Source organism: Oceanisphaera ostreae, assembly GCF_042676125.1.
Classification (GTDB): domain Bacteria; phylum Pseudomonadota; class Gammaproteobacteria; order Enterobacterales; family Aeromonadaceae; genus Oceanimonas; species Oceanimonas ostreae.
Genome location: NZ_JBHTJS010000002.1, coordinates 1 through 57,671 on the forward strand (window position 1 = coordinate 1; position 57,671 = coordinate 57,671).

A 57,671-nucleotide genomic window follows, 5' to 3' on the forward strand; every position below is an offset into this window, starting at 1 on the left:
CAACGCATATGCACAGCAACTTAATGCTGCTTAAACTGGTGTCTACTTTAGTCGGGCCATTCCACCTTCTAACTTCTTTGTTTTGCTCTTATCCAAAAAGGGTGCGGAGTCATTTTTGCATATATTTATAGCGAAATGACTCCGACCCCTTTTTATTATCGAAACAAAAACACCGAGCATAAGCTCGGTGTTTTTTCGTACGGCGTACGGCGTGAAACGTACAGCGGTATTTACTCGCTTAGGCGGGCATCCAGCTCTTCGATTTTGGCTTTCCAGATTGCTGGGCCGGAGACGTGGGCGTTATTGCCCTCACTGTCTACGGCAACCGTCACTGGCATGTCTTCTACGTCAAACTCGTAGATGGCTTCCATACCTAAGTCTTCAAAGGCCACCACGCGGGCTTTCTTCACGGCTTTGGCCACTAGGTAAGCGGCACCGCCTACGGCCATTAGGTACACGGCTTTATGCTGCTTAATAGACTCAACGGTAGCGGGGCCGCGTTCTGCCTTGCCGACCATGCCGATTAAACCGGCTTGCTCTAGCATCATGTCAGTAAACTTATCCATGCGGGTCGCAGTAGTGGGGCCTGCAGGGCCCACGGCTTCGTTACCAATGGCATCTACTGGGCCGACGTAATAAATAAAGCGGTCTTTAAAATCAACCGGCAATGGCTCGCCATTGGCCAACATTTCTTGAATACGCTTGTGCGCCGCATCGCGACCGGTCAATAGCTTGCCCGATAACAAGACCGTCTCGCCCATTTTCCACTCTTTGATGTCTGCACGGGTCACGGTGTTTAGGTCTACACGGCGCGCGCTATCGCCTACTTCCCAAGTCACTTCTGGCCAATCTTCTAGTCTTGGTGGCGTAAGTTCGGCAGGTCCTGAGCCGTTTAGCGTAAAGTGCACGTGACGGGTAGCGGCACAGTTGGGGATCATCACCACCGGCTTTGAAGCCGCATGTGTTGGGGTGGACATAATTTTAATGTCCACCACCGTAGTGAGTCCGCCTAGGCCTTGGGCACCAATACCCAGCTTATTGGCTCGTTCAAAGATGTCTAAGCGCAGTTTTTCTTCGGTGGTAACGGCGCCGCGCTCAATAAGCTCGTGAATATCCACCGGATCCATTAATGACTCTTTGGCCATCACCGCCGCTTTTTCGGCGGTGCCACCAATACCAATGCCCAGCATGCCCGGTGGGCACCAGCCCGCACCCATAGTGGGCAGTGTTTTGAGTACCCACTCGGCCACATCGTCCGACGGGTTAAGCATGGCCATTTTGGCCTTGTTTTCGGACCCACCGCCTTTGGCGGCAATGGCCACTTCCACTTCTGCACCTGGCACCATGTCGATGTGTACCACGGACGGGGTGTTGTCTTTGGTGTTGATACGCTTACCCGCCGGATCTGCCACAATCGAGGCGCGCAGCGGATTATCGGGATTTAGGTAGGCACGACGCACACCTTCATCCACCATTTCTTGTACCGTTAAATCACTGTCCCACTGCACTTGCATGCCGATTTTAACGAAGCAGGTCACAATACCCGTGTCTTGGCATAAAGGGCGATGTCCTTCGGCTGCCATGCGCGAGTTAATTAAAATTTGCGCTATAGCGTCTTTAGCGGCTTGGCTTTGTTCTTTTAAGTAGGCTTTTTCTAGCGCCTGCACAAAGTCTAACGGGTGATAGTAAGAAATATATTGCAGGGCATCGGCAACGGAGTCGATAAAGTCCTGTTTATTGATAATGCTCATCATTTCCTCGCAGGTTCGGCGTGAGTTCTGTTTAAAGGCGTAATGACCCAGACTATGCTCGGTATTGTTATAATGCCCGCTATGATACGCTTTGCGGCCCTAGGCTGGCCAGCCCGAGCGCCAGACCAGATGCCAAAACTGTCGAGTGGATTACATAATGGGACTGTCTTTACACATTCACAGCCAACCGTTTAGCGGTTCGGTGCATGATTTCTTTTCGCCTATCGCTCATTTACCTTGGGCGATGCTGCTTGAGTCGGGAGCCGCCAAGGGTGTTGATAGCCGTTTTCATATCCTGAGTGCCGAGCCGATCGCCACGCTGGTGACGGAAGGTGAGCAAACGGTGATCGATCATCAAAATCAGCGTCACACCTCAACGGAGTCACCTTTTTTCTTGTTAAAAACCTGGCAAGCAGAGCTTATTGGCGCGGTGAGCCTACCCGATGCATATCAGCATCTGCCATTTGCCGGCGGTGCACTGGGGTTGTTTAGTTACGATTTGGGTCGGCGGTTAGAGCGCCTGCCCAATCAAGCCATAAATGAGCTGGCCACGCCAGACATGGCGGTCGCGCTGGTCAAATGGGCGTGGGTGATTGATTGCCAGCAACATCTAGCACACTTAGTGGTGTTGGGTGATGAAAGCGCATTAAGCGCACGCTTGGCATGGTGGCAGGCTCAGCAAGAAGCAGCTAGTTCAGCTGCAGCCGCACCATTTAAGCTTACCGATGACTGGCACGCTAATAAAACCGCGGCGCAATATGAAGCCAGTTTTAATCGCGTGCAAGATTACTTAAGCGCCGGTGATTGCTATCAAATTAATTTAACGCTGCGCTTTAACAGTACCTTCAGTGGCGATTGCTGGCAGGCATATCGTCATTTAAGTGAGCATAATCAAGCACCGTTTTCGGCTTTCTTGCGATTGCCTACCAGTACGCTGCTCAGTCTGTCGCCCGAGCGCTTTATTGCTCTAGAAGGCCGACAAGTTGAAACCAAGCCCATTAAAGGTACGCGTCCAAGAGGGGCCACGGCCGAACAAGACCGAGCACTAGCTGCAGAGTTAGCGGTCGCTCCTAAAGATCGTGCCGAAAACTTGATGATAGTGGATTTATTGCGTAACGATATTGGCCGCGTATGCGTGCCCGGCTCAGTAAAAGTGCCGTCATTATTCGCCATAGAGTCATTTCCGGCGGTGCACCATTTGGTGTCGACCATTACCGGCGAGTTAACCCTAGGCTTAACCGGTGCCGACTTGCTGGAAGCGACCTTTCCTGGCGGCTCTATTACCGGTGCACCCAAGGTGCGGGCCATGGAAATTATCGAAGAGCTGGAAACCCATCGGCGTCACGCATATTGCGGCAGCATCGGGTATTTGAGCGCTCACGGGCGTATGGACACCAGCATTACTATTCGCACGCTAGTGGCCGAGCAAGACCGCTTATATTGCTGGGCAGGTGGCGGCATTGTCGCCGACTCTCAAGCGGATGATGAGTATCAGGAACTATTTGATAAGCTAGGCAAAATCTTACCCGTGTTAACAGAACTATAAAAAGCCGTACGCTTTACGCTTTACGTTGTACGTTGTACGCTGTAAGTCAAAGATAAACTGTGTTTATCTTTAGCGTATGGCGTATGGCGTAAGGCTTACCGCGATGTATTATGCTCTTCGGGTTTTGAACCATGACATTAGACGAATTAAAAACGCGCCTTAATTTATTGCCTCCGTTGCCGGATCCGCATTTGCCCGCTCATGCTTATCCGGCCGCGGTGCTGATGCCTGTGCTGCAAACTGGGCAGGGGCTAGAGCTGATATTAACGCGGCGTAGTCGTCACTTGCGTAATCATCCGGGGCAGGTGAGCTTTCCTGGGGGGCGAGTCGAAAGCACCGACACCAGCTTGTGGCATACCGCCGTGCGTGAAAGTTGGGAAGAAATCGGCTTGTTGCCCGAGTTATGCCAGCCATTAGCGCAACTGCAGGCGCAATATACGATATCGGATTTTGCACTCACGCCGTTTCTCGGGCTGATAGAGGGCTCGCCTGAGTTCAAGCTTAACCCTGGCGAAGTAGACGAGCTGTTTCAGGTACCGCTCGAGTATCTATTGGACTTGCGCCACCATCTCCTGTTTTATGCTAACCGCCAAGGACAGCGCCATCAGGTGGTGTTTATTCGCTGGCGTGGAGTATGGATTTGGGGCATTACCGCCGCCATTATCCATCAGCTCGCGCAACAAATTGCTCGTTAATAAGCGAACCTCTCTGTAGAGGCTGCTTTAGCTGGCCGCAAGGCACTATTTTTGCTCTTGCCAATAAAATCCTAGATCACTTTTCGCTTTTATCTCAGCTTAATTTTTCCGTGTCCTTCCGTGTATTCCGTGGCAAAAATAGCTTAGCTTTGGCTTTATGTTTCCCTCGGTACCCTTCACAAAAAACCGTCTTAAGTAATCTTGCGTAACTTATGTGGATACTAAGGCTAGCTTTTCTTTCTCGTCACCCTCGCGAAGGCGGGGGTCCAGTGTCTTTGCAGGAGAAGCGCAGGCTGACAAATCTGCGCCACAGACCCTGGATTCCCGTCCCCGCCTACGCGAGGATGACGTTCCTTCGGGAATGACGGCAGAACCACACCTGTTAAGCGGCATTACTTAGCGCTTTACGGCTTTGGCTTTTTGTTGCGTTGCTCTCTTGCTATCAACTTGCAGTCAATCCAGCCGACCAACCACATGGCGAGTGCGCCTACGCTTATCATCAGTAAATAATGTAGCCAGTCCATTAGCGCTTCCTTAGTTTACGAATACCAGCTTCATAACGGCCTTCGTCGCTATCTACTTGCGTTTGAAAGTACTTTAAAAACCACATGTATTGCTCTGGCCATTCGCCTAGCAAGGCTTCTATTTCTACGTTCATCGCTCGCGTGTCTGCTGCTAAGTCTTTGGTAGGGTAGGGGCTCATGGCGGGGCGTATGATCAACTCATAACGGTGCAGAGCTGTGTTGTATACGCTGAGCACGGGGACCACCTTAGCGCCGGTGAGCTTCACCAGTTTGGGCAACGCCGGTAGCGTGGCTTTTAATTGTGCAAAGAAGGGCACAAATAAGCTGGCCTCACGGCCGTGATCTTGATCCGGCAAATAAAAGAAGTGTTTGCCGCTTCGTATCGTTTTTATAACCGCCTTAATCCCCGCATCACGCTCATACACAATGCCGTTAAAACGCGCGCGTTGTCGGTTAATAAACCAATCAAACACTTGGTTTTTAGCGCTGTGCATCATGGTGCACATCGGCAAACCTAACGAGGTAAGATACAGGCCACCGGCATCAATCGCCCAGGTATGGGGGATCATAAAAATAATTTTTTCATCCGCAGCCAAGCACGCATCTAAGTGTTCTTGGCCCTGCACCACAAAGCGGCTTTGCAAATACTCACGGCTGCGAGCGGTCCATTCGCCATAGCCGATAAAGCTCATTAAACCGGCACGAATAGAGTCTGCTAGCATTTTCTCTATCTCTGGTGCCGACAGCTCAGGAAAGCACAGCTCAATGTTGGTACGGGCAATATAGCAGGGCTTTTTGGCAAAGCGGATCAGTAACGGCGTAAATGCACCGGCAAATGAATCGCGCGCCCGCACGGGCAACCAAGCCAGTAACCACAGGGCAGCAATGGCAAGCCAGGTGAGCCAATATTTGGGATGCAAATAGTGGCGCTTAAATTCAAGGTCATAAACGGGGTCGGCCAGAGACACAACAAGATCCTTTTTAGAAATAGACGGCAAGTGTAAGAAAAAACACGTAATAAATCATCAAACCTAACCCTATTTTTGCCACGGTATACACGGAACGACACGGAAGAAGGGCAAGACCTAAAATAATATTTCAGCGTAAGAGCGACTAACTAAAAGGTTATACCTAACTCTAGCTACAAATCACGAGTTCTAGGTCTGCCCTTACCCCATGATTCTTATCTTGGTTTTTAATCTTTTTTCCGTGTTCTTCCGTGTATTCCGTGGCGAGAAAGTCTTTGGTCGCGGTTTTTAACTGTTCAACCCTTCACTTACGGCGGCGTGGGCGAAAATAACCCTGATTTTGATAAAAGGTCGGGTCTTCATTGTCAGCCCACCAGCCCGGGATCCCCAACATGGGGAGCGGCCGCAATGGGCGGGGTTGATCAAACAGCGCCCGTTGTTCAAGCTCCGCTGCTAGTTTACGGTCTAGCAGGGTGTAGCGCTGTGTAAGGGGTAGCTTAAAAAACTCAGCAGACATCTCTACAATCACGCATTTTGCCGTCATACCAATAAAAGGCGCTAGCGCTTGCTCATATAATGCATGGCCAAACACAAACGGTTGCCAATGTTTACCCCAACGGTGGCGCTGGTCAATAAACAGCTGTTGCCAGTCGTGATCGCACAGCCATTGTTCTATTTCTGCTTTATTGGCAACCGCTAACACCATGCCGCACTCATCAAAATGCGTGACACGGTCGCGCCTTGGGGTACGCCGCAAGCCAAGTGTTTGAATATCAGCCATGTGTAAGCGATTCAGCAAGGTTTTGGTCTTGGGGTATAGCGCCCAAATAACGGCGCCAAAAAAGTCATGCCAGCTTGCGGCCCTCGTGGGCACCAGCCCTTGTTCTACGGCTTGCTCGTAATAGCAGTTTAGCGCGATAAAGTCGTTATCATCAATAAAACGTACTGGCAGCTGTGCGCCCAGCGTTTGGTTGAGTTCGCTCACCGTAGGCCAATCTACCCAAGGCACGTTAATTGGCTCAGCCAGCTGCGCCAGCACGGCGTTACGCTGGGTAACGTTCGCATCCCAATCCATATTCAACACCCGTAGCACAAAAACAAGCAAGCATACCCCACAACGACGCTAAGCGCTAAGCTTCAGGCGCCAAACCAGAAGCAAACACCACGGCTGAAGAGATAACCCATTTTTGCAACGGAAAAACACGGAACGCACGGAAAAATTAACATGAGATAAGTACGAAAAGGTCCAAGGGATTTTATAGGTAAGAGCAAAACAAAGAAGTTAGAGGGGCATTAGGTCACCCTTCACTCTTCACCGGTTTTTATTCAGATTTGCTCGCTATTTTTCTGTGGCTGTCGTTGCAAAGGGGCTTTAAGTAGCCCCACGCTTTAGCTGTGGCTTTCCTTCGGTACCTGCTTTGAGTTACAGCGTATGGCGTAAAGCGTACAGCTGTTTTTAAGCCAGAAAGCAGAAAGCCAACCCAAGACGTGTCTTGGATTGGCTTTTATTCAACATTGTTCAGCTAGGCGCTTAGCGCTTAGCACTGTGTCGTTATTCGTCTTTGTTGGCCTTCATGGCACGGCGAATACACAGAGCGGCACCGCCCCACGTTAGGCCAAGGCCAATGACGAGCATAATAATGGCGCCTGTGGTCATATTTTGTTCTCCTGCTTGCTGCTCAGGTTGATGATAATGGACACTACCAGCATGGTGGCAATCATGCCCCAGCCAATGTAGGTCACTTCACTGTCCGCATAGCCGCCGTAGTTTTCCATAAAGGCCGTCTTGATGTTGTTAAACAAAATGACCACCAACATGGCAATAGAGACAAACTTAATGCACACGGCCCACCAGTTACCGATGGTAAATTCCGAGATACTGTTGGCATGGGCACGAAAATCTTGCAAGCGGCACAACCAGCCCACCAACAACAGCTCAAGCAGGCAAGAGCCAAGCAGGGCGATGTTATTAATGAAGTAGTCAACCAAGTCCAACAGCAATAAGCCGCCTTGAGTAATAAACATCATGCTGACCACTAAGCCAACAGAACAAAACACGGTGGCCGTTTTAGGACGGCTCCAGCCTAGCTTGTCCATTAGACCGGTGGTGACGGCTTCGGCAATAGAAATATGCGAGCTAATACCGGCGAACATCAGTGCCAAGAAGAACAGCGGGCCCATTACACCGGGTGCAGGCAGCAAATTAATGGCGGTCGGCAGCGTAACAAACGCTAAGCCCACACCAGAGCTCACCACATCGGTTAAGGCTTTGTCTTGTGCATTGGCCATATAACCTAGGGCGCCAAAAATCATAATACCCGCAAGAATAGAAAAGCCGCAGTTCATTAATACCGTCATAAAGGCGTTGTTATTAATGTCGGATTTCTCGGGCAAGTAGCTGGCGTAAGACAGCATAATCGCGAAGCCCACACTCAGGGTAAAGAAGATCTGACCGTAAGCGGCCGACCACACTTTAAGATCCCAAATTTTACTAAAATCAGGCTCTAGCAACCAGTTAATGCCATTTAATGCGCCGGGCAAGAATATAATTCGGCCAATTAGCAGCAGCACCATGACGAACAGCAAGGGCATAAGTACCTTGTTGACCTTTTCGATACCACCTTTTACACCACGATAAGTAGCAAAATAGGTAGCCGCCCATGCCAAGCACAGCGGGAACAACAAGTTCCATTGCAGGTTACCTAAGTTAGACGGAGCACTGTCGTCGCCTAGGCCTAAAAACTCGCCAAAGAAAAAGGCGTTGCTGTCTTCGCCCCAGGCTTGAGTAAAGGCAAAATAAGCAAACGAAATCGCCCAAGCAATAACCACCACATAATAGAAGGCGATAATGGCGGAAATCATCACCTGAAACCAACCTAGCCACTCAAACTTGTTGTTGAGCGCACGTAAGGTTTTAGGCGCGCCGGAGCGATATTTATGACCCAGAGTAAACTCTAAAATCATAAAGGGGATACCTGCGGTGAGCATGGCAAACAAATAAGGAATGAAAAAGGCGCCACCGCCGTTTTCGTATGCCATATAAGGGAAGCGCCAGATATTACCTAATCCTACGGCCGAGCCTACCGCCGCCAAGATAAATCCAGTGCGAGAACCCCACTGTTCTCGTTTCATAATCATTCCTTAAATCAATAAAATCAAAGTTAGTAATAGATAGCCGACGAGGAGAATAGGTAGCCAGCGACGTTAAATCAACGTGATCACTGGTCGAACAAGCAGAGATTGCTCTTGAGTTTGCGGGTGGTGAGTGCCGTTAGTGGTGATTATTGTTGCTTTGTGTTGTTAATGCAGTGTTATCTGTTGCGTGTCTTTTGTTTTCTGGTTGATATGTGTTTTTTGCATGATGAGCATAATCGTCGACAGTTAATGCATTTTGTAGTGGTGACTGCTGTTTGGTGTTTTCTGTATAATTATTCATTATTAACCACCATGCTAGGCGATCTCTTCTGGTTTGGTGCGTAAGTGTCTGTCATATGTGCTTGATTATGTATTGGCGCACTCTTGAGCGTCTTTTAGGCCGTACCGCACATTATTGTGCGAGTGATACCAATCTAAGTCAAAATCTGATCTAGTTTAAAATCGGATACGAGAGGAAACAGAGTCAGCTCCCACGACACGCCATAAACCCATCCCTGGGGGCTCAGGAAATGCCATCCCTGGCATTGTCACGGTCGTGGGAGCCGATCTCTGTTGCCTCTCCTTAAGCTCTGAGCTGTCTGTAAAGCGTACCAACAGGCGACCTCGCAGCCTAGGGACGGATAAAGAGATCGGCTCCACCGACCATCACATAACAGGGATGTTATGTGTTTGAGCGTCACACGGATGTGCTTGCAGCGGGTCGGTGGAGTTGACTCTTTGTTCGGCTTTTATACAAACAAAAATAGTTCAGTTAGTTTTCCAGATTGGTATGAATTCGCCTCTGTCCAACCGCAGTGCCAAGAACTCCCGACCTTCGTTAGTCATAAAGCAGAAAGCCAACCCAAGACACCGTCTAGGGTTGGCTTTTTATGAAGCATTAACGGCTCCACATTCTACCAAGCGGTTATTGTCCAAATAAGTAGAAATAGCCGGACAACAAGCCAATGCAGGTAATGTTTAACACCATGCCTGCGCGCATCATGTCTTTTTGTCGAATAAAACCAGAACCAAACACAATGGCGTTAGGTGGCGTTGCCACCGGCAGCATAAAGGCACACGAGGCTGATACCGCTATCACCGATGCTACCATTACCGGCGGTAGGCCCAAGCCTTCAGACACAGCCACAAATACCGGGATCAGCAGTGCTGCACTGGCGGTATTAGAAGCAAGCTCGGTTAAAAACACCACGAAGGCAGTAATGGCCAACAGAATAATAAACGGATTAGCATCACCCAACATATCTGCTAGGTGGTGAGCCAAAAACAGACTAGTGCCGGTTTCTTTTAGTACATGGCTGAGCGTTAAACCACCACCAAACAGCAGCAATACGCCCCAGTCGGTATGCTTTTCAATATTTTTCCACTCGGCTACTCGCGTAATACCAATTAAGGCGATGGCCAGCAAGGCAACTATGGTGTCAAAAGACGCCAACCCGCCCAACGCTTTAGACACGGGGCCCGAAAATACCCACAAAAATACGGTAATGGCAAAAATACCCAGCGTGGTTTTACGCTTGCCGGTCCACGTAATGCGCTCGCCGCTAAACTCAATACGCTCGTTCAAGGTGGGGCGGAATAACAAATACAACACCACAATCGCAATCGGAAGTAGTATCAAGGTAATTGGCAAGCCTAATGCCATCCACTCACTAAAGCTCAAACCCACTTCAGCCGCTGCAATGGCGTTGGGTGGGCTGCCTACTAGGGTTGCAATACCACCGATGCTGGCGCTGTAAGCGACGCCAAGCAATACAAAAAGATAGGTATTATTATGGCGTTTAGAGTCCAAACAGCTAAGCAAGCCCAATGCCAGTGGTAGCATCATGGCCGTAGTGGCGGTGTTACTTATCCACATAGATAAAAAAGCGGCCGTTGCAAACAGCAAGAGCACGGCGGCATCGAGTCGGCCGTTCGCCATGCGCAGAATTCGGCTGGCGATGAGTCGGTCTAGTTGCTGGCTGTGCATGGCCGCGGCTAATGCAAAGCCACCTAAAAATAGAAAAATAATCGAGTTCGAAAAGTTACTGAGGGCGGAGCTGGTCGTTAAAATTCCGAGTAAAGCCGCTAACAGAGGTACCATAAGGGCAGTAATGGTAATATGCAGGGCTTCGGTGAGCCAAAGTACGGCAATAAACACCAGCAGGCTAAGACCTTTGGTTACGCCGGGCTCAAATGGTAGTGTGTTAAGCATCACTAAAAATAAAATTAGGTTAGCGCTTAAAATCCCCCACTTTGGCCTTATATTTATATCTTGTTGTGGAATCTCATTAGACATGCTTTTCTCTCGTCACATTATTGTTTTTTCAAAGCTTGTGAGTATATCACCAGTCCTTAGGAGTAAAAGATGACGATGGTGGCAAAACGGCTAAAACCTTTTGCACGAGGCAGGGCGTTGTTGATGTACGGTCTGCTGCTATCGCCATTACTCCTGGCTTATACGGCGAGTCAGTACTGGCTACATCGCTATTACAACGCGTTAGAGCTACAGATAGCACCGGTGGTTAGCGCACTAGAGAATCTACAGCACGAAGTGATAATCAGTAACGAAAACAGTAAACAATTGAATAGTAAGGTAGTGGCATTGTCTTTGGCTACATCAGGCTTTATCGATTTTATTCAACAAGCAGGCTCTCCGTTAACCGGCTCAGATAATCTGATTGATTTACTTGAACAATATCAGAAAAATATACACATGTTACAAGACGCCGACATGCGTAGTCGTTATGCACTCAACGCCTTTGCTGACAAAGTACAAGCTTTGCCCGCATCGCCGTATAGCGACCAATATCGCGTGTTACTGCAACGCAGCCAGCAGTACCTTAATGTCACTAACCCTATATTGTTGTATACGCTGGATGAAGACGCCGGCCGTTTACAGCAAGAAATGGGCGATAATCAACAAGACCCCCGTTACTTTTTTCAGCTTTATCGGCAAAGCCTCGAACAACTGGTGCAGTTACGCTATGAGCTGCTGGCAGACGATAACAGCGCGCTGTTAACTTATAGCAAAGCATGGCGCCAACAGGTTGATGGTAGTTGGCAAAAAACGATGTTAATGCTGTTTTTAATGCTGTTACTTGGCTTTAGTTTAGCTTTAGTGATGCTGATGTTACGCAACCGCCAACTGCGAGAAACCAGCCAAGCCGCCTTAGAGTTAACACAGTCTAAAACTGATTTTCTGGCTAACATGAGCCACGAAATACGCACGCCCATGAATGCCATCATTGGCTTTGCATCCTTGCTACAACAAACCCCCTTGGTCATGCAGCAGCAGCAATATTTAAAGAAAATTAAAAACTCATCCGACAACTTACTGTTATTGATTAACGATATTTTAGACTTAACTAAAGTAGAGGCGGGCAAGCTGGAATTAGAGGACATAGAGTTTGATCTCAACGAGCAACTGGAGCGGTTATCGGGCTTATTTTCCGATATGTCTGAACACAAGCAGCTAGAAGTCATTATTATCAAAGACCCCGCAGTACCGTCAAATTTACGCGGAGATCCGCTGCGCTTAGGTCAGGTACTCGTCAATTTGGTCAACAATGCCGTTAAGTTTACCGAGCGCGGAGAAGTGGTGCTTGCAGTTTCTATTAGTAACGACCCCGAACCACAATTATGCTTTGTGATCACCGACACCGGCATTGGCATTTTACCTGAAAAATTAGAGGGCCTTTTTCATTCCTTTACTCAAGTAGACGCAAGCACCACGCGTAAATATGGCGGCTCGGGATTAGGCCTGAGCATTACTCAGCACCTTGTAAAATTGATGCAAGGCACTATTAGTGTCATCAGCCAACCGGGGCAGGGTTCTTGCTTTAGCGTTAATTTGCCACTGCAAGCAGCTACCACGGTGCGATCTGAAATCAGCCCCCGTTTTAAAGGGCGAAAAGTATTACTGGTAGACGACAATAGCTTAGTCGTAGAGGTGCTCGGCCAACTGCTTCGCCAACAAAAAATGGTGGTATACAGTGCGCCAGACATACTGGGTGCTAAAGAAATGCTATTAAAACTAGGTAGCGAACTGGACGTCATGCTCATTGATTACCGCTTAGGGCAAGACAGTGGCCTAGATTTGGCGCGATTTGTACAGCAGCAACCCCATCTAAGCCACATTAAGTTGGCACTTACCAGCGCGTTTGGCCAAGACCGACTAGCAGCGCAAATGCGCAAGCTCGGCTTAACGTATTATTTGCCTAAGCCCGTCACCGAATATAGCTTAAAGCACTGCCTGCAACAGTTGTTAGAGTGCGGCTCAGTTGAACAGGAAGCGTCACCGGGCGCAAATCTATTAGACTTGTCTTATTATCGAAACCAGTTACGCGGCAAAAAAATATTGTTGGCAGAAGATAATCGCATGAACCAACAACTTATTGTGGAGTTTTTAAAGCAAGTGAATGTGGCGGTTACCTTGGCAGATAACGGCCGCCAAGCAGTAGAGCTGATGATTACACACAGTTTTGATGCCATTTTAATGGACCTACAAATGCCCATACTCGATGGCATTGAGGCCACGCGGCAAATTCGCAAGTTTAGTACCAATCACAACATTCCCATTATCGCGCTCACGGCCAGCGCCATGCGCGGTGATCGAGAAGCCAGCTTGGCGGCGGGCATGAACAACTATGTAACTAAACCGGTGAACCGTTTTGATTTATACCAAGCGCTGACACAGGTATTGTCACCCTCGGCAAGCGCGCTAAGTCCGACTCCGGCTACGCCATCCTTATCCAGCACACACAGCCTAGAGGCTGCATTACTGCAGAGTAAGTTGCAGAGTAAGCTGAAAAGTAAGTTGAACGATCAGCGCGAGTTTATTGATCAGCACCAAGACGTTGGTTGGTTATTACAAGCATTAGTGGCAGCACAAGACTGGTCGCAAGCCCAGCAACTAATGAACGCACTGGCAGAAAAAGCCAAAGCCTGTGACTTATTATTATTACTTGAGCCAATACATAATGTGCGGCTCTCACTAGAGCGTGAACAAAGACCTTCGGTTGAGCAAATAAGCGCATTAACCCACCAACTCGCAGAAATAAAGCGCATGCAGGCCGAGCTCTAAGGGCAATGTTGAATGCTTAATTTTTAATGTTGAATGATGAACAAAGCATCGCGCAAATCCTACCAAACCACGACCCTCGACACCTTCCCTGGTGCGGAGGGTCGGCGGAACAGACACACTCTACCCTCCCATGGGCACGGAGTTGCCTAGATTTGTAGGCGAACGCTTGCTCTCGCATTGTGCCGCAGGCGCAAATCAGTTGCTTTCGGGCAGCAGCTCGATTTAAATCTATCTAAGTAAAAAAACACAGAGCAAACACCCCATCACGAACGTAGATACTCTGTTGGGTGTCAAGGTCTCACGTTAGTTTTGTAGGTTGGTCTCTTTTAGGTCGTGCCACCATTATTGTGCGAATAAATTCGCCCCTACAAAAAACAAGGAGCCATCCTGAGCGTAGGGTCGCCTTATTTAGGCAAAGAGTATTCGACCTCTTTAGGCCCAGCTATTATTTTTGTGCGAATGTTCTTTATTCAAAACATGGCCCCTAGACAACACGCCCCCTGTTGACTCTACTTCTTATAATATGAGTAATAGTGCGACAGTATACGTGCTCGAAACCTTTGTTCGGCAGTTATGCAAGGCGAGCCGACTACATTACGCCACCTCATTCTTACTTTTAATACAATCAAAAGATGTGACTAAGTGACAGGCTTCGCGCTTCCAGCTTCATCACCTCTCTCTTTTCATTAAAATGATGTCGTTGTCACATAAATTTATAGTTAGAGTTTAATTTCAATAGTTAGCGTAAGGGTAGAATTATATTCTGTAGCACAAACACCTTACAGATAAAGAGATAACCCACGGGGTTGCTGGCCATATGCTGCTTATTTTGTGATTAGCTGGCGATATTTTTTACTCTGGATTTTCTGTCTTTTTTAGAGGATATTCTCGCTATTGAAGCATCTTGCTTGGGGGAAGTGATGAAAGTATTAGTATTAGGAAGTGGCGTAGTGGGTGTAACCAGCGCTTGGTATCTTGCACAACAAGGCCACGAAGTAACGGTTATTGACCGCCAGCCAGATGCTGCTGAAGAAACCAGTTTTGCTAATGCAGGCCAGTTGTCTTTTGGTATGAGCTCGCCTTGGGCAGCGCCGGGCATCCCGCTTAAAGCTATTAAGTGGATGTTTCAGTCTCATGCGCCCTTAAAAGTGCGTCCTAGCCTTAATCCTGCGCAGTGGCAGTTTATGTTTTCTATGTTGGCCAACTGTAATGAAAAATCATACAGCGTGAATAAATCACGCATGGTGCGGGTATCTGAATATAGCCGCCAGTGCGTTAATAGCCTGCAAGATGAGCTGCAACTGCCGTTTGAAGGCCGTAAAAAAGGGCTGCTGCAGGTATTTCGTACCCAAAAACAAATTGATGACGCCGCAAAAGACATCAAAGTACTGCAAGAGTTTAATGTACCCCACAGCATGCTCAGCGTAGCAGACTGTATTGCTAACGAACCGGCGCTGGCGCGAGTAAAAGATAAGTTAGTAGGCGGCTTACACTTTCCTGCGGATCAAACCGGTGACTGTAACTTATTCACCAAATCATTAGTGAAAAAGTGTCAGCAGCTGGGAGTGGTGTTTAAATTTAATACCGAAATAAAAGCACTGGTGAATGACGGCGACCAAATTAAAGGCGTACAAACTTCAAATGGCTTAGAAACTGCCGATCAGGTACTGGTGTGCATGGGCAGCTATTCGCCGTTCTTGTTGCGCCCGCTGGGCATTCGTCTGCCGGTATATCCTGTTAAAGGTTATTCACTGACCCTAGATGTGAAAAGCGATGTTGATGCGCCGCAGTCCACCATCATGGATGAAACTTATAAAGTTGCCATTACGCGATTTGATAATCGCATTCGTGCTGCTGGCACCGCTGAGCTGGCTGACTTTAATACCGACCTGCCCAAGGCTCGTCGCGACACCATTTCCGAGTCGGTAAGAAGTTTATTTCCCGAAGGTGGCAACTTAGAAGAAGCCCAGTTCTGGAGCGGTTTCCGCCCCATGACCCCAGACGGCACGCCTGTTATTGGTGCTACTCGTTATAAAAACCTGTGGTTGAATACCGGCCACGGCACCCTGGGTTGGACCATGGGCCCGGGCTCAGGCAAATTAATTGCCGATCTAATTAGTGGTCATAAGCCCGAAATTGACGACAGTGGCTTAGCCATTAGCCGTTACGGCTAATTCATTTTCGCAAGCCCAGTAGGGCGGCTAGACAGCAGTATATTAAGGCGCCATAATGGCGCCTTTTTAATGCCTGTTAGAAAGTAGCCGAGCCGAAGAGACAAGCCACTTTTGCAACGGAAGCCGCAAAGAACACGGAAAATAGCGAGCAAATCTGAAGAATAGCAATCTGGAAAACTAACCGATCAGATTTTTATGTCTTCTGTAGGGTCGATTTCAATCGACCAAAAACCATAGCACGGCCTAAAGAGGTCGAATACTCCTTGCCTAAATAAGGCGACCCTACGCTTGGGGTTGGTAAGTGAATTCCGTTGCCAAGAGGTTTTGCGTCTCAAGGGCTAACACCGTCTTTTGTTGTGCTTGGCGCCGGACGCTCGGCGCTGATATTAAGGTACCTATGTTTTCAACCTTACTGAACATCGTTATTCCCGTGTTTGCCGTGGTGTCCGTGGGCTTTGTATTTGGCCGTCGCCAACGTAATACCGACATGAGCTTTGTCAACTTGGCCAACGTGGCGGTATTTTGCCCCGCATTAGTATTTTCGGCACTTATCGCCAACCCAATACAAATAGGCACCAGCTGGCCGCTGATTGTGGCGGGTGTTTTGGTGATCTTGTTGCCGGGGTTGATGCTATGCCTATTCAAGTTTAAGGGGCTGGAGCGGCGCACCTTAGTGCTAGGTGGCATGTTTCGTAACACCGGCAATATTGGCATACCGTTGATGATGCTCGCGTACGGTGACGATAAGCTAGGCGCCATTATCATTTTGTTTGTGTTATCTAACGTTATTCATTTCTCTCTTGGCCTGTTTATCTTGTCACATGAGGCCGGGCGCTGGCAGTGGCTTAAAAGTCCCATATTGTGGGCGGCAACATTGGGCTTGTTGCTCGCAGAGCATCGCAGTGCCTTACCTGAATTTGTTTACACCAGTGCCGACCTGCTGGGGCAAATTGCGGTACCGCTAATGTTATTTGCCTTAGGCGTGCGCTTAGCCAGTGGCGAGGTGGGCGAACTCGGCTTGGCCTTTAAGGTCAATATGAGCTATTTGCTGGCCGGTGCTCTTAGTTTGTTGCTGGTGGCGTGGTGGTTGCCACTCACCTCTGAGTGGCTGCAATTATTAGCGTTGTCGGTCATGTTGCCACCGGCGGTGCTTAATTACTTATTGTGTGAGCAATACCAATGCCAGCCGAATAAAATGGCCAGCATCGTGTTGTTGGGTAACCTTATGTCGGTGTTGACCATTCCTCTGGTCATTTATTTAACGCTGACGTTTCTGTGAACACCATTAATATCAATCAATGAGAAAGCGTGATAGAACTCATAATTAAAGTTGTATTACTTTGGTAATCTATTGTTTCTTAAACGCTTTTAACTCTCTATACTAGCCCTTTATTTGTTTTGTGCGGTAAAAATGGAACTTGTACCTAATTGGTTAAAACCTAGTCGCGCGACCTCTGCGGTAGGCCTTTACATTACTCCCACTCACTTACTGGCCATTGATGAGCTAAAGCCTACCGAAGTGCTAGAGCGAGCAGTTGGCAAAGGTGAGTCTGTGCCTGCCGCCCTTCGTGCCTTTATTGAAGAGCAGAAGTGGCAAGGGCGGCGTTTGTCTATTGCGCTTAATCGGCAGTGGTATAAACAGAGTCAAATAGAAAAGCCGGCGATGCCCGATGAAGAGTTGGCGCAAGCGCTGCCTTTTTGTATGCGTGACTTGGTCGATGTTCCTGTCGAAAGCTTACTATTCGACTATATCGACTTGCCCGCAGGCCCAGCAGGGCAAGCGCGCATTGCCGTTTACAGCAGTAAGCGAGAGCAACTAGCAAGCTTGGTACAAGCGGTCACTCCCCAATGTGAGATTGCCACCATTGGTGTAGATGAATTAGCCATTGCTAACGTGTTAGCGCCAGAAGTGCGTGGCTTATTGCTACATAAGGTGCCGGGGCAAGAGCTAACACTTACTTTTATTCATCAGCGCCAATGGCACTTTTCTCGCACTATTCGGGGGTTTCAAGCGCTAGATGATGAAAGTATGTCTGCCGATCAGTTTGTGTTCGACAACCTATTGCTTGAGCTGCAACGCAGCATTGACTATGCCGTAGGCCAACTTAAACTTACCGCACCAGATAAGTGGTATCTCGCATTACCGCAGCGCGTAACTCCCGCTATTACCGACGCCATTAGTCAGGTGTTTGATATTAAGCCTCAATCTCTAACCTCTGGTGCATTAAGCCCAATGAGCTTGCCTGCATTAGGCATATTAAAAGAGGGGCAAGCGTGAAGCATCGCATTGAATTTTATCAAGCCGCGTTAAAGCCAAGCCAAGACCCAGCCAGCATAACTACATTATGGCGAGTCAGCTTGGCCATTGTAGTGTTGTGGGGGCTGGTGTTCGCATATTCAGGCTTCACTCGCTATCAGCTTGAACAGCAAAATAACACCTTGCAAGCCACGTTAATGGCCGATACCCGCAATGTAGATAAGCTGCGTGAAACCTTAGCGCTACTAACGGGCCGCAAAGACGACACGGAACATGATCGCATAGAGCAAAACATTAGAGCCCGTCAGCAATTGCTTAGCCTGCTGTCACAACAAAACTTGGTTTCTTATGCCAATACCTTAAATGATTTGGCGCATATTCCTTGGCAAGGGGTGGCATTAAAAGGGCTAACCCTGCAAGGCAAACAAATGGTGCTGCGTGGTGAAGCCGCCAAGGCCAGTGCCGTGCCGGCCTGGATCTTGGGTTTTGAGCAACGTAGCAGCTTGCGCGGCCATGGTTTTGGTCAACTGGCCATCAGTCAGCAACCAGAAGGCGGCTTAAGTTTCAGCCTCTACAGTGCGGAGGTGACGCCATGAGTGCTATCAAGCAGCAAATAGAAGATTTGCACAGCCGTTTTATTGCATTATCTCAGCGTGAACGCTGGTTAGTGCTGGGCGCTTGTTGGGCGTTAGTGGCTTGGCTAGGACTGGTATTGTATGAATCTACGTTGGAGGCTAGCGTAGAGCAGTATCAAACTGAGCAACAGGCGCTCACTCGCCAGCTGGCAGAACAAGAACAAATTAAAGTCGAAATGAGCCAAGGTATTGCAAAATTATCCAATAACGATAATGCGCAGCAGCTAGCGCGGCTTAATCGGCGCTTGAGTCAACTTAACGACAACGTTGATGAAAGAATGCGTACCTTAGTTGAGCCAGAACAAATGTCGGGCTTATTGCTGACCATGCTAGAGCAAAGCAAGGGCTTAGAGCTGCTTGAGTTGAGCAATCAGCCTCCTCAGCGATTAAACCCGAGCACCAGTACGAATGAAAATAGTCAGCAAAGTGACCAAGAATATAGCGAGCCTTTATACCGACACGATATTAGCCTGTTGCTGAGTGGTAGCTATATGGAGCTACTTGATTACGTAAAACAACTAGAGCAGTTGTCTGGCCGTATTTTTTGGCGCGGTCTTGAATTTGAGTTAGAAACCTACCCAGACGCCAGCATTAGGCTCGACTTTTTTACTATTAGCCAATACAAGGAGCTGTTACGTGGTTAATTCATTATTGTTATTGCTGCTGAGTACCAGCCCAGGGTTACAAGACCCCACTCGGCCACTGCAAAATGCGCCTATTGAGGTAATAGCACCCATAGAGCAGGTGCAACTTGCTGCTTCATTAAAGCTGCAAGCCATTTTTAGCGGCGGTAGAGCCAGTGCCATTATTGACGGGCAGCGCTATCACGTGGGTGACACCGTGCAAGACTACCGCTTGGCCCGTATTCAACCGACCCAAGTGTTGCTTGAAGGGCAAAGTGAGCCCCTAACACTGACGTTATTTCCCTCATTATCGACGCTGAGTAACTAATGAATCTAACACTACGACCTTTAGCGGTAGCCTTGTTAGGCGCCTCACTTGCAGCTTGTATTGCCACTCCCGATGGTTCTATACCCAAGGCGGCACTAGATGAAGCGTTGAATAGCCGGCCCGATGCGGTGCCCAGCGCGGTAGAAAATGAATTACTTAACGTGCCCTCAACACGAGCCGCGCAATTACCCGAACCAAGAATGCGCCGTTTTAATATTGCCGCCAATAATGTAGGCGCTAAAAGCTTTTTTAATGCCTTGGCCGAACAGCATGGCATTAGTGTTGCTGTTCACCCCGACGTTGATGGCACCATTAGTATTAATTTACGCCAAGCGACACTACGCGACAGTTTAGCGTCCATCTCGCAACTATATGGTTATGGTATAGAGCATAAAAATGGCGTATATCAGGTGTTTCCTAATGGCGTACGCTCTCGTACCTTTAACGTAAACTACCTGATGTTATCGCGCCAAGGCCAATCGCAAACCGCCATTAGCGGTAGTAACTTATCCAATTCAGATGGTGAAAGCAGCAGCACCAATGACTCCACTCGCATTAGTACTGAGTCTACCAATGACTTTTGGGCCGATCTTGAATCAGCACTTAGTCGTTTGATCGGTAGCAAAGATGATCGCGTAGTAGTGACTAACCCGCAAGCGGGTTTAGTGAGCGTTCGCGCCGCCCCTGATGAGTTAGCGCTAGTAGAAGACTTTTTAAATCAAGCCGAACGACAGTTGAAGCGCCAGGTTATTTTAGAAGCGCGCATCGTTGAAGTTGAACTAAGCGATGGTTATGAGCAAGGTATTGATTGGCAGCAACTACAATCAGGTTCTGGCGCAAAAATAACACCCCCGTCCCGTGTAACTGGTAATGTAAATCCTTTTCCTGGGTTTTCAAGCCCAGTAACGGATCTATTAGGCGGCGGCGCGGTGTTTAACTTTACCGATGGTAAATTTACGACAGCGATTAGTCTTTTAGAAACCCAGGGTGAAGTAAACACCTTATCTAACCCTCGAGTGACCACCAGTAACAACCAAAAAGCGGTGATAAAAGTGGGTACCGACGAGTACTTCGTCACCAACTTTACGCTGGAAACCACAACCAACAGTAGTGGTGGCACTCAACAGTCACCTGATATCGAGTTGAAGCCATTTTTCTCCGGTATCTCACTGGATGTTACGCCGCAAATATCGGACGACAACAGAGTACTACTGCACATACACCCTACGGTGAGTGAAGTCACCGACGGCGAAAAACGCATTAACTTTGGCGTTAATGGCGGTGAAGTTATTTTACCGCTAGCCCGCAGCACGGTGCGCGAGTCCGACACCATAGTAGAAGCCCGCTCCGGTGAGATGATCATCATCGGTGGTCTAATGCAAGAAAAGCAAAGAGAAGTAAACAGTGGTGTACCTGTTTTAAGTAGAATTCCGATATTGGGTAACTTGTTTAAAAACCGTAATTTAACAACGATCAAAAGCGAACTCGTGATCATGTTACGCCCAGTAGTAGTAGCTGAAAACACCTGGCAAGACGAACTACAGCGCTCACGCGATTTATTGGATAAATGGTATCCAGAACAGCAGCAACCCATACGTAATGTAGACAGTGGTGCCATGAACATGTCTGAATCTGCACCGAGTCGTGTCAACGTTAGTGTGCAACAACAACCAATACGCCAAATTGATAGGAGCCGCCTGTAATGATGCGGCTAATAATAGCCAAGCTTACGGCTAAAAAACCGCTATGGCTGGCGAGTGTGTGCCTGTTGGTATGGCAAGTGCCCCCCTTGCTGGCGCACGGTCAAGAGCTGGCAGCACCTGACTATGCCAATGTGCCGATGACGGACTTAATGGTGAACTTACCCGATGCGGATATTGACACCTTTGCCACCGAGTTTTTACGGCAGTCCGCAAGTCAGCAGCCCATTCAAACAGTCAGTCTGCCTAAGCCGGTCGTTCGTGGCCCAAGCAAACTGGATTTTAATGAAGTGGTGCTAGGCCGTAGCGAGTGGCTATCGGAAATAAATGCTCAAGTTGATAGCGCTTTAGCTAACAATAACTGGCCGTTAGCAGAGGTAAAATTAGCGCAAGTCTTGGCAGAATATCCAGATGCCCACGACAGTCGCTTGCGCTTGGCCTCGTTGTTATATGGCCGCGGTGCCTTGGGGCAAACCCGTGCCGTATTACAACAAGGGTTAGAATTAGCCCCAAAGCAGGCCGACTTGCGGTTAACCTTGGCGCGATTATTAGCTGAGCAACAGCGCTTTGCTGCAGCATTACAGCAACTCAGTGAAGCCAACCCAGTGCTGGCTGAAAACTTAGATTATTACAGTTTAAAAGCAGAGGTAGCGAGGCGCAGCGGCGAATGTGAGCAATCTATTGCGACTTATCGCCAATTATTAGCCCACAGCCGAGTGGGCTCTTGGTGGTTAGGGTTGGGCTTATGTCAGCGCGAGCTAGGTGAAGAATACCAAACCGCGTTTATGCAGGCTCAGGCCAGCGCCGACTTAGGATTAGCCTCGCAACGTTTTGTAGATCAGCAGCTAGGGCAACGGGAGCAAAATGTCAAAGCACAAACTAACTAAGCGCCTTGGTGAGCTGTTAATCGATCATCAGGTGATTAGCCAACAGCAGCTAGATGCCGTGCTGGCGCAACAGCAAACCGAAGGCGGGCGCATTGGTGCACTCATGGTGCAAATGGGCATATTAACCGAGCTAGAGCTGCTGGGCTTTGTAGCTGAGCAATTGAGCTTGCCGTTATTAGACCTCAATAAAATTGATATCGACGCCAAAGCCGTTAAATTATTGTCTGAGGTGTATGCGCGCCGCCATCGTGCCTTAGTGATCTCGGCTGACGACATGCAAGCCACCGTAGTGTTATCGGACCCCGCCGATCTTGATACTCAAGACGCCATTAGTAACTTATTATCGCCGCGAGAAGTACACTTAGCGGTCGCCCCACAAAGCCAGTTATTTGGCTTGTACGATCAGCTATATCGCCGTACCGACGACATCGCCAACCTTGCCGAGCAGTTACAAGGCGAAAACGCCCCTCGCAGACCCACTATAGAAGCCGAAGGGCTAGATGACAGCGATGCCACCGTTGCTAAGCTGCTGTATTCGATGTTTGAAGATGCGCTGCAAGTGGGCGCATCTGATATTCATATTGAACCCGATAAAACCCTAATCCGCTTTCGCATGCGCGTAGATGGTCGTTTACAAGAGACCGAGCTAAAAGAAGTCAACATAGCACCGGCGTTAGTGTCGCGACTTAAAATAATGGCCGGGCTGGATATTTCTGAGCGCCGCTTACCCCAAGATGGCCGTTTTGCCTTAACCATCAAAGGCAGCCCCGTAGATATTCGTATGGCTACCATGCCCGTACAATTTGGTGAATCCGTGGTCTTGCGGTTATTAGACCAGTCTCAAGGTATTCGTAGCCTAGATAAAGCCGGCATGCCGCCTGAATTGCTTAGCGCTTTTCGGCGCAAGCTAGCCAGCCCCAACGGCATTATTCTGGTCACCGGCCCCACCGGTAGCGGTAAAACCACTACGCTGTACGGTGCGCTAACCGAGCTGAACACGCCGGAGCGGAAAATTATTACCGCCGAAGATCCGGTGGAATATCAGCTGTCTCGGGTAAATCAAGTGCAGGTAAACACCAAAGCCGGCTTAACCTTTGCTGGCATTTTGCGTACCAGCCTGCGCCAAGACCCCGACGTATTACTAATTGGTGAAATGCGCGACCAAGAAACTGCCGAAATCGCCATGCGCGGTGCACTTACTGGTCACTTGGTATTATCCACCTTGCACACCAACGATGCCCCCAGCTCCGCAATACGACTAATGGACATGGGCGTGCCCGGTTACTTGGTGGCCAGCACCCTAAAAGGCGTATTAGCCCAACGCTTAGTGCGCCGGTTATGTGAATATTGCAAGGTTGAACACCCGCTTGACCAAAGCGAGCAGCAATTTTTGCAATATTTAAGTCCTGGCACAGCCAGCACCTTTTATCAAGGTGCTGGCTGTGCCAGTTGTAACCATACCGGTGCTAAAGGGCGGTTAGGGGTTTATGAGTGGCTAGAAATTAGCCACGATATGGCCGACAGTCTGCGCGAACAAAATATAGAAAGCTTTAACCAGTTAGTCTCCAATGATGCCGGCTATGTTACCTTGGCTCATTCAGCGCTTAAATTGGCACGGGCTGGCGACATCGCCTTGAGTGAAGTGCTGCGCTTAAGTGAGTGGATAGACTGATGGCATATTTTCAGTATCGAGCGCGTAACGCTCGTGGCGAGCTTAACCAGGGGCGGCTTGAAGCGACGTCTGCCGCCGCCGCCGCCGACAGTTTGATTGCTGCCGGCTTAATGCCCGTAGAAATCAAAGAAGCCAGTAAAAACATTAAAAGTGGTTTTAAGTGGCAAGCCTTTTTGCACGGTGGCGTTAAGCTCGAAGTATTACTGATTTTGTGTCGGCAGTTTTCCTCGCTTACCCGCGCCGGCATTCCCATTTTGCGCATCGTTGAAGGGCTGCGCGACACCACCGATAACAAACTACTGATCACCGCACTCAACGAGGTGGCCGGCGCTCTTAACCAAGGGCAAACCCTGTCTAATGCCTTGGCGGCACACCCGCATATATTTAACAGTTTGTTTGTCTCTTTGGTTGACGTAGGTGAAAGCACCGGTCAGCTAGAAGAAGCCTTTTTGCAACTGGCTCATTATTTTCAACTGGAATTAGATACTAAACGACGGGTAAAAGCGGCAACCCGCTACCCCATGTTTGTGTCTATCGCCATGGTCGCTGCCATGGTGGTGATGAACATTTATGTTATTCCCGCCTTTAGTGGCATTTTTGCCGGGCTAGGCGCCGACTTGCCCTGGACCACACGGTTGCTGATCAGCTCTTCGGAGTTTTTTACCAACTACATTTGGCACATGGTAGTGGGTACCATAGTGGGCGCAGTGTTACTCATGCGCTATGTGAAAACCAAGTCTGGCAAACTGCGTTGGCACACCATATTACTGCGCATCCCCATCATTGGGCCCTTGGTAACACGCATTTTATTGGCGCGTTTTTGCCGTAGCTTTTCGATGATGCTGGGTGCGGGGGTACCGATCGTACAAGTACTTACCTTGGCCGGTAACGCCACTGGCAATGCCTATTTAACTAAGGCCATATTGCAGATGGGCGACAAACTAGCCTCGGGCAATAGCCTGTCGCGAGTGGCCACCGACAGCGGCGTGTTTACCCCGCTTATTTTGCAAATGTTTAAGGTGGGTGAAGAAACCGGCCGCGTAGACCAAATGGTGATGGAAGCAGGCAAGTTTTATGAGGAAGAAGTCGACTACGACATTACTAACCTCACCTCTAAAATCGAGCCCATCCTGATCGTGGCTATTTCTGGCATGGTATTGATTTTGGCGCTGGGTATTTTTACCCCCATGTGGGACATGGTCGGTTTGGTTGGGAAGTAAAAGACATAGTGCCCAGCTAAAACATAACCCCGGCAACACTAAAGACTCTTTGCAACGGAATCCACGGAACCCACGGAAAATAGAGACAAAATCTGAAAAGAGACTTTGATGGTAAGAGCCAGTGCTATACTGCGCCGTCAGGTGAAACCGAAACAGGTCATCTTTAACGTAAGGCGTACAGCGTTAGACGCGGGCGTACCGCTTTCTTTCGTCGTCATTGCGAGGAGTGCAGCGACGCGGCAATCTAGGTTTGGCACGGTATAGGTCTGAAGGGTGGATTGCCGCGCTGCACTCGCAATGACAAGAAAGAAGGGCGGCTTTTCAGATTTGATCACTATTTTTCCGTGTTCTTCTACGGATTCCGTTGCAAAATTGAGGGGGATGGCTTCCGCCATGTGGACTTTTTTTAAACAATAACAGTTGAATAGCCCCAAGTGGAACGGTATTATTGGTGACAAGTATATCAATGTGTACACTTAGTTTTAAGTCGTGCAAAACAATTTTACAACAACAAGATCAAGGAACAACATATGAGAAGAAGTGCGGGTTTTACCCTAATTGAGTTAGTTATAGTAATGGTGATTTTAGGTATATTAGGCGCAGTAGCTGCACCGCGTTTCTTAAATTTACAAAATGACGCCTATAGCGCTAGTTTAAAAGCATTGCGTAGTAATATGCAATCTGCACTGCAAATGGCGAATGTTAAAGCGGTGCTGGAAGGCAAAGAGCAGAGTCCCACTTGGAACGGTACTGGTGAGTTCACTGGTGTTGTGTTTAAATATGGCTATCCAGCAGCGGCACCAACTGGGATATTAGCTGCTCTGCAAGGTCTGGAGGCTGGTTCAGGTGATGACAAAACACCTAGTGGCAAGCCTTACACCTATATCCTCGATGCATCCTTAAACACATTAACCATAAGACCCTCTAAGAAGAATGTAAGTGACTGTCAAATCGTATATAGAGAAGCGGTGTCAGGTGGAACAGCGTTATTGAACATGAATTCATCGGGTTGTTAATTAAGATAAAATAAAAAGGCGGCTTAGGCCGCCTTATTTTCCCGGTGATTTGGTTAGCCTTAACTACACAGTTAGGCTAACCAAGGTATCGGGTAGATTTAAATTAAATGATAATCAATGCTACATTAAGCATAAAGGCACATTCATTTACTATTAACGCCAAGTTCAAGTACTCGCCACAAGGAATGAGAACCGTGATTGATAAGAGATTATTTATTGAACCATCCTAGCTCGTTACTTAACTTTCAATCTAGCTTTCCACTTCACTGGCAATCTAAACAGTCGGGCTTTACCCTAATCGAGCTGGTGTTGGTGTTGGTGTTGGTGGGTATTTTAAGCGCAGTAGTCGCCCCGCGCTTAATGATTAACAGTCAGTTTGAAGGCCGCCTGCAAGCCGATAAGTTGGTGGGCTTATTGCGCCAAGCACAGCTCAGAGCCATGAACGATCCACAAGCAGTTAAGATCGGATCTGAGCCCTCTCGTTGTTCTAAAGTGTTTATTAATACTGACGGCTTCTCCATTGCTAACAATTGCGAGTCTGGTTTGTTGAGTAAAGAAGTAATTAACACGAATGCGAGCCAAGGATATTTCGTCGGTACAAGAGACTTCAATAATTCTGCTTATACCGGACCATCTCTCACGGTACAATTTGGTCAGCCAGCAACAGACACTAAGTTTCTAAGCGAACCTAGCTTATTAGGCCAGCCATTTATTGGCAGTGAGCAACTTAAAAAAACCTTAACCATCACTATCGGTGGTAAAGCCGTACACATAGAACCAGAGGGTTATATTCATGGCCCTTAATCTCCGCTTTATATTTTCTCGCATGCCTTCTCTTATACCTAACAAACCAGTCGTTAAGCTTAAACAAGCGGGCGTTAGTTTATTAGAGTTTGTGCTGGGTTTGGTATTGCTCGCTATCGTGTTGCTCGGTGTCACGCTTTTTTATGCAAATAATACTCGCCAACTCGATCCGGTATTTCAATTTCGAGCCGTATCCTTAGCCGAAGCCTTGGCCGAGCAAGTGCTATCTGTAAAATACGATGCCGCCAATAACCCATTTGAGCAAAAACGCTGTGGTGTAGACGGAGCTTCTGCTTGTGAAAATAAACCTGATGATACATACGATAAACTCACCGAGTTTAGTCAGGTGGATGACTTTCAGCTGTGGTGCAATACCGGGCCTGACAATGAAATCGGCCCTATCAAGGGCGATGAATTAGCAGCACAGCTTAGTTTAGCTCGCACCGAATTATACCAAAACTTTATGGTAGAAACCTGTGTAGATATAACTCACGTGACGGAAGACCCACCCTATAAAGAGGTCAGCATTAAAGTCAGTATCAACTCAGGGGCAGATATCGTCTTTAAACTGCAACGGTATAATATCCGATGAGCCTTTTCTATAAAACATCAGCCATGAAACATCGTGGTTTTACCTTAATCGAACTGGTGATAGTGCTAGTGCTCATTGCCATTAGCTCGATGATCGGTTTGCGTTTTATTAGCGATATGGCGTACAACCATGTGTCGAGTGCCGAACGTGGCCAGGCCTTAGCCGGAGCGCGTTTTGCCATCGAGCGACTGCGCCGCGAGTTGAGTCTGGCTTATGGGCCCAGTGTGTATGTGAGTGCGAATAGCCGCTGCATCAGCTATGTTCCTGTGGTGGTGGCGGGTACTTATACTAGGCAAGTGCTAGACGCCAGCGCCGAGTTTATTATGCCGATCAGCTTGGAGCAAACCGCGATGAACGGCACTAATATGGCAATTAACGCCCCCAGTGCCATTGATAGTGACCTAGCGGCATGGCAGAGCTACCCCGCTGACTTGCCAGAAAATGTGGTGGGTTTAAAAGCGGGTATTACTATGGCTAACCCATTAGCGTTTGCTGACGCATTTACCAATACCAGCCCGACCGGCTTTACATCGGATAGCCCCAAAGAGCGCTACACCTTGTTAAAGCCCGAACAAGTGCGCTTTTGTTCGCGAGATAACGGCGATCTGGTTCGAGAGGTGCGCTCCAATAGCAGCTGGGAGCAGCTCAGCAGGATGTTGACCGGTTTACAATCGGCACAAATCTTCGGTGACTATCATCAGGCGTCACAACTGGTCACCGTCGACTTTACTTTAACGACCCGAGACGGCGATTTGGTACTGTCCAGCCAATTACAGGTGGGTTATGAGCCTTAAACCGTTTCGCCAGCCGTGGTCTCGACAAAAAGGCAGCATGCTAATTAGCGTGTTGTTTATGATAGTAGTGCTAGGTGGTTTAATGGCGGCCATGAGCACGCTTTCAAGCCAAAGTAGCCAACAATTAGTCTATGAAGTAAAAGCACTTAAAGCCCGGTTAATTGCCGAGTCGGTGCTAGAACAACAGATTTATGCCTCACTTGGCGACATAGAAGCAGATGAAGTTTATTCGGAGGCAGATAAATATGTTGAAAAGGGATGTAGTGCGTATATTCATCCGCTGGAATCGCCGCTTACCAGCCAAGTTAAGCAAATAAATATTATCGCCACTGGCGAGTGTAGCTCAGGCCAATTAACGGTAATACGAAACATTGAAGTTGAGGTGATTGAACGATGAACATTAAAAATTTAGTGCTAGCCATTACACTATTCTCTATTTTCTCTGCAGCCCAAGCCACAGAAAGTGATCCGAAAATAACCACAACCATCGCCGAACTTTTTCCTTTTGCGGCTCAGAGTAATGATGAGCAGGGGGAGATCGATATGGATGATGATAGTTATATTAATGGCACTAACAATCGAGCCCTTGATTTTAAGTTTCAAGATGATTTAGATGGTGCATGTGATGGGAAGAAATGCACGTTAAGTAACGAAATTGGTCTTGCAGCTTTATTGCCAACCTATAAGCCAGATTTGGTTGAATTTCCGTCTGAATTTAAAGAAAATAAATCCTCACGTGAACTGCAATGTACTAAAAGTAACCAATCAAAAAGTGATAGTGATAACGATTTTAAAAAAATAAAACTAGATGAAAAAAATTGTGAAATTACCTTAACTAGTACCTCTGATAGCTTTCATATTAAAGAACTTAAAGTGGAGGGCGGCGGTACACTGACCCTGCCTGCAGGTGATTACTGGATTGAAGATCTTGATATTGATGGTGGACAGTTAAACATTGATGGTGATGCTAATTTTTATATTTATGATGAAGTAAACATTAAAAATGCAGGCGAAATAACGGGTTTGAATATATATGCACCCAATAAAGACATTAGAATTGAAAAAACCAAATTCACAGGCGGTTTGTTTACTAATAAAAAACTAGAGGTTAAAGGAAGCAAGTCAGATGTGAGTGGTCGTATTTCAGCAGATAAGCTGGTTCTAAAAGGAAAGTTAAATCTAGCTGTTGGTAATTATCATTTTCACGAAATAGAGCTAAAAAAAAAATCCAACCTAGAAACGGTTGGCCCTGTCACGTTATATATTGAAAGCGAGTTAGACCTTAAGGAAAAAGCAGAGCTTGGTAGTGAAGACCAGCCAGTTACTATTTTTGTATATGGGCAAGAAAACCTATATGTGAATCGAGACGATGATGACGACGACGACGACGACAAAGATGATGGCGAGGTTGATCTGGATAAAGGTGCTAAAATTTATGGCTTTGTTTACGTTGAAGGTGAACTAGACTTAGATGAAAGTGCTGGTATTTATGGCGCAGTAAATGTCATTCATCTTGATATGGATAAAAAAAGCTTTATTGACAATGGTACACAAGCCGGTTTTGATGTAGATCATTACGAATTGCACTTTAATAGTTGCAATGCTCAGCTTGTTGTTAAGGCATGCGGCGATGCAATTTGCTCACCTAAAAACCTATATAGAAATAAAGCAACTGTGCACGTAAAAAATCAGGGTGAACCATATAAGAACTTATATAAATTTAAAGATTTTGAAGGATTGCATAGTACGAACATCACCGAAAAAGCAGAACAACTGGAGTATCAGTTTGAGTTGGGCTATCACTCTTCAGGTAAAGGAAACCTTGATCCTCAACCTAAAAACGATCTAGTTTGCTATGTCGATGGTGTTAGAACTTGTTTTGTGGAGCGCCGCTATAATGGCTCTAATGATGGCGAGTTAACACTAAGAGTAGACACTGCTTATGCAAGTGGAATGGCTCCTATTTCTTTAACTGGCGGCTGTTTGATTGACAATGAAGAAGTTGAAGTTGAATTCGGCTTTGATGGCAATGAAAGTGGAAAAAATAAATCATTAACAATCATGCGACCTGGTTATTTAGCCGTTGATGTGAGTTTGGAAGAAAAGAAATCGCTGACGTTGCCACTTAACGGAGCGAGCATCCGTTATCCCGTTGCCGATTTATTAACCTTGAGTATTAAGAAAAAATTACCAGATGAAACATACGGTGACAAGTTAACCGACAAGGTCGCTTTTGTTCCTAAAAGCTGGCAGGTACAAAATCCCGTTAATTGTGGTGATGAGGATGGCTTCGAATATATACGGGATGCAGAAACCTGCACTGTATTAGCGGCTGTTGGTGATGATGTTAATTTTGGCATCTCGGCACTGGATATAAATAACAAACCACTATCTCTGGATTGGCTGAAAGAAAAATTCGATACGGATAGCCTGATACAGGCTGTCACCAAACACCCACATAAAAATATGGCAGGGAATATAACGTTATTTAAGCTTAATGATGAAGATGATACGAAATCTCAACATACAGTAAAACCCGACATTGTTGGTGCTGTTGAAATCATCACCAATTCTTGGGAGGCGGATTATATCCCCGATGGGGATGCTAAGATGCCAACATCAGGTGAAAGTAAATATATCGGCCGAGCTGTACCAGTTTCGCTTCGTATAAAAAAAGCAGAAAGCGGAGATATTACTGGAAACGTTGTATATGCGGCCCATCCGGCCCCGATTACTTTTAACACAACGCCCAGTTTTACAGTGCAAGGCCTCGACACACAAGGTAAAGTGTTGCCCAGTTATAGTGGTGAATTTTCCAGTGGACTTGATACGAATAGCCAAGTCCAACTTGCTACCAAGCTGTCTAATTCCGAATTGTCACTTATTTACTCTGAGCCGGAAACCGGCAAACATTTACTTAAGGTCGATACAGCTGATTTAGCTTTTATTAAAGATGAGCCTTTTGCTGAAACTGACTTATCGTTGCCGCTCATATTGACGATTTATACTCACGATAGTATGTCAGGCGTAACAGGCAACACTACTTTAGCTGCTGAAGAAGATAAATTACGCTTTGGTTTTTTATCACTGGACGGTCTCGAGTTACCGGTTGGGCAGGCCGGTGAGATGAAAACACATTTAAATTACTATTTGAAGTACGATTCGAAAGAAATTAACACTGTGAATGAAGACAGCGATTTTCCTTACGAGTTAACAGCTAGTAATAAACCTGTTTTAGAGTCTTCACTTTCTCCGTCGCCTCAGTTGAGAGTGACTGCAAAAGAACTCGAGGTGCCCGCTTATGAACAACCATGGAAAGGTACGGTCAAGATAAAAGTGCCACATTGGTTGAAGCCCGATACAAGCAGTGATTGGATAGTTCCGGCAACACTAACCATCACCTCTGACGCCCGTAAACGCGGTAACGACCGAGTATTTAACCGCCGCGAGGTGGTGCGATAACCGATGGTACAGCACTAAGCCTTACGCTATACGCCGTAAGTTAAAGACAAACACTGTCTTTTGTAGCCCGCCGCTTCAAGCTGTTGGTCCTGTGGAACAGGATGGCTGTTAAATCTCGCAGAGACAGACTGCTAGCTAAAACAGCCGCTACAAAAACATCAAAGATAAATGCAAAACTCTGATTTTGGCTTAAGTGTTGGGCGTTAATCTTTGACTGATAGCTTATGGCTGAAAGCTGCTCGAAGGGCTTATTCGTACCAATAACATCACTTGGACCTTTTCGCTCTTATCCCATGTTAATTTTTCCGTGGGGCCTGTGGATTCCGTTGCAAAAATAGGTTTTGCTCTGGTGCCGTCAATAGGTTCCGCCAGCGGCGAAATGCGAGAGTAAACGTTCGCCAACAAAACCCAGAGCAGATACCGGGGCCGTCATGCCGGGCCACGACCCGGTACCGGCATAAGGGACAACACCAAACCAACCTAATATTCAGCTCTGTTTCGCCTGTCACTTTTGCATGTGTCTAATCTCAGCCCTTACCCATCAAGATCCCTTTCAGATCTGATCACTACTTTTCCGTGAGTTCCGTTGCAAAAATAGGTTTTGGTGTTGAGGTTTTTCCGTGACTCTCGTAGCAAAGAAGCGTGGTAAAAATGGTTTGGGATTGATGGTGTTATATTGTCCACTTTGTATTTTTTAGCTGCTAACTTGATGCTGCGCAAAGTGGCTTTTGTGACGGCAGCTATCATTACCAAACGCCAATCGACACAGTCTGTTTACATGCTGGGTACATTTGGCTACTGTAACCAGCTATAAAAATACTAATTCAACGTTAGGTAAGGATGCCAAGCAGTGAAACACACCACAAAACATCGGGAAGGTCGTCAGCCGACTCTAAATTTTAGGGACAGTGCATCTCATCCTAACGACGTTTCATTAGCTAACTCTCCTAAGCACAGTTTATTCTTTAAACGCCAGTTACTACAGCACCTGTTTGAACACTCTGTTGAGTCGGTGATGGTGACCGACGTTAACGGTATTATCGAGCGTGTTAATGCCGCTTTTACCGACATTACCGGCTACAGTGCCAAAGAAGCCATTGGTCAGAGACCTAATTTGGTGCAGTCATCTCGTCACCAACCAAGCTTTTACGCGCAAATGTGGCAGCAGCTAGAAAAAACCGGCAGCTGGAGCGGACAGGTATGGAATCGCCGAAAATCCGGCGAAGTCTATTTGCAATGGCTAAACATTAACACCTTAAATGATGAGCAGGGTAAGGTGACGCACCGAGTGGCGATTGGTCATGACTTGACGAATCAGCAGTCTATGCACAACGATCGTAGTCTGTTTACTTTTAAAGATCCGTTAACCCAACTCGGTAACCGCCAATTATTAACCAGCCGCCTCGATCAGGCATTGGCCGAAGCCGAACGTAATAACATTCGTATTGGCCTGATGGTGGTGGATATTGGCCGTTTTCGCCAAATTAACGAGCAACTTGGTTTAGCCTGGGGCGATGATATTTTGCGCCAGCAAGCGCGTACCTTGCAGGCGGCAGTGGATGAAGCAGACACTTTAGTGCGGTTGCAAGGCGATATGTTTGCTATTTTACGCCACAGTCGCGCGCAAGATGCCGCCATGGCACAGTTGGCCGATAAATTATTAAACTTAATGTCGCAGCCCATTATTTTGGCGGATAAAAGCGTAGTGAGCTTACAACCCAGCATTGGTATTGCCATTTATCCTCGCGACGCCGAAGATAATGCTGGGTTGTTACAGGCAGCAGAACATGCACACAGCATGGCCAAGCGAGCAGGGCGCAACCGTTTTCAGTTTGTAGACCAACGCCAGCACGACTTACATCACCGCGAGTTACAAATTGAGCATAGCTTGCAGCATGTGCTTAGTAATGAACTTGGCGAAGGGCTGAGCTTATATTATCAACCACAAGTAAGACCGACCGATGGCAAAATAATGGCTATGGAGGCGTTATTACGCTGGCAGCACCCTAAATTAGGCACATTGTCGCCGGCTGAGTTTATTCCTATAGCCGAACAAAGTGCCCAGTCGGTGCGTTTAGACCGCTGGGTTATAGAGCAAGCTTGCATGCAAGTAGCGCAATGGCGAGAGCGTTATAGCCAAGTGCCGGTGGTATCGGTTAATTTAAGTGCACCACAGTTTAGAGAGCCTGATTTTGCCGACTGGCTGCAAGCGTGTGTGGCGAGTTGCGGTATTAAGCCAGAATGCATTAAATTAGAAGTAACCGAAACCACCATGATGACGCAGAAAAATAACTGCGTCGCCATGTTGGGTCGATTACGTGAGTTAGGCTTTAAAATTTCGTTAGATGACTTTGGCACTGGCTATTCCGCCTTAGCCTGTTTGCATCAATTTCCGCTAGATGAGCTAAAAATTGACCGCAACTTTATGGTTGAAGCCAGCCAAGACCCACGTGCGTTATTATTGTTAAAAACCATCGTTCATTTAGCCCAAGAATTGTCGTTAACCCTAGTAGTGGAAGGCGTAGAAGATCAAGCGCAGCTTAATCTGTTGGCCAATTTTGGCCCATTAACAGTACAAGGCTATTATTATTATCGGCCCATGCCCGCCGCCGATATCAATAAACTGCTCGGTTAATTAGTAATTTTTCCAACCAAACCCCCAGCACCCACAACCACCTCCTCTCTAACAAGACACCCATTTTAATGGGTTTATTTTTCGCTTGGCATCTACACTTAAAAAGTTCGATTCTGGATTTTTGAGGAGGTTCGGATGCCAAAACCACGTTCTACACAAGTGAGTTTAGAAGATACGCCCTTTTATCACTGCGTTAGTCGCACAGTGAGAAGGGCGTTTTTGTGCGGAATTGACCACTATTCTGGTCAATCATTTGAGCATCGCCGAGGCTGGGTAGAGCAGCGGTTGTTGTTATTAGCCCAAGTGTTTGCGATTGATATCGCAGCTTATGCCGTGATGTCTAATCACTTGCATGTGGTGTTGAGAATTGACGCTGAAACAGCACAAGCTTGGTCCAGTATGGAGGTTATTAATCAATGGCATCAGTTATTTAAAGGCACATTGCTGACGCAGAAATTTGCTAAGGAAGAACCCATCGAGGCCTATGAGCTCGACAGTTTGAATAGCTCGATTGCAGAGTATCGTCGTCGGTTAATGGATATTAGCTGGTTTATGCGGGCTTTAAACGAGCCAATAGCCCGCCAAGCCAATAAGGAAGATGACTGCACGGGGCGATTTTGGGAAGGGCGATTTAAGTCACAAGCGTTGCTCGGTGATGCAGCTGTACTGGCTTGCATGGCATATGTTGATTTAAACCCCATCAGGGCTAAGGAGGCTACAACACCTGAAAAATCCGGCTTCACCAGTATTCAGCGTCGGATAAATGCAGCGGCTAACGGTAAGCAGCCGGAGCGATTATTACCTTTTGTGGGTAATGAACACAAAGATATGCTGAAAGGCTTACTGTTTGATGCCAAAGATTACGTAATACTGGTTGATGACACTGGGCGCATGGTGCGCGATGATAAACGAGGAGCTATTCGAGCAAGTACAGCCAATATACTGAATAGATTGAATATTCCACTTGATAACTGGCTTAATATTACGAATGAATTTAAGCACTTATTTAAAGGACCGGTAGGGTCGCTCGAAGATCTTACCCTTTACTGTGAGCATTTAGATAAGAAACGAGTGGTTAATGCTAGCAGCTGCCGGCATTGGCATAGCTGACATTTTAATTGCGCCTAAGCTCTCAAATGCGACCTGTTATACTCCAGCTGGAGTAATCTAGTGCTGGCTGAATGCTACCTAATTGATGCTTATTGCTAGTGTTTTGTTTCAAGTCGGCATCCCTCTTCAAATAATCGGCAATTCATCGTCACTCACCTCGCTAATGATGACAATAAATCCCAGTTATTGGTTCTATCAGTCCACGGCTTAGTCAGCCGGACTAAAATGGGTGGCTATATAAATGTCATATAAATGGGCACTATTAAAATGGGTGGCCATATAAATGGGCCGTGGCCCAACATGGCGAAGGTTCAGGGGCTGCCGTTAAAATAAAGAGCAGATACCAAGGAAAGGCCGGTAAGGCGGTATAGGTTTTGGTTTTAAGTAATGCCGCTTAACAGGTGTGGTTCTATCGTCATTCCCGCGAAAAAGGTAAGCGAGGGTGACGATAAAGATAAGTTAGCCCCTGAATCCACATAAATTATGCCGGACTGCTTAAGTAGCACGGCATAACAAGTGTGGAGCCGAAAAAGATCTTTTTCGCCAAGGAACAACACCCTCTTTGTTTACGAGAGTCACGGACGCAGTTCATGTGAGGCAAGAGCCTAGAAGCCTTTGAGGGGTAAGGCCTTGTCGCTCCTATGATGGTGCACTTGTGTTTGGCTCTTACCCATCAAGATCACTTTCAGATCTGATCTCTATTTTTCCGTGGCAAAGATGGTTTAGGTGTTGGTGTTATTCCTATTCACCCTTCACTCTTTCGTTATTTCCAGCGCGATGGTATCGGCCAGTTGATCCCAGGCTTTGCCTAAGGCGCGCACTAGGGCGGGGTAGCCATCGTCTTCTAATGGCGTGCTAATGCTAAAGCTGCGCTGTTTAATTAAATTTCCTGCTTCGTTTAGTAGCTGCCATTGGCCTTCTGCTAATGCACCACCGCCGTGTTGCCCCTGAAATCGAGTTACATTAACCCGAATGTCGCGTACTGGTAGTTGGGCTTGCAGCGGCTGCCCTTTGCTGACCACTTGAGCTTGTGGCAGGGTGATAGCTAGTCGTTGTTGCAGCTGCTGTTGCAGTTGCTGGCTAATACCTTCTGCCCACAGGTGCTGGCGAGCCTGATACACTTCTATGTCATTTAACTGCATCACAATGCCTTCACTGTCTAGGTGCCCGGCAATGCGCACTGGCGACACCATTATCGCCAGCGGCTTGTGATATTGCTGATCGGCTGCGGTGCTGGGCAGCATATAGGTAGTGGGCGCGGTCGTTGAACCAGCGCAGCCCGCAAGCCCCAATAGGGTAGCGCAGGCTAATAAGCCGGCTAACGATTTGCTAAACCGCCGTGTGGCGACAAGCCGTGCAGAGTTACGATTAAAAAAGCGCATTATTTTTTGGCCCTTGGTTGTGGGTCTTCAGCTAGTTTTTTATCAAAAATTAGCGCGTTGGGTTGATCGCTTAAGGTACGTACTATCGGCTGTACATCCCGCATTAGCTTCTCTAGTCGTGACAGCGTTTGAGTCAGCTCATTATAGCCCTGTGAGTCGGGTGCAAACCCTTGCAGGGTATCGCGCAATTGACGCATGGTGTTGTTTACATTGGCCGGTAACTGCCCCGTGGCAGGGTCGGCTAATAGCGAATCTACCGAGGTGGCAATGTCATTGACCTTGTTCATGGTTTGCTGGGTGCTCACCAGCGTGCTGTTCAGCGAATCCAATATGGGTTCAATCTTTAAGTCATTCAGCTTATCCAACAAGTTAGACACTTTTTGTTCAATTTGCGCAAAGCTGCCCGACGTGGTGGGAAACACCGACTTGTCGGCAAAGGTCATACGCTGAAACGGCACTGTGTCTTTATGAAAGTTTAAGTCGACAAATAGCGCACCGGTAAGCAGGTTGCCCGCTTTGAGTGAGGCACGTAAGCCGTGGCCAAACATTTTCTCTAATCGTTGCTGCCAATCGGCCAAATCTATATCTTGTTCGCTGTCGCCAAATCGTTGTGGTTCGATGCGAATAAGCACCGGAATGGCAAAGCGGCTAAGGGAGTCGGGTTGCGGCGCGCTAAAATTCCACGGCACACTCACCACGGTACCAATGCGCACACCTCGGTATTCTACGGGGGCGTTGGGGCTTAAGCCGCGCACGGTGTCATCTACTAGCAGTACATATTCTAAGTAGTCGCCATAGCGGCCTTCTTTAGCACTGTCTTCATCATTAAATAGCACATAGTTGGCTCCTTCTTTAGCTTGGCGGCCCATAGATGCATTATTCGGCACACCAAAGGTAATGCCGCCGCCGACTAATGATTCTAAAGAGGCAACATTCACCCTAAAGCCTTCAGAGTCTAAACGAATATCTAGGCCCGAGGCGGTCCAAAATCGCGTGGTATTAGTGACTAATACTTCGTAGGGGGACTTAATATATAGCCGGTGCTGCATCTCGCGCTTTTCGGGGTCAAAGTGACTTTTTTCTACGCGGCCTACGGTATAGCCTTCATACGTAACAGGGTCGCCAGTGGTAATGGAGTTGCCAATCTCGCTGATGAGATTAATGCGCAAGCCAGGGGCGTCGGGCGGTGCAACGGGGGGTTGTTCTAATACGTCAAATACATCCAGCGATTCTTCGCTATTGCCTGGTTGTAACTGTATGTAGGCTCCCGACAATACGGTGCTTAGTCCACTGACACCTTCACGGCCAATGCGTGGCTTAACCACCCAAAATTGTGTTTCTTTGTTCAGCATATCGGCGGCCTGGGGGCTCATTCGAGCGACTATTTCGGCATGGTTCATATCATCCGACAAGCTAACTTTTTCAACTTTTCCCACTTGTACGTTGCGGGTTTTAATTAGCGTTTTTCCTGCTTCTATACCCTCTGCATTATCCATAATGAGCGTAATAGACGGCCCCAAGCGGCTAAGGTTGTCGTATACCATCCAAGCGCCAATAAGCACGGCAACTAATGGCACTATCCAAATAGGAGAAAGAGATCGCTGGGTCCGACGCGTAGCGCGCTGGGTGTCAGACATGATGGTGTTCCTTGGGTGATGAGACATTATTAGGCATTAAAGCAGGAGGGGTAGGTGCCGCAGGCTGCCAAATACCCCTAGGGTCAAACATAATGGCGGCTAGCATGGTTAACACTACCACAGCGGTAAACGATAAGGCTCCGGCGCCGGGCTCAACCGACATAAGCGAACCGTTGCGAATAAGGGCCACTAAAATGGCCACCACAAACACATCAACCATAGACCAGCGGCCAATAAACTCGGTAATGCGATAGATACGAATACGGCTTAATTGGCTCAGGGTTGATGTGGGCTGGCGTACTATATAGCACAGCCACAGCAGCGCCAGCATTTTGCTTACGGGCACTAAAATGCTGGCGGTTAATATAATGACGGCGATGGGCCAGTCACCATGCTGAAAAAACGATAATACGCCACCTAATATCGTGGATGGCTGAGTATCCCCTAACGACGTGGTGATCATAATAGGGTAGATATTGGCCGGCAAATACATAATAACAGCGGCTGCCAGCAGCGCCAGTGTGGCCTGATTGTTCACGCCCTTATATGGGTGCAGTGGTTCGTCGCAACGCCGACAGCGATGGTGTTTTTTGCTGGGGGCTAATTCAGACAAACGATTAACCAAACCACAGGTATGACAGCCTGCCAGCCCTTGTGCAGAAGCCGACTCGCCCAGCTGCACATTGGTTGGCGCTTTAGGGTCGGAGTCTAAATATAGCCACAGCCAGTCGCGGTCTACCGATTGGGTGGTGAGCAGCAACAAGAGGGCGTAGGAGCAAAAAGTCCAAAATGACAGGCCTAGTTCAACGTCGGCTATGCCCATTATTTTAATTAAGCTAACCAAAGTGCCAATAACAAATACATCCGCCATCATCCATGGCGTTACATAGCCCAAGGTGCGGGCGATATGTTGGCTTTTGGGCAAAGGCTTGCCACGGGTAATGCCCACACATAACCAAAGTAGGCTTAAGAGGTAGACGGCAGGCAAGATAATAACGGTGAGCAGCACGCACAGGGCCACCAGTGGTTGATGCAGGCCAATGAGTGTAGAAGCGGTTTCCGTTAGCTCTATGCGATTGCCGATACCGCTGATATTAAAACTTAAAAAGGGGAATGCTACCGACAGTGCCAAGGTGATAAGCGTAGCCATGGTTAATGCTAAGCTGCGCTCGGCCGGGTTAGTGTGGCGGCGAACTAAAGTATGTTGGCAGCGTGGGCACTCGGCTTTTTCACCGGTTTTTAAAGGCGGCAGTGCCAGCAGCAAGTCGCACTCAGCACATACCCGCAATCGCCTGCGCGAAAAGCGGCTAGATGGTATTGTTTGCTGAGGTACGAGAGATTCGGTCAATGTAAGGTTCAACTAATTAGGACGTTTGTTAGCAGAATAGTAACAATGAGTGGTTGATAATACGACAGCTTTAGTGAGCTTACCAAGGTAAAGGTTCAAATGAGCCGTGTAGTTTATTATTTCGGTAAGTAATGCTTTATAACTGATGTGGATTCTGTGACTGATTTGCCTTTCTCGACACCTTCGCGAATGCGTCGGGCCAGTGTCTTTGCTAGCGTCATGCAGGCTGACCGTTCTGCGCCACTGGCCCTGCCTACGCGAGAACGACGTTCCTTCGCGGGAATGGCAAAAAACCACGCCGATTATGCGGCATTACTTATAAGCGATAAAGCAAGGTAAATAATGGCTGTTTTTTTGGACTAAATAGTGGCCTCGACCATTTTAAAAATGGTCGTTTTCTTTATAATGGGTGTTTAAAATCCATTTGGAACTCAATCAATGACCCACGCGAAAGCCATCACGTTACTACTAGTAGACGACAGCCGTGTGGCTCGTCTTAGCTTAATGCGCCAATTAGCTGCCCTTGGCGCTGAATTCGATATTTTGCAAGCGGCCTCTGCAGACGAGGCACAAGCGATTATGGAAGGGCGACAAGCGGATGTGGCATTAATTGATTTTAATATGCCAGGGCGCGATGGTTTGACGCTGGCGGCTGAATTTTGTGACAGCCATCCGAATATGAAAATGGCGTTGGTGACGGCTAACATTCAACGGCCAGTGGTCGAGCGAGCGCAAGCATTAGGCATGGCCTTTATGGGTAAGCCGACTAACCCCGATGAGTTGGCCCGCTTTCTTGGGGTTGCTCCATGAGCCCATTGTTATCTGCCGATGAACATGAATTAGTGGTTGAACTAATGAACATCGGCATTGGTCGTGCGGCTAATGCCCTGTCGCAAATGGTGCAAGATGAAGTGTTGCTGTCGGTACCGCAACTGCAGTTTTTGCACCCCACAGAGGCCAGTGGCTGCTTTTGCCACTATATGCCCGGTGCGTTAGCGGGGGTTATGCAAGATTTTAGCGGCTTTATGACGGGTCGTGCGGCGCTGTTATTTCCTGAAGAACGCAGTCTTGAGTTAGTACGCGCTATTTTAGGCGAAGATATGTCGATTGGCGAAATATCGGAGCTTGAACAAGAAACGCTTGCCGAGCTTGGTAATATTTTGCTGAATAACTGTTTAGCAACCTTAGCGAACTTGTTGAATCAGCAGATTCAAACTGATCTGCCTCAGATATTTAATGTTGATCCCCCTCATTTATTAAACCGCCTCACCTTGACTGAAGATCAAGATAACACCTCGTTTATCATGTTGGTACAAATTAAGTTCAGCTTGCGTGAGCGAGACTTAGAAGGTTATTTAGCGTTTGTGATTGATGTGCGTTCTGCGGATATGTTTGTAGCCGCGTTACAAGAATATCTCGCCGAGCTAACTGTACGATGAAAGTGGCATCTGCTTTGCCGCTGTTGCCTATTGTTAACGTAAGCCAAGTGGCTTTAGAACAAATAGAAAATGGCGTTATGCTGCTAGATTCAGAGCAAAAGGTGTTGTTTTGGAATCAGTGGCTGGTGCGCTATAGCGGCGTTACAGCAGAGGCTGCGTGTGGTCAGCGGTTAGACCAGTTGTTTAATACCCCCTTACCTGCCGTAGTAATGGGGGCCATTAAAGACGCCTGCGAGCAAGGGTTAGCACGGTTGTTGTCGCATCATCTGCATCAAGAGCTATTGCCGTTACACGCTCATTTTATCTCAGGTGATGCTAGCCCAATATTCCATTCTATGGTACTGCGGCCCTTGCGTCATCACGGTGTGGTATTAGTACAGCTGCAGAATATTACCACTGCTGTACGTCGCGAAAAGCACTTGCGCGCCAAAGAAAAAGCGTTGCGCGGGGCACATCAAACTCAGTCTGAAGAAAAGCAATTTATTGATACCGTGTTAGACACCATGAGTGCGCTGGTGGTGGTCACTGATGCTGCGGGTTGCATTGTTAATTTAAACCGCAGTGTTGAACTGAATACCGGTTTTAGTCAGCAGCAACTCCAAGGTCAGTCTTTTAAAATGTTGCTTGGGCTGGATGGCTTTAAATATTTGCCTAGTACGAACATGCAGGCCGCTGAACTCAGCTCGTTCACCTGCCGTATGACGAATGCCAGTGGAGAGCCGATGCATATTCGCTGGACCGTCAAACAGGTAAAGGAAGACGGTTATCCACTGCGTTATCTTATTTATAGCGGCCAAGATATTACCGAGCGTGAAAGAGCCGATGCGTTGCTGCGCCTAGAGCGAGAAATGTTAGAAATGGCGACCGGTAACGCGTCGATTGATCATATTTTTAACCATATTTGTTTGGCACTAGAGCAGCAGTTAGAGTCGTGTCGGGTGGCCGTGGTGCAAATCAATACTGATCATCGACTGCAGGTGTGTAATGGCCCTAGTTTGCCTGAATCACTTTGCTTGCGGTTGCAAGAGTTACAAAATGCCCGCTTGCTGCAGGTGCTACAAACGGGGCTAGAGCTGGGTCAGTTGCAGGTGTTCTCGGTACAGGCCAAAGGTGAGCACTGGCAGCAGTGGCAACAGTTGGCTAAGCAATACAAAATTGCGGGATGTTGGTTAATGCCGATTCAGGTTAACCCACAGGTATCGCAACGTTTTCTCGCAGTTTTTCCCCGCTACCAGAGTCATCCCTGTGATCACGAACAGATGGTGGTGCAGCGTATAGGTCATTTGGCCGCGCTAATATTAGACCGCCAGCAGCAACAACAGCAAATAGAGCGCTTAGCCTTGTACGACTCGTTAACGGGGTTGGCTAATCGCAGTTTATTAAATGAGCAGTTATTGCGCTGTATTCATCGGTCGCAGCGCACTTTTCAATCATTTGCCTTGTTGTTTATCGATTTAGATGGCTTTAAAGCAATCAATGATAACTATGGGCATGATGCTGGCGATGCCTTGCTGATGGAGTTGGGATTGCGATTGCAAAATCGATTTCGTGCTACCGATTGCTGTGCCCGTATTGGCGGTGATGAGTTTGTAATTTTGTTGGATGAAATTGCAGATGACGGCAGTGCCTTTACCTTGTCTTATTCGCTATTAGAGCTTATTGCTCAACCATTGGCGTGGGGACCGCACCCGTTGCAGGTAAGTGCCTCTATTGGTATTGCCTTGTATCCAGAAGACGGTGATAACGCCGCCAGTTTGCTAACCCGAGCTGATAATGCGATGTATAGAGCCAAGGCCGAAGGTAGGAGTAAAGCGGACGGTTGTGGTGCAGTAATACGTTTAAGCGAGTAGCAAAACTATGCCTAGCACCGTATATCGAGTGTAGTATGACCATAAAAAACCCCGCACTGCGGGGTTTTTAGTCTCAAGCTAGCCGTTATTAAACGATGGCGGCAATGGCATCGCACAAGGCGTCGATATTGGCCTTAGTAATGCCGGCCACGCTAATGCGCCCTGATCCTACAATGTAGATACCAAACTCATCTCTTAGTCGCTCAACTTGTGCTTTGGTGAGGCCAGAGAAAGAGAACATGCCGTTTTGGCGGGCAATAAAGCTAAAGTCTTTATTAACACCGCGGCTGGCGAGTTTTTCTACAAACAGGGTACGCATTTCTTGAATGCGATCGCGCATTTCGGCCAGTTCTACCAACCAGTCGGCATACAAGGCTTTGTCTTCGGCGATCATGGCGATCACGTTAGCACCGTGGGCAGGCGGGTTAGAGTAAATAGCACGAATAATGCTTTTAACTTGGCTAAACGAGGTGTTGGCGGTGTCGGTGTCTTTAGCGACTAGGGTGAAGGCACCTACCCGTTCGTTATACATACCGAAGTTTTTAGAGAACGAGCTGGCAATTAGCAATTCAACGTTATGCTCGGCAAATACGCGCAGGCCATAAGCATCTTCGTCTATGCCTTTACCAAACCCTTGGTAAGCAAAATCAAACAGCGGCAACCAACCTTTTTCTGCAGCCAGTTTGGCCAGTTGTTGCCATTGCTCTGGTGTAGGATCAATGCCAGTTGGATTATGACAGCAGCCGTGTAGCAACACCACATCACCGGCTTTAGCTTGTGCTAAATCTGCCAGCATGGCGTTAAAGTCGAGGTCTTTGGTGTCGGCGTTATAGTAGCCGTATTCTTTAATATCGAGACCAGAAGCGGCAAATACTGCCTTGTGATTAGCCCACGTTGGGTTAGAAATCCAAATGGTGTTGGTGTCGAGCTGGCGGGCAATAAATTCACCGGCAATGCGCAGTGCACCTGTGCCGCCTGGTGATTGTGCAGTGCGAGCACGCTGCTCACTAATAATGGCGGCATTGTCACCAAACAACAGTTTTTGCACTACGGTAGCATAAGCGGCAACGCCTTCAATGCTGAGATAGTTCTTGGTGGTTTGTTCTTCAACCAAGCGCGCTTCGGCTTTTTTTACACAGCGTAATACTGGAGTTTGTCCGGCTTCGTTTTTATAGATGCCAACGCCTAAGTTAATTTTATCAGTACGAGGATCGTTACGAAAAGTGTCAGTCAGGCCCAAAATAGGGTCGGCCGGTGCAGCGGTGACGTTCTCAAACATAATATCATTCAATCCTTGTGATGAGTGTTAATGGGGGAATTCTGTAAAGTGACACCCTATTTATATCATTTGCTGCGACATTAAAAAACGGCTTTTAGCATTCTTACTGCTCTGGGCGCGGTAAGTTAGGCCGAACTAACAGCCAATAAGCGGCTAACGCCACCCAGGTGCACAATGTCATCACCAACGCCATCGGTAATGCCGAGGGCAGATGAATGGCGTTAACGGCATAAGTGACCACCGCCCCATAAGCCACCAAAGCCGGTACTGGCCGTAAACAGCAGCATAATGGTCACATTCTCCGCACTCTTTACGGAAGTTTGCGATAAATATGTAACCGTGGGATCAGCGCTTCATCGGTAATGGTGGCGGCGCGGCGCTTGCGCACCTTTGTGGGCGGATAGTTTTCTAGTGCGGTAACGGCCGGCGGCTCATCTTGGCATAATAACAGGGGTAAATGGGCTTTCACCTGTTGCTGGCGTGGGGTGAACTCTTCGCTCCAACGTACATTTGCCATGGGGTGGGTTTTAACGGGCCTGCGTAAGCGCAGCTCAGCATTTGCTGGTAAGCGCTTTACGTCATAAATTTCTCGGTCCACGCATTGCAGCCAGGTTTGGGCATGAGTGAGCGCCGGTGGCGATAAACGGGCATCGGTGAGCTGCTTGATGAGCACATCTTTATCTATTTTTTGAATAATCTGTTTATTAGCCCAAGTAAAACCCAAGCGCGATACGGCATGGGACAACAGCACTAAGTGACGATATACCTGCAAAGTAATGAGGCCGGGCAGGGTGTCGTGCACCAAGGCAAATTTTTGGTCGCGGTTGCCCGCGTCTTGCACCTGCGCCTTAAACTGGGTTTTAAGGCGGTTAATCTGCTCAATAAGGGATTGTAGCTCGGGCTTAACTGCGCTTGGCAATACTAAATAGCCGGGCAGACGAAAGCTGGCCTTGGCCGAACAGTTAGGTTGAATAAAGCACTGCTGAAAGCCATTTAAAGCTGCCGTTATTGCCTGTTCACCGTCTAAACGGTGGACACTTATCTGTGCAACGGGATCATGCTCGTCGCCGGTGGCAACCAACGGTAGCGAAAAGCAGCAAGCCTGCACTGGTGCCGTGTTAGCAGTGTCAGTAATTAACTGAGAGAGTGCCTTTAGTGCACTTTCTAGCTCACTAAAGGTATGGGTTAAACGTGCCGCCGGTGTAAACATCTTATTATGCCAACATACAAGGTTTGACTATAAATCTAGCAGCCACGCCAAACAACAGCAAGCAAATATAAAACGGTGATACCAATCTAGAAAACTAACTGATCAGATTTTTATGGTCGGTTGGTCTCTTTTAGGCCGTGCCACCATTATTGTGCGAATGAATTCGCCCCTACAAAAAACAATAAGCCATCCTGATCCTAGGGTCGATTTCAATCGACCAAAAACCTTAACCCGGCCTACAGAGGTCGAATACTCCTTGCCTAAATAAGGCGTCCTTACGCTCGGGGTTGGTTGATATTTACCATTTGTGTTGTGCTTTTAACTTCATACGCTTTACCCCTCATGCCTCACATTCACTAATACGCCATTACTTCGCCGGTGATTTTTAAGCCTACGTATTCGCCGGGAGTGTAGCTGTGGGCACCGCTAACGCGGATTTGTATTTCTTGTGCACCAAATTTGGCGTCGGTTTTTATATGCACTAAGGCGTTGTGACCATAATAAATGGTTTTTAATACCTGACCGCCCAGCTGTTGTTCGGCGGGGGCGCTGGGTACAAATTGCTCGGGGCGGATCATAATAGTGGCCGAAGAGCTGTCGATAGCGCAGCCCGGCGCTAAAGGTAGCGGGCCAAAACAGCAGTGAGCACGGCCATGGTCTAGTGTGGCCTCTAAGGTAATAGCCTCACCCACAAAGTAGGCCACGTGAATGTCGGCAGGGTATTTATACAGGGATACCGGATCGGCCACTTGCACACATTGACCTTGGCGCATCACGGCCACTAAATCTGCCATCGACAGGGCTTCTTCTTGGTCGTGGGTGACTAAAATGGCGGTGGCACCAATCTGATTTAAGGTGGCTTTTACCTCTTCGCGCAGCGCGGTTCTTAAACCCGCATCAAGCGCCGAAAAGGGTTCATCCAGTAACACTAACGACGGCGAGGGAGCCAGTGCACGTGCTAAAGCGACTCGTTGTTGCTGGCCGCCCGATAATTCATGGGGCATGCGTTTGCCTAACCCAGCCATACCCACAAGTTGCAGCATTTCTGCTACGCGCTGGGCTTTTTGCTCTTTGTGAGAGTAGGCCGAGTCACTTAAGCCAAAGGCGATGTTTCTTGCCACACTTAAATGCGGAAATAATACCCCATGCTGGGGTACGTAGCCGATCTTTCTGTGTTCGGGTTTAATATTGGTTTGCTCACCAAATACGGTTTGACCGTTGATGATAATACGGCCCGCATTCGGGGTTTCAAAACCGGCAATAGAGCGCAATAAGGTGGTTTTACCACAGCCAGAGGGGCCCAATACCGCCAACATGCTGCCTTCATCTAGTGCGAGGCTAACGTTGTGTAAGGCATTAACGTCACCAAACTGCTTAGACACATTCTGGATGATTAACTTTTTCATAGTCTGCCTTTAAATTTCTGCTGTAAGAGGATTCGTGGCCTGTTTACTGCCTTGAGTAAAAGAGCGCATGGTTAACAGGTAAACGGGTAAACCGGACACCACAATCAACAAGGCCGCATAAGGGGCTGAGGCACCAAATTCGGCATTGGCGGTATGCTCCCATACTTTGGTGGCCAGGGTATCGACGCCGGTGGGTCTGAGTAACAAGGTGGCGGTGAGCTCTTTCATTATTTGCAAAAATACTAACGCCAACCCCGCACCTACGCCGGGGGTAATCAGCGGCAAGGTAATGCGCATAAAAACCGTTAACGGCCCTTTACCTAACGAGCGCGCCATTTCTTCTAGCTGTTGCGATACTTGCATTAATGCCGCGCGAATAGACGACTGCGCTAGTGGCAAATACAGCATGGCGTAGCCAATGAGCAGTAACAGCGTGGTTTGATAAAAAGGATAGGCATAACGAATGGCAAAAAACACCAGCGTTAGGCCAATCACCAATCCCGGCAGGCTATGAATAAAGTACGGCAGGCGTTCGGCCAACATGGCCAGCTTACCTTGGTAGCGTACCGTTAAAAACACCAGCGGCAGGGCAAATACAATGGCCAGCACCGCGCCACCAAAGCCAAAGGTAAGGGTGGTAGTCAAGGCGCTAAACACGTCATTGATATGTAGCGCGCTTGAGGTGCCGGTGAATAACCAATAGCCGATAATGCCCAGCGGCACACCGGCGGCCAAGATGGTGAGCACCACTAATCCGATAATGGCCACCGGCTTAATCGCTCCTAAGGCGATGTGCTCGAGCATGCCTGGGGTGCCTTTGCGTGCGATGGCGTATTTGGCCTTGCCACGCACCAATAGCTCGAGCGCCAAGAACCCCAAACACAGTAGTAATAATACCAAGGTGAGCATGGCGGCTGAGGCACCGTCGAAGGCCACGTAATATTGATCAAAAATGGCGGTGGTGAAAGTTTCGTAATTTAAAAACGACAGTGCGCCAAATTCGGCCAGCATGTGTAGTGCAATTAGAATGGCACCGCCAAACAGAGAGGGCCGCAGTTGCGGCAAGATCACTTTAAAAAAAGTCTGGGTGCGGTTAAAGCCCAAGGAGCGCGAGGTTTCTTCTAATGCTGGGTCCATACCCCGCAACGCGGCGGCCACCGGCAAATGCACCAGCGGGTAGTTACACAAGGTAAGCACTAAAATGGCACCGCCAAAACCTTCTAGGCTGGGGAATATAGAAATCCAGCTGTAACTGCTAATAAAAGCGGGCACGGCAAAGGGCAGGGTGACCAGTGCATTCCACATTTTACGCTTGGGCAAGTCGGTGCGCTCAATCAACCAAGCGGTGGTCACGCCAATGAGGGTGCTTAGCACCGTGACGACGGTCACCAGTTTTAGGGTATTCAGCAGTAAATCATAGACACGGCTGCGAAAGATGAGATTTAACGCATGTTCGAGGCCGGCTTCGTGTGCCCGCAAGGCGATATATAACAACGGTAAGCTGGTGAGTAACACTAGCAGCACCACGGGTAATATCAGACCAAATGGAATGGCTCGAGTGCGCTTTTTATAAGTAACTTTACTACACATTATATTCGCTCTTGGTCTCAAAACATTTTTTGCCACGGGAAAGAGTCTTTAGTATTTAACAGCGAGCGACCGACGAGACTGCCCAGTAGCACGGATAGGAGCACCAAGATTATCGGCTTGGTGCTCCTATCCTTCACCATAACGCTTAACAGGTGTGGTTCTGCCGTCATTCCCGCGAGGGTGACGATAAAGATAAGCTAGCCCCTGAATCCACATCAGTTATGCGTGATTACTTAAATGGGCGACTACAACAGGCGCGGTTTGTCTTTAGCTTAGTGCTGGGCGCCGGGCGCTATAAAAGTTTTATAGCAGGCCCACTTCTTGTAGTAGCTCAACGGCGGCTTTACCGTCGCTGTATTCGCCTAAGTCTAATGTGCCGTTAGGGGGCGTTAATTCAGAGAACGGCTTTAACCCATTGGTATCTACACTTTGGTTCAGTGGATACTGCGCACTCTGGTCGGTGAGAATTTTTTGGCCTTCTGCACCGGTGGCAAAGGCCATAAACTGCTGGGCTTCGTCTAAATTTTTGCTGGACGCTAAAATAGCCGCACCCGACACGGTAACTAAATCACCTAAGTCGTTGGTACCCATAAAGTACAGCGCTGAGTTCAGGTTGTCTGCGCCTTTTTCGCGGGCCATGCTGTCCCAGTAGTAGTTATTGATCAGAGCAAACGGCATATCACCGCGCTCAACCGCATCCAGTGCCGCCTTGTTATGACGATACACTTTGCCGTTTTTGCTTAAGCCTTCTAACCAGGCGGTGGCTTTTTCTTTGCCTTCTAGCTTGATCATGGCCGACAGTTGTTTTTGAAAGGCACCACTGGTTTTAACGAAGGCAAATTGGTCTTTCCACTTGGCATCCGTTAAGTCGTGCACCGAGGTAGGCAGCTGATCTGGCCTGATAGTCTCTTTGTTATACGCAATTACCCGGGAGCGAGCCAACAGCCCCACCCAGTTGCCGTCTTGATCTCGATATTCGGCGGGAATATTCTCGAGCGCAGTGGCATCAATTGTTGCCAGCAGGCCTTTGTTGGCCAGCATGATCAGCGGCGTCGATTCTTCGGTGTAAATAATATCGGCAGGCGAGCGCTTACCTTCTTCTACAATTTGATGAGCTAATTCGTTGCTCGAGCCCTGACGCGATTCAACTTCAATATTGGTTTTGGCAGTAAAGGCGTCAATAAGGGCGATGGTAGCGGCTTTGTGCTGGCCATTATAAATGGTTAACGCCGCATTGGCGCTTAATGGGCTAAATAGCATCATGGTCGTTAAGGCGATGGAGCTAATTTTAGATCTAAGTTTAGGCTTGCGACGGGCAGCATTCGACATGATTAATATCCTTACTTCGGTTGTAGGAGAAAAGCGCAGCTGACTGGCGATATGTAGGCATTAACCAAGGAAACCAGTTTGTGGTCTCTGCTTAATGTGTCCGTGCGTTTCGTGTTCTTCCGTGGCAAAAATATCGAGTCTGTGGTGCTACTTATTATGTTGCACTATGCTTTTAGTGGTATTGATAATAGAAATAGTTATCAATGCCATAAAAATTTATCATACACCACGCCCATGTCAAGTGTGGCTCGTGCAGTTTTTGGTTGGTCGGTTAATTTTTAGGCCGCTAGGTTAATGCATTAGAAGCGTTGTACTTAACATAATGAAGTTGAGTGCGCAGTGAGGGCCAGTTAATTGCGGCGTACGGCGCAAGACGTATAACGATGTCTGATGCCGTCTTCCTGAACTTGATTCAGGATCTGCCTTTAATATCTAGAGCAGATATCGGAGCAAGCCCGTAAGACGGCATAGAGGACAGAACCAACAACAGAGAGTGTTTGTCTTTTACTTACAACTACGGCGATGATTTAACGGCTTAAAAAACCGACCGCAGAGCAGCCAAAAACACACATACACGCGGGCGCATGTATGTGTGTTTTTTATCTTTAACGTACGGCGTATAGCGTAAGGCTTACGGCTTACGGCTATATTTTATGTCGCTCTTGCAGTTTGGCAATCACGTCGCTGAGCTGTAGCTCTTCTTGCTGTAATAACACGGTAAGGTGATAGAGCAAATCTGCCGACTCGTTAACGAGCTCTTCGTGATCGTGCACGGTGGCGGCAAGCGCGGTTTCTACGCCTTCTTCACCGACCTTTTGTGCGATGCGCTTGGTACCGCTGGCATATAGGCTGGCGGTGTAGCTGGACTTAGGATCGGCGCCTTTGCGACTAGCAATCACGTGCTCAAGCTCAGACAAAAATGCCAAGTCGGGCAAGGTTTGCTGGTTAAAGCATGAGGTGTGGCCTAAGTGACAAGTAGGGCCGATGGGCTCAACTAATGCCAGCAAGGTGTCGTTATCGCAGTCGGTGCTAATGTCGGTGAGCTGCAAAAAGTGACCAGAGCTTTCGCCTTTGGTCCACAAGCGGTTTTTAGTGCGGCTAAAAAAAGTTACCTGCTTGCTTTCTAGGGTGTGGGCAAGGGCATCTTGATTCATGTAGCCCAGCATTAGCACGCGGCCGCTGCGGCAGTCTTGCACGACCACGGGCATAAGCCCGTCGACTTTTTCCCAATCGAGTTGCTCTGGGGTGAACTTGTTGTTTAGCTGGTTTTCGGGCTTATTGTTATCAGTCACGAATAACGATTCCTTCTTGTCTTAAATACTGCTTAAGATCACCAATATTGATGATGCCTTTATGAAATACCGACGCGGCTAATGCGCCGTCAACATCGGCCTGCAAAAAGGCATCTTTAAAGTGCGACATTTCACCGGCACCACCAGAGGCAATCAGTGGCACATTACAAATGGCACGCACTTTTTGCAGTTGCTCAAGATCGTAACCTTGGCGTACGCCGTCTTGGTTCATCACGTTCAATACAATTTCACCGGCACCGCGGCGCTGTACTTCTTCAACCCAGTCGAGCGTGCTCCACTTGGTAACCTGAGTACGGCTTTCGTCACCGGTAAACTGATGCACCTGATACTCACCCGTGGTCTCGTCAAAGTAAGAGTCGATACCCACTACGATGCATTGCACGCCAAAGGTATTGGCCAGTTCGGTGATCAGCGCCGGATTGCTTAAAGCAGGGGAGTTGATTGAAATTTTGTCGGCACCAAACTCTAAAATTTGTGCGGCATCGGCAATTGATTTGATGCCTCCAGCGACACAAAACGGAATGTCGATAACTTCGGCAACGCGGCTGACCCAGCTTTTGTCGACCACACGGTCTTGGCTGCTGGCGGTAATATCATAGAACACCAGCTCGTCGGCACCTTCTGCCGCATAACGCTGTGCTAATGGCACTATGTCGCCAATAATTTCGTGGTTACGAAATTTAACGCCTTTAACCACTAAGCCGTCTTTAACGTCTAAACAAGGAATTATGCGCTTTGCCAGCATTCGATTGCCTCCGCTACACTAAATTTACCCTCTAGCAAGGAGCGACCTAAAATCACCCCCGCTACGCCAGTATTGGTTAGCGCCTTAATGTCATCGATGTTGCCGATGCCGCCAGAGGCTTGCCACGAAATAGTGGGGTAGCGAGCGGCTAGCTCACGATAGAGCGCCACGTTTGAGCCGGTGAGGGTACCGTCTTTAGAAATGTCGGTACACAACACATTACACAGGCCCGCGGGCAGGTAATGCTCGAGCAGGGCTTCAATAGTAATGCCACTGTCTTCTTGCCAACCGGCAATGGCAATTTTCTTTTCGCCATCGGCGGTAATGTTAATGTCTAGCGCCAGCACGATGCGGTCTGGCCCGTATTGCTTGAGCCAACCGACGACCATTTCTGGATTTTTAACCGCCGTTGATCCAATCACCACCCGCTGTACGCCAATGTCGAGCAAGTCTTTTACATCTTGCTCGGTACGAATACCGCCGCCAATTTGTACCGGCACCGAGGTGTTGGTAACCAGCTGCTCAATGATATCTAGCTGGCGCTGGCTGCTGTCTTTGGCACCGTCTAAGTCAACCAAGTGCAACTGGGTTGCGCCTTCAGCGACATAGAGGTCGAACTGTTGTTGTGCCGATGCGGCATACTCGGTTTTTTGTTGGTAGTCGCCTTGATATAAGCGCACTACTTTACCGCCAATTAAGTCTATGGCAGGAATGATCATGTTTACAGCTCCAAAAAATAGGTCAGCAGTTGGACACTTTCCGGCCGTTCATTTAAGTCTATGGCAGGAATAATCATGTGTTACAGCTCCAAGAAGTTTTTTAGCAATTGTGCACCGGCCGCACCCGAGCGCTCGGGGTGAAATTGCACGCCAAAAAAGTTGGCTTGAGCAATGGCGGCGCTAAAGGTGATGCCGTGCTGACAAGTAGCCAAGGTATAATCGCCTACCGGTACCGCATAAGAGTGCACAAAATAAAAGAAGCTACCCTCGGGAATGTCTTTAAATAGCGGGTGCTCGGGCATGGGGGTAATGTGATTCCACCCCATGTGCGGTAAACGAATACCGTCGCTGGCTTCTAAATGGCTGCAGTCGGCAGTAATTAGACCTAGGCCGTCTACATCGCCTTCATCCGAGTGCTGCACCAGCATTTGCATGCCTAAGCAAATGCCCAGCACCGGTTGCTGCAACTGACCAATAAGCTCAATCAGGTTACGCTCAGCCAAGTTTTTCATCGCCTCGCGGGCGGTACCCACGCCGGGCAATAGCAACTTATCGGCGGCAAGGATCACGTCGTGATCACGGCTCACCGTAACGCGATAACCTAAACGCTCGATGGCGTAGCGCACCGACGACAAATTGGCACAACCGGTATCGATAATTACGACATTAGTCGCGGCGTTAGTCACTGTATTTATCGACTCGCTCACAATACCCCCTTGCTGGAAGGAAGCTCGTTGCCTTCCACCTTTAAGGCTTGGCGCAAGGCGCGACCAAAGCTCTTGAAGGTGCTTTCCACCATGTGGTGGGTGTTATCGCCCGTCACTTTTAAGTGAATATTGGCGGCTAAGCTGTCACTTAATGAGCGAAAGAAGTGCGGCACCATTTCTACCGCCATATCGCCGACGCGGTCTTGGTTAAACTTGCCTTCAAACGACATATAAGGGCGCCCGGACAAATCCAGTGTCACCGCCGCTTGGCACTCATCCATGGGCAGTACAAAACCAAAGCGGCCGATGCCGCGTTTGTTACCCAGAGCTTTGCGCAAGGCTTCGCCTAGTGCGAGCGCGGTGTCTTCAACGGTGTGGTGATCGTCAATGTGTAAGTCACCATCCACCAGCACGTTGAGCTGAAAACCGCCGTGAGTGGCAATTTGATCGAGCATGTGATCAAAGAAGTGCAGACCGGTATTAATTTGGCTGCCGCCTTGGGTGTCCAAGTCGAGATAGATGTTAATGTCGGTTTCTTTGGTGGTGCGGGTTACGGCCGCCGTGCGACCACGGCTTAACAGGCGCGCGACTATTTGTGGCCAGCCCAGAGTTGCTTGGCCGACAACGCCATGACCGTAGTGCAAGCTCGGCAGCCCCATATTTTCGGCCAGTTGAATGTCGGTTTGACGGTCACCAATCACCCAAGAGTCGGTAAAGTCGATGCGACCCGCTTGCAGGTAGTCTTTTACCAAGCCTAAACGTGGCTTGCGGCAGGCGCAGTCGTCTTCTTGAAAATGCGGGCAGACTAATACGTCCTGAAACACTATCCCTTGTGAGGTTAAAATCTGCATCATCAGATTATGCGGCGCATCAAAGTCGGCTTGGGGGAAACTGTTGGTGCCTAAGCCGTCTTGGTTGGTCACCATCACCAGCTTGTAGCCGGATTCTTGCAGCTTAAGGAGGGCTGGGATCACACCGGGTAAAAATGCCAGCTTATCGAGGCGGTCTAATTGCTTGTCGATGGCCGGCTCTTCTACCATGGTGCCATCGCGGTCGATAAATAAAATACGTTCCTTAGTCACTTATTGCTCCTGTTGCAGTACGTCGAGTACCGCGTCCATCTCGGTTTGTGTACCGATGGTGATCCGAATGCAGTCTGCCAAGCCGGGTCTGCTGGCGAAGTCGCGTAATATAATGCCGGCCTTGGCCATGCGTGCAAATAAAGCCGCCCCTTGGCTAAAGCGTACCAGCACGTAGTTGCCATTAGGGGCAAATACTTCTTGCACCTGTGGGTGCTGGCGTAGTTGCTCGGTGAGCGTTACCTTTAGCTGGTTTATGTCGGCCACGCGTGCGCGCATGGTGGCTAAACCGGTATCACTGAGTGCTTGGGCGGCAATTTGCGCCACCGGCTCAGGAATAGGATAGGGCGGGATCACTTTAAGCAGCAAGCCAATGACTTCAGGGTTGGCTATGGTAAAACCACAACGCAGCCCCGCCAGACCAAAGGCCTTAGACAGGGTACGAATGAGCACCAGCTGCGGATAATCGTCCAGCAAATCGGCTTGCGTAAACTCGGGGCAAAATTCAATGTAGGCTTCATCTACCACCACCAACGCCCGACCTTTGGCGGCATCCAGCAAGCGCCGTAGCCCGGTGCTGTCTACTAAGTCCCCGGTGGGGTTATTGGGCGAGCACAAGAACACAATTTTAGTGTTGTTCAATTTGGCAATAATACCGTCAAAATCTGGTTGGCGCTGATTATTGAGCGGCACATCGATGATGCCCACGCCGTTGGTCTCGGCACTAATGGCGTACATGCCATAGGTGGGCGAGCAGATCACGATATTGTCTTGGCCCGGCTCGCAAAAGGTACGGATCAATAATTCGATGCCTTCGTCACCGCCACGAGTCACTAATAGCTGTTCGGCGCTCACACCAGCATAGGCGGCATAGGCATTCACCACGTGCGGTGGCTGACATTCGGGATAGCGATTTAGGCGCGAACAATCTAACTGATATTCGCCGCTGTCGGCCGCTTCGTTGGCATTAAGCCAAATATGGCCGTGCCCGCCAATGCGCCGTGCCGACTGATAAGGCGTTAACGCTTGCACTTGCTTGCGAGCTAACAGGGTGATGCTCATGCTTGCTTCTCCAGTTTGGCAAGCCGCAGGCTTACCGCATTTTTATGGGCATCCAGGGTTTCGGTGGCGGCTAATAGCTCCACCGCCGGGCCAATGGCGAGCAAACCGGCTGGGGTTAGTTCTTGCACGGTAAAGCGGCGCTGGTAATCGGCAATTCCTAAGCTGGAATAGGTACGAGAATAACCATAGGTGGGCAGGGTGTGATTGGTGCCACTGGCATAATCACCCACCGACTCCGGCGTCCAAGCCCCTAAGAACACCGAACCGGCGTTTTTAAGCGTGGGCAGCAAGGCGCGCGGATCGGCGGTTTGTACAATTAAGTGCTCGGGCGCATAGGCGTTAGAAATATTCGCGGCCTGTGCCAAGTCGGTGCAAATAAAGGTGCGACTTTCGGCCAGAGCTTGGCTGGCAATATCGGCGCGAGATAATTGCGCCAGTTGCTCGTCTAAGGCCACGTTCACTTTATCGGCCAGTGTTTGGCTGGGGGTGACTAAGATCACTTGCGAGTCGGCGCCGTGCTCGGCTTGCGATAACAAGTCGGCGGCCACAAAGTCGGCGTCGGCATCGGCGTCGGCAATCACCAACACTTCCGATGGGCCAGCCGGCATATCAATGGCGGCACCATCTACGCTCGACGACACTTGGCGCTTAGCTTCCGTTACCCACGTATTGCCAGGGCCAAAAATTTTGTCGACCTTGGTGATACTCTCACTGCCATAGGCCATGGCGGCGATAGCTTGCGCGCCACCCAGGGTATAAATGGCATCCACACCACAACGGCGAGCGGTATAAATAATGGCGTCGTTAATGGGCGGCGGTGAGCACAATACCACGCGCTCGCAACCGGCAAGGCGTGCCGGAATGGCCAGCATCATTACCGTAGACACCAAAGGCGCCGTGCCACCAGGCACATACAAACCCACGTTTTCTATGGGTTGAAAGTGCAGTTCGCAATGCACCCCGGGGCTGGTTTCTTGTACAATCGGCGTGGGTAACTGAGCGCGGTGAAAGGTATCAATGTTAGTCATTGCCAGCTCAATGGCGGCTTTTAACTCGTCGCTAACGCGATTGGCTGCGTCATCAATTTCTTGAGCGGATAATTGCAGCGTGCTGCGCTCACACTTATCCAAAGTGCGAGTGAGCTCAATTAGCGCTTCGTCACCGCCACTGCGCACCTTGGCAATAATGTCGGCCACTTGGCCTTCTCGGCCACTTTGGGCCAGAGCAGGGCGACACAAGGCCGCCGTTTGCTCAGACTCACTCAGTTGATTCCAATCAAGAATATTCATGTTTACTCCATCATCTTCTCGATGGGCAGCACCAGAATGGACGACGCGCCCAATTCCTTTAAGCCTTCCATGGTTTCCCAGAACATATCTTCACTGCTCACCACGTGAATGGCCACTTGGTTACTTTCACCGGCCAGCGCCATAATAGTGGGTCGCTCGACCCCGGGCAGCAAGTCGATTACTTCTTCTAGACGCTCTTTAGGAGCGTGCAGCATGATGTATTTGCTTTCGCGTGCTTGCTGTAAACCTTGAATACGGGGCAGCAGCTTGTCGATTACCGCTTGCTTGCTGGCTGACAGCGGGCTGGCGCTTTGAATGAGCACGGCCTTAGAGCGAAAAATAACATCGGTTTCTACCAAGCCATTGGCTTCTAAGGTGGCACCGGTAGACACCAAGTCACAAATGGCTTCGGCGACACCTGCGCGCGGTGCGACTTCTACTGAGCCATTGAGCATGACGCTTTTAAATTTAACGCCTTGGCTGTCCATGTAGCGCTTAAGCAACCAAGGGTAAGAGGTCGCAATGCGCTTCCCTTCTAAGCTTTTAACACCTTGATAGTTGGCGTCTTGTGCGACTGCCAGTGATAAGCGACAGCCCCCAAAATCTAAGCGTTTTAGTATACTAAACTCGGCGGCTTCGCCTTGAGCTTGGCGCTCCATCACGGTTTCTTCTAACA

General features: G+C 48.5%; 49 protein-coding genes (1 of these 49 running past the window's edge). 24 read left to right on the forward strand and 25 right to left on the reverse strand.

Going from position 1 to position 57,671, the window contains the following annotated elements; translation table 11 throughout:
• Nucleotides 1-230 precede the first annotated feature (230 nt).
• On the reverse strand, nt 231-1,751 hold the full coding sequence (locus ACFQ1C_RS00435) for a fumarate hydratase (RefSeq protein WP_379556563.1): 1,521 nt from the start codon (nt 1,749-1,751) through the stop codon (nt 231-233).
• A 157-nt stretch (nt 1,752-1,908) separates the two neighbouring features.
• Here ACFQ1C_RS00435 and pabB point away from each other — a divergent pair, with 157 nt between their 5' ends.
• Both pabB and ACFQ1C_RS00445 read left to right on the forward strand, forming a co-directional pair.
• The gene (gene pabB, locus ACFQ1C_RS00440; protein WP_379556564.1) at nt 1,909-3,297 is read left to right on the forward strand and encodes an aminodeoxychorismate synthase component I; all 1,389 of its coding nucleotides are present in this window, start codon (nt 1,909-1,911) and stop codon (nt 3,295-3,297) included.
• Nucleotides 3,298-3,428: 131 nt separating this feature from the next.
• Entirely contained in the window at nt 3,429-3,992 is a 564-nt protein-coding gene (locus ACFQ1C_RS00445) for a CoA pyrophosphatase (RefSeq protein WP_379556565.1), read from the forward strand.
• Between the two features lie 523 nt (nt 3,993-4,515).
• Here the strand turns inward: ACFQ1C_RS00445 and lpxM are convergent.
• The 6 genes from lpxM to ACFQ1C_RS00475 form a co-directional block, all read right to left on the reverse strand.
• On the reverse strand, nt 4,516-5,484 hold the full coding sequence (gene lpxM / locus ACFQ1C_RS00450; protein WP_379556566.1) for a lauroyl-Kdo(2)-lipid IV(A) myristoyltransferase: 969 nt from the start codon (nt 5,482-5,484) through the stop codon (nt 4,516-4,518).
• Nucleotides 5,485-5,788: 304 nt separating this feature from the next.
• Complete coding sequence (locus ACFQ1C_RS00455; RefSeq protein WP_379556567.1) at nt 5,789-6,559, reverse strand: DUF3025 domain-containing protein; 771 nt, start codon at nt 6,557-6,559, stop codon at nt 5,789-5,791.
• Between the two features lie 477 nt (nt 6,560-7,036).
• A complete protein-coding gene (locus ACFQ1C_RS00460) occupies nt 7,037-7,141 on the reverse strand; it encodes a MetS family NSS transporter small subunit (protein ID WP_379556568.1) in 105 nt (34 codons plus the stop codon).
• Nucleotides 7,138-8,616: a sodium-dependent transporter gene (locus ACFQ1C_RS00465; protein ID WP_379556569.1), complete on the reverse strand. Its 1,479-nt coding sequence runs from the start codon at nt 8,614-8,616 to the stop codon at nt 7,138-7,140. Before ACFQ1C_RS00465 ends, ACFQ1C_RS00460 begins: the two co-directional genes overlap by 4 nt.
• A 139-nt stretch (nt 8,617-8,755) precedes the next feature.
• On the reverse strand, nt 8,756-8,920 hold the full coding sequence (locus tag ACFQ1C_RS00470; RefSeq protein WP_379556570.1) for a hypothetical protein: 165 nt from the start codon (nt 8,918-8,920) through the stop codon (nt 8,756-8,758).
• A 624-nt stretch (nt 8,921-9,544) separates the two neighbouring features.
• Nucleotides 9,545-10,915 carry an SLC13 family permease gene (locus ACFQ1C_RS00475; RefSeq protein ID WP_379556571.1) on the reverse strand — a complete coding sequence of 457 codons (1,371 nt, stop codon included), beginning with the start codon at nt 10,913-10,915 and terminating at the stop codon, nt 9,545-9,547.
• A gap of 69 nt (nt 10,916-10,984) precedes the next feature.
• Between ACFQ1C_RS00475 and ACFQ1C_RS00480 the strand changes: the two genes are divergently transcribed.
• The 11 genes from ACFQ1C_RS00480 to ACFQ1C_RS00530 all read left to right on the forward strand — a co-directional run bounded on the left by ACFQ1C_RS00480 (nt 10,985) and on the right by ACFQ1C_RS00530 (nt 25,198).
• A complete protein-coding gene (locus ACFQ1C_RS00480; protein WP_379556572.1) occupies nt 10,985-13,702 on the forward strand; it encodes a hybrid sensor histidine kinase/response regulator in 2,718 nt (905 codons plus the stop codon).
• 920 nt (nt 13,703-14,622) lie between these two features.
• Nucleotides 14,623-15,876, forward strand: coding sequence for a D-amino acid dehydrogenase (locus ACFQ1C_RS00485; RefSeq protein ID WP_379556573.1), 1,254 nt, complete (start codon nt 14,623-14,625; stop codon nt 15,874-15,876).
• A gap of 397 nt (nt 15,877-16,273) precedes the next feature.
• Entirely contained in the window at nt 16,274-17,155 is an 882-nt protein-coding gene (locus ACFQ1C_RS00490) for an AEC family transporter (protein ID WP_379556574.1), read from the forward strand.
• 132 nt (nt 17,156-17,287) lie between these two features.
• On the forward strand, nt 17,288-18,154 hold the full coding sequence (locus tag ACFQ1C_RS00495; RefSeq protein ID WP_379556575.1) for an MSHA biogenesis protein MshI: 867 nt from the start codon (nt 17,288-17,290) through the stop codon (nt 18,152-18,154).
• Nucleotides 18,151-18,729, forward strand: coding sequence for a fimbrial assembly protein (locus tag ACFQ1C_RS00500; RefSeq protein ID WP_379556576.1), 579 nt, complete (start codon nt 18,151-18,153; stop codon nt 18,727-18,729). The genes ACFQ1C_RS00495 and ACFQ1C_RS00500 overlap by 4 nt, the downstream gene beginning before the upstream one ends.
• Nucleotides 18,726-19,412, forward strand: coding sequence for an MSHA biogenesis protein MshJ (locus tag ACFQ1C_RS00505; RefSeq protein WP_379556577.1), 687 nt, complete (start codon nt 18,726-18,728; stop codon nt 19,410-19,412). Before ACFQ1C_RS00500 ends, ACFQ1C_RS00505 begins: the two co-directional genes overlap by 4 nt.
• Nucleotides 19,405-19,719, forward strand: coding sequence for a SctD/MshK family protein (locus ACFQ1C_RS00510; RefSeq protein ID WP_379556578.1), 315 nt, complete (start codon nt 19,405-19,407; stop codon nt 19,717-19,719). The genes ACFQ1C_RS00505 and ACFQ1C_RS00510 overlap by 8 nt, the downstream gene beginning before the upstream one ends.
• Complete coding sequence (gene mshL, locus ACFQ1C_RS00515) at nt 19,719-21,422, forward strand: pilus (MSHA type) biogenesis protein MshL (RefSeq protein ID WP_379556579.1); 1,704 nt, start codon at nt 19,719-19,721, stop codon at nt 21,420-21,422. The genes ACFQ1C_RS00510 and mshL overlap by 1 nt, the downstream gene beginning before the upstream one ends.
• On the forward strand, nt 21,422-22,306 hold the full coding sequence (locus tag ACFQ1C_RS00520) for a tetratricopeptide repeat protein (protein ID WP_379556580.1): 885 nt from the start codon (nt 21,422-21,424) through the stop codon (nt 22,304-22,306). The genes mshL and ACFQ1C_RS00520 overlap by 1 nt, the downstream gene beginning before the upstream one ends.
• Nucleotides 22,284-23,978, forward strand: a complete 1,695-nt coding sequence (locus tag ACFQ1C_RS00525) for a GspE/PulE family protein (protein WP_379556581.1) — start codon at nt 22,284-22,286, stop codon at nt 23,976-23,978. Before ACFQ1C_RS00520 ends, ACFQ1C_RS00525 begins: the two co-directional genes overlap by 23 nt.
• The gene (locus ACFQ1C_RS00530; RefSeq protein WP_379556582.1) at nt 23,978-25,198 is read left to right on the forward strand and encodes a type II secretion system F family protein; all 1,221 of its coding nucleotides are present in this window, start codon (nt 23,978-23,980) and stop codon (nt 25,196-25,198) included. Before ACFQ1C_RS00525 ends, ACFQ1C_RS00530 begins: the two co-directional genes overlap by 1 nt.
• 137 nt (nt 25,199-25,335) lie before the next feature.
• Here the strand turns inward: ACFQ1C_RS00530 and ACFQ1C_RS00535 are convergent, their stop codons facing one another.
• Nucleotides 25,336-25,593, reverse strand: coding sequence for a hypothetical protein (locus ACFQ1C_RS00535; RefSeq protein ID WP_379556583.1), 258 nt, complete (start codon nt 25,591-25,593; stop codon nt 25,336-25,338).
• A gap of 135 nt (nt 25,594-25,728) precedes the next feature.
• Here ACFQ1C_RS00535 and ACFQ1C_RS00540 point away from each other — a divergent pair, with 135 nt between their 5' ends.
• From ACFQ1C_RS00540 to ACFQ1C_RS00575, 8 genes are all read left to right on the forward strand, one after another.
• Nucleotides 25,729-26,214, forward strand: a complete 486-nt coding sequence (locus ACFQ1C_RS00540; protein ID WP_379556584.1) for a pilus assembly FimT family protein — start codon at nt 25,729-25,731, stop codon at nt 26,212-26,214.
• Nucleotides 26,215-26,430: 216 nt separating this feature from the next.
• Nucleotides 26,431-27,018 carry a pilus assembly FimT family protein gene (locus ACFQ1C_RS00545; protein ID WP_379556585.1) on the forward strand — a complete coding sequence of 196 codons (588 nt, stop codon included), beginning with the start codon at nt 26,431-26,433 and terminating at the stop codon, nt 27,016-27,018.
• Nucleotides 27,008-27,610, forward strand: a complete 603-nt coding sequence (locus ACFQ1C_RS00550) for a type IV pilus modification PilV family protein (RefSeq protein WP_379556586.1) — start codon at nt 27,008-27,010, stop codon at nt 27,608-27,610. The genes ACFQ1C_RS00545 and ACFQ1C_RS00550 overlap by 11 nt, the downstream gene beginning before the upstream one ends.
• A gap of 23 nt (nt 27,611-27,633) precedes the next feature.
• Nucleotides 27,634-28,404 (forward strand): type II secretion system protein, encoded by a 771-nt coding sequence (locus ACFQ1C_RS00555; protein ID WP_379556587.1) that lies wholly within the window; start codon nt 27,634-27,636, stop codon nt 28,402-28,404.
• Complete coding sequence (locus tag ACFQ1C_RS00560; protein ID WP_379556588.1) at nt 28,394-28,801, forward strand: hypothetical protein; 408 nt, start codon at nt 28,394-28,396, stop codon at nt 28,799-28,801. The genes ACFQ1C_RS00555 and ACFQ1C_RS00560 overlap by 11 nt, the downstream gene beginning before the upstream one ends.
• Complete coding sequence (locus tag ACFQ1C_RS00565; RefSeq protein ID WP_379556589.1) at nt 28,798-31,866, forward strand: DUF6701 domain-containing protein; 3,069 nt, start codon at nt 28,798-28,800, stop codon at nt 31,864-31,866. The genes ACFQ1C_RS00560 and ACFQ1C_RS00565 overlap by 4 nt, the downstream gene beginning before the upstream one ends.
• 850 nt (nt 31,867-32,716) lie before the next feature.
• Nucleotides 32,717-34,501, forward strand: coding sequence for a putative bifunctional diguanylate cyclase/phosphodiesterase (locus tag ACFQ1C_RS00570; RefSeq protein WP_379556590.1), 1,785 nt, complete (start codon nt 32,717-32,719; stop codon nt 34,499-34,501).
• A 135-nt stretch (nt 34,502-34,636) separates the two neighbouring features.
• Nucleotides 34,637-35,611, forward strand: a complete 975-nt coding sequence (locus ACFQ1C_RS00575) for an alpha-amylase family glycosyl hydrolase (RefSeq protein WP_379556591.1) — start codon at nt 34,637-34,639, stop codon at nt 35,609-35,611.
• A 752-nt stretch (nt 35,612-36,363) separates the two neighbouring features.
• Here the strand turns inward: ACFQ1C_RS00575 and ACFQ1C_RS00580 are convergent.
• The 3 genes from ACFQ1C_RS00580 to ACFQ1C_RS00590 are packed head-to-tail and all read right to left on the reverse strand — an operon-like array spanning nt 36,364 to nt 39,978.
• Entirely contained in the window at nt 36,364-36,993 is a 630-nt protein-coding gene (locus ACFQ1C_RS00580) for a PqiC family protein (protein WP_379556592.1), read from the reverse strand.
• The gene (gene pqiB / locus ACFQ1C_RS00585) at nt 36,993-38,630 is read right to left on the reverse strand and encodes an intermembrane transport protein PqiB (RefSeq protein ID WP_379556593.1); all 1,638 of its coding nucleotides are present in this window, start codon (nt 38,628-38,630) and stop codon (nt 36,993-36,995) included. The genes ACFQ1C_RS00580 and pqiB overlap by 1 nt, the downstream gene beginning before the upstream one ends.
• On the reverse strand, nt 38,623-39,978 hold the full coding sequence (locus ACFQ1C_RS00590) for a PqiA/YebS family transporter subunit (protein ID WP_379556594.1): 1,356 nt from the start codon (nt 39,976-39,978) through the stop codon (nt 38,623-38,625). The genes pqiB and ACFQ1C_RS00590 overlap by 8 nt, the downstream gene beginning before the upstream one ends.
• 438 nt (nt 39,979-40,416) lie before the next feature.
• Here ACFQ1C_RS00590 and ACFQ1C_RS00595 point away from each other — a divergent pair, with 438 nt between their 5' ends.
• From ACFQ1C_RS00595 to ACFQ1C_RS00605, 3 genes are read left to right on the forward strand one after another with little or no spacing between them, the layout of a single operon-like run.
• Nucleotides 40,417-40,788, forward strand: coding sequence for a response regulator (locus ACFQ1C_RS00595; protein WP_379556595.1), 372 nt, complete (start codon nt 40,417-40,419; stop codon nt 40,786-40,788).
• The gene (locus ACFQ1C_RS00600; protein ID WP_379556596.1) at nt 40,785-41,417 is read left to right on the forward strand and encodes a chemotaxis protein CheC; all 633 of its coding nucleotides are present in this window, start codon (nt 40,785-40,787) and stop codon (nt 41,415-41,417) included. The genes ACFQ1C_RS00595 and ACFQ1C_RS00600 overlap by 4 nt, the downstream gene beginning before the upstream one ends.
• The gene (locus tag ACFQ1C_RS00605; protein ID WP_379556597.1) at nt 41,414-43,267 is read left to right on the forward strand and encodes a sensor domain-containing protein; all 1,854 of its coding nucleotides are present in this window, start codon (nt 41,414-41,416) and stop codon (nt 43,265-43,267) included. The genes ACFQ1C_RS00600 and ACFQ1C_RS00605 overlap by 4 nt, the downstream gene beginning before the upstream one ends.
• Nucleotides 43,268-43,355: 88 nt before the next feature.
• On the opposite strand, the gene ACFQ1C_RS00610 is transcribed toward ACFQ1C_RS00605, so the two are convergent.
• The 14 genes from ACFQ1C_RS00610 to hisG form a co-directional block, all read right to left on the reverse strand.
• Nucleotides 43,356-44,546, reverse strand: a complete 1,191-nt coding sequence (locus ACFQ1C_RS00610; RefSeq protein ID WP_379556598.1) for an amino acid aminotransferase — start codon at nt 44,544-44,546, stop codon at nt 43,356-43,358.
• 103 nt (nt 44,547-44,649) lie between these two features.
• The gene (locus ACFQ1C_RS00615; protein ID WP_379556599.1) at nt 44,650-44,802 is read right to left on the reverse strand and encodes a hypothetical protein; all 153 of its coding nucleotides are present in this window, start codon (nt 44,800-44,802) and stop codon (nt 44,650-44,652) included.
• 54 nt (nt 44,803-44,856) lie between these two features.
• Nucleotides 44,857-45,756, reverse strand: coding sequence for a DNA replication terminus site-binding protein (tus, locus tag ACFQ1C_RS00620; protein WP_379556600.1), 900 nt, complete (start codon nt 45,754-45,756; stop codon nt 44,857-44,859).
• A 356-nt stretch (nt 45,757-46,112) separates the two neighbouring features.
• Nucleotides 46,113-47,162: an ABC transporter ATP-binding protein gene (locus ACFQ1C_RS00625; protein ID WP_379556601.1), complete on the reverse strand. Its 1,050-nt coding sequence runs from the start codon at nt 47,160-47,162 to the stop codon at nt 46,113-46,115.
• Between the two features lie 9 nt (nt 47,163-47,171).
• On the reverse strand, nt 47,172-48,752 hold the full coding sequence (locus ACFQ1C_RS00630) for an ABC transporter permease (protein ID WP_379556602.1): 1,581 nt from the start codon (nt 48,750-48,752) through the stop codon (nt 47,172-47,174).
• Between the two features lie 303 nt (nt 48,753-49,055).
• Nucleotides 49,056-50,081 (reverse strand): extracellular solute-binding protein, encoded by a 1,026-nt coding sequence (locus ACFQ1C_RS00635; RefSeq protein WP_379556603.1) that lies wholly within the window; start codon nt 50,079-50,081, stop codon nt 49,056-49,058.
• A 644-nt stretch (nt 50,082-50,725) separates the two neighbouring features.
• The gene (gene hisIE / locus ACFQ1C_RS00640) at nt 50,726-51,373 is read right to left on the reverse strand and encodes a bifunctional phosphoribosyl-AMP cyclohydrolase/phosphoribosyl-ATP diphosphatase HisIE (RefSeq protein WP_379556604.1); all 648 of its coding nucleotides are present in this window, start codon (nt 51,371-51,373) and stop codon (nt 50,726-50,728) included.
• Nucleotides 51,366-52,139 (reverse strand): imidazole glycerol phosphate synthase subunit HisF, encoded by a 774-nt coding sequence (hisF, locus tag ACFQ1C_RS00645; protein ID WP_379556605.1) that lies wholly within the window; start codon nt 52,137-52,139, stop codon nt 51,366-51,368. The genes hisIE and hisF overlap by 8 nt, the downstream gene beginning before the upstream one ends.
• Nucleotides 52,121-52,858 (reverse strand): 1-(5-phosphoribosyl)-5-[(5-phosphoribosylamino)methylideneamino]imidazole-4-carboxamide isomerase, encoded by a 738-nt coding sequence (gene hisA / locus ACFQ1C_RS00650; RefSeq protein ID WP_379556606.1) that lies wholly within the window; start codon nt 52,856-52,858, stop codon nt 52,121-52,123. The genes hisF and hisA overlap by 19 nt, the downstream gene beginning before the upstream one ends.
• Nucleotides 52,859-52,938: 80 nt before the next feature.
• On the reverse strand, nt 52,939-53,565 hold the full coding sequence (gene hisH / locus ACFQ1C_RS00655) for an imidazole glycerol phosphate synthase subunit HisH (RefSeq protein WP_379556607.1): 627 nt from the start codon (nt 53,563-53,565) through the stop codon (nt 52,939-52,941).
• Nucleotides 53,562-54,647, reverse strand: coding sequence for a bifunctional histidinol-phosphatase/imidazoleglycerol-phosphate dehydratase HisB (hisB, locus tag ACFQ1C_RS00660; protein WP_379556608.1), 1,086 nt, complete (start codon nt 54,645-54,647; stop codon nt 53,562-53,564). Before hisB ends, hisH begins: the two co-directional genes overlap by 4 nt.
• A complete protein-coding gene (gene hisC / locus ACFQ1C_RS00665) occupies nt 54,648-55,706 on the reverse strand; it encodes a histidinol-phosphate transaminase (protein ID WP_379556609.1) in 1,059 nt (352 codons plus the stop codon).
• Nucleotides 55,703-56,995, reverse strand: a complete 1,293-nt coding sequence (hisD, locus tag ACFQ1C_RS00670; RefSeq protein WP_379556610.1) for a histidinol dehydrogenase — start codon at nt 56,993-56,995, stop codon at nt 55,703-55,705. The genes hisC and hisD overlap by 4 nt, the downstream gene beginning before the upstream one ends.
• A 2-nt stretch (nt 56,996-56,997) precedes the next feature.
• Nucleotides 56,998-57,671: the 3' portion of an ATP phosphoribosyltransferase gene (gene hisG / locus ACFQ1C_RS00675; protein WP_379556734.1), read on the reverse strand. It continues 223 nt past the right edge of the window; the window shows 674 of its 897 coding nt (coding positions 224-897); its start codon lies beyond the right edge, outside the window — the gene reads right to left on this strand; its stop codon occupies nt 56,998-57,000.

Bases quoted from the DNA above. Each gene is read 5' to 3' on its own strand.
- ACFQ1C_RS00530 (WP_379556582.1), top strand. From the start codon at position 23,978: ATGGCATATTTTCAGTATCGAGCGCGTAACGCTCGTGGCGAGCTTAAC.
- hisA (WP_379556606.1), bottom strand. From the start codon at position 52,858: ATGATCATTCCTGCCATAGACTTAATTGGCGGTAAAGTAGTGCGCTTA.
- pqiB (WP_379556593.1), bottom strand. From the start codon at position 38,630: ATGTCTGACACCCAGCGCGCTACGCGTCGGACCCAGCGATCTCTTTCT.
- ACFQ1C_RS00600 (WP_379556596.1), top strand. From the start codon at position 40,785: ATGAGCCCATTGTTATCTGCCGATGAACATGAATTAGTGGTTGAACTA.
- ACFQ1C_RS00485 (WP_379556573.1), top strand. From the start codon at position 14,623: ATGAAAGTATTAGTATTAGGAAGTGGCGTAGTGGGTGTAACCAGCGCT.
- ACFQ1C_RS00490 (WP_379556574.1), top strand. From the start codon at position 16,274: ATGTTTTCAACCTTACTGAACATCGTTATTCCCGTGTTTGCCGTGGTG.
- ACFQ1C_RS00525 (WP_379556581.1), top strand. From the start codon at position 22,284: ATGTCAAAGCACAAACTAACTAAGCGCCTTGGTGAGCTGTTAATCGAT.
- ACFQ1C_RS00455 (WP_379556567.1), bottom strand. From the start codon at position 6,559: ATGGATTGGGATGCGAACGTTACCCAGCGTAACGCCGTGCTGGCGCAG.
- ACFQ1C_RS00470 (WP_379556570.1), bottom strand. From the start codon at position 8,920: ATGAATAATTATACAGAAAACACCAAACAGCAGTCACCACTACAAAAT.
- ACFQ1C_RS00480 (WP_379556572.1), top strand. From the start codon at position 10,985: ATGACGATGGTGGCAAAACGGCTAAAACCTTTTGCACGAGGCAGGGCG.
- ACFQ1C_RS00630 (WP_379556602.1), bottom strand. From the start codon at position 48,752: ATGTGTAGTAAAGTTACTTATAAAAAGCGCACTCGAGCCATTCCATTT.
- ACFQ1C_RS00635 (WP_379556603.1), bottom strand. From the start codon at position 50,081: ATGTCGAATGCTGCCCGTCGCAAGCCTAAACTTAGATCTAAAATTAGC.
- ACFQ1C_RS00580 (WP_379556592.1), bottom strand. From the start codon at position 36,993: ATGCGCTTTTTTAATCGTAACTCTGCACGGCTTGTCGCCACACGGCGG.
- ACFQ1C_RS00560 (WP_379556588.1), top strand. From the start codon at position 28,394: ATGAGCCTTAAACCGTTTCGCCAGCCGTGGTCTCGACAAAAAGGCAGC.
- ACFQ1C_RS00495 (WP_379556575.1), top strand. From the start codon at position 17,288: ATGGAACTTGTACCTAATTGGTTAAAACCTAGTCGCGCGACCTCTGCG.
- ACFQ1C_RS00535 (WP_379556583.1), bottom strand. From the start codon at position 25,593: ATGGCGGAAGCCATCCCCCTCAATTTTGCAACGGAATCCGTAGAAGAA.
- ACFQ1C_RS00595 (WP_379556595.1), top strand. From the start codon at position 40,417: ATGACCCACGCGAAAGCCATCACGTTACTACTAGTAGACGACAGCCGT.
- ACFQ1C_RS00610 (WP_379556598.1), bottom strand. From the start codon at position 44,546: ATGTTTGAGAACGTCACCGCTGCACCGGCCGACCCTATTTTGGGCCTG.
- ACFQ1C_RS00550 (WP_379556586.1), top strand. From the start codon at position 27,008: ATGGCCCTTAATCTCCGCTTTATATTTTCTCGCATGCCTTCTCTTATA.
- ACFQ1C_RS00435 (WP_379556563.1), bottom strand. From the start codon at position 1,751: ATGAGCATTATCAATAAACAGGACTTTATCGACTCCGTTGCCGATGCC.
- ACFQ1C_RS00565 (WP_379556589.1), top strand. From the start codon at position 28,798: ATGAACATTAAAAATTTAGTGCTAGCCATTACACTATTCTCTATTTTC.
- ACFQ1C_RS00460 (WP_379556568.1), bottom strand. From the start codon at position 7,141: ATGACCACAGGCGCCATTATTATGCTCGTCATTGGCCTTGGCCTAACG.
- pabB (WP_379556564.1), top strand. From the start codon at position 1,909: ATGGGACTGTCTTTACACATTCACAGCCAACCGTTTAGCGGTTCGGTG.
- ACFQ1C_RS00605 (WP_379556597.1), top strand. From the start codon at position 41,414: ATGAAAGTGGCATCTGCTTTGCCGCTGTTGCCTATTGTTAACGTAAGC.
- hisC (WP_379556609.1), bottom strand. From the start codon at position 55,706: ATGAGCATCACCCTGTTAGCTCGCAAGCAAGTGCAAGCGTTAACGCCT.
- ACFQ1C_RS00505 (WP_379556577.1), top strand. From the start codon at position 18,726: ATGAGTGCTATCAAGCAGCAAATAGAAGATTTGCACAGCCGTTTTATT.
- ACFQ1C_RS00465 (WP_379556569.1), bottom strand. From the start codon at position 8,616: ATGAAACGAGAACAGTGGGGTTCTCGCACTGGATTTATCTTGGCGGCG.
- ACFQ1C_RS00555 (WP_379556587.1), top strand. From the start codon at position 27,634: ATGAAACATCGTGGTTTTACCTTAATCGAACTGGTGATAGTGCTAGTG.
- hisF (WP_379556605.1), bottom strand. From the start codon at position 52,139: ATGCTGGCAAAGCGCATAATTCCTTGTTTAGACGTTAAAGACGGCTTA.
- mshL (WP_379556579.1), top strand. From the start codon at position 19,719: ATGAATCTAACACTACGACCTTTAGCGGTAGCCTTGTTAGGCGCCTCA.
- ACFQ1C_RS00540 (WP_379556584.1), top strand. From the start codon at position 25,729: ATGAGAAGAAGTGCGGGTTTTACCCTAATTGAGTTAGTTATAGTAATG.
- ACFQ1C_RS00575 (WP_379556591.1), top strand. From the start codon at position 34,637: ATGCCAAAACCACGTTCTACACAAGTGAGTTTAGAAGATACGCCCTTT.
- tus (WP_379556600.1), bottom strand. From the start codon at position 45,756: ATGTTTACACCGGCGGCACGTTTAACCCATACCTTTAGTGAGCTAGAA.
- ACFQ1C_RS00520 (WP_379556580.1), top strand. From the start codon at position 21,422: ATGATGCGGCTAATAATAGCCAAGCTTACGGCTAAAAAACCGCTATGG.
- ACFQ1C_RS00475 (WP_379556571.1), bottom strand. From the start codon at position 10,915: ATGTCTAATGAGATTCCACAACAAGATATAAATATAAGGCCAAAGTGG.
- hisD (WP_379556610.1), bottom strand. From the start codon at position 56,995: ATGAATATTCTTGATTGGAATCAACTGAGTGAGTCTGAGCAAACGGCG.
- ACFQ1C_RS00625 (WP_379556601.1), bottom strand. From the start codon at position 47,162: ATGAAAAAGTTAATCATCCAGAATGTGTCTAAGCAGTTTGGTGACGTT.
- ACFQ1C_RS00445 (WP_379556565.1), top strand. From the start codon at position 3,429: ATGACATTAGACGAATTAAAAACGCGCCTTAATTTATTGCCTCCGTTG.